Raw genomic sequence first — 57,671 nt, 5'->3', positions numbered from 1 at the left:
GCCGTTCATGCCCATGCAGTTGACTTACCGTTGGCGATTTAGTTTTTCAGACTTACAAAATGTTATTCATATGCAGCTCTTTGAAGAGAAAAAACAAGTCTTTGATGCCACTATGCGCTTTGAACTTGTGCCCATCACATTTCCTTCACAGCAATATCGATATGCTCTTATCAACAGCCTAGCGCCTTTTAAAATGCTGTTTTCCATATATTTAGAGGCATTTAAGTTGTGGCGAAAAAAAGTTCCATTTTATCGTCATCCTAAAAAGATCAAGGTAGATAAGACATGATAAAAACATTTCTTTATGGTGAAGATGACTCGCTACCATTACTGCTCAAGAGTCTTCTTAAATTACGTCATGGACAGATTACTTTTCAGGGCGCGTGGAATGGGACGGTCGGTGAAGTTTCAGATCTTCACGCTGTAATTGAAGTTCATAATCCTCTACTGATGGATCTCATTTTAAAAAATGGTGTTTTAGGAGCAGCAGAAGGGTATATCCGTGGTGATTGGAGCAGTGAGCAACTTGTCGAGTTGATTCAGATATTAGCGCGTAATCGAGATGTATTAGACCAAATCAACCAGAATGTTGTTGCCCAAGCCAGTCAGTTTTTTCTTAAGGCCTGGTATCAAAACCGGAAGAATTCCATAAGTGGTAGCCGTAAAAATATTGCTGAGCACTACGACTTAAGCAATGACTTTTTTAAATTGTTTTTAGATCCGACTTTAATGTATTCGAGTGCAGTCTTTGAAAATGAAACCATGACTCTCGAAGAAGCATCAGATTTAAAAAAAGAGATTATCTGTAAAAAGCTCGATTTAAAACCAATGGATCATTTGGTTGAAATTGGAAGTGGGTGGGGTGGTTTTGCAATTTATGCAGCTCAACACTATGGCTGTAGAGTGACCACCATTACCATTTCACAGGCTCAATATGATGAAGCCATTACTCGCGTAAATGAAGCAGGACTATCTCACCGAATTGATGTACAACTCAAAGACTACCGTCTGCTTGAAGGTAAGTTTGACAAGTTGGTGTCAATTGAAATGGTTGAGGCAGTTGGTGCACAGTATTTATCGACATATTTTGACCAGTGCAAAGCACTATTAAAACCAAAAGGTTTAGCGTTTATTCAAGCCATTACCATTGAAGATTTCCGCTATAAGAAAGCACTCAACACTGTTGATTATATTAAACGCTATATTTTCCCTGGTAGCTTTATTCCTAGCATAACTGTATTGACTCAAACCGCGTCTGAAAGTGGTTTAAGGTTAAAGTCTTTAAATGACATTGGTCTAAGTTATGCGCAAACCATTCATCACTGGCGAGCGCGATTTTTAGCAGCCCGAGAGCAGGTTTTGGCTTTAGGTTTCGATGAAAACTTCATACGTATGTGGGATTTTTATTTATGTTATTGCGAGGGTGGCTTTAAAGAAGGTGTGATAAGCAACGTTCACTTGTTGTTTGAAAGTAGCAGTTACTAACTCAAACACATCAAGCAAGGAGAATGCGCATGTTATGGAATTTATTAATTCTGGATTTACTGATCATGTTGCTCAGTTGGCTACTTGCAACTCTAAATGGTCGTGCCGGAATTGTAGACGCCGCATGGAGTTTCTGTCTGGCAGTGAACATTATTGTTTCTTCTTTACTCATTTCGGTTGCTCCTGTCGAAGTGCGACTGTTTATTGGTCTTTTCAGTGGATTATGGTTTTTAAGATTATTTTGGCACTTGTTAAGACGTTATCAATCTGAACAGAATGAAGATGGTCGTTACGCCAGTATGCGACAGGCAATGGGTAAGTTTCAGCATTTAGGTTTTTTCTTATTTTTTATCTTTCAAACCTTTTTAGTGCTTTTATTCTTTTTGCCGATGTGGATATTACTCAATGTAGAGGCAACTGCATGGGACAGCGGATATAAAATTACCCTAATTATTGCTGCTGTAGTTATGGGAATCGCCTTTATAGGAGAGCAGTTCGCTGATCAGCAGCTATACCGATTCAAATTAAACCCAGAACATCAGGGTAAAACCATGGACCAAGGTTTATGGCGCTATTCCCGTCATCCCAATTATTTTTTTGAATGGTTACACTGGTTTGCCTATCCAATTATTGGTTTAGCAGCAGGCCAATATTTATTGTGGATTTATCCGGTCCTCATGTGGCTATTTTTATATTACGTCACAGGTATTCCATTTAGTGAAAAACAGGCAATTAAAAGTCGCGGTCAAAATTATCTTGATTATCAACAAAAAACGTCAATATTTATACCGCGGAAACCAAAAAAATAGGTGCGCATATGGATTTTATCGTTCATCAGTCTTTGAAAATTGTTGAAAGTGGTGTGATTCCAGACCATGCAATTCGGGCTGCAATTCGAGCTTTAAGCAAAAAGCGTTTAATTCAGGAAGGCCGCTATGACCCTGAACAAGGGGCACAGCGCTATATGGATGTGCTTAATATGCTGAAAAAGAGCGAAATCGCCGTTGAAACAGATAAGGCAAACGAGCAGCACTATGAGTTACCAACCGAGTTTTTTCAGGCGGTGCTTGGAAAAAGACTTAAATATAGTGCATGTTACTTTCCCACCAAAACAACAACTTTAGATCAGGCAGAAGAGCTTGCACTTCAGCTTTATTGTGAAAGAGCACAACTTAAAAATGGTCAACACATTTTAGAGTTAGGTTGCGGTTGGGGTTCTTTAACTTTGTGGATGGCAGAAAACTATCCACGATCACAGATTACGGCTGTTTCAAATTCTGCAACCCAGAAAAAGCATATTCTCGGGCAAGCAAAGTTAAGAGGTTTAAGCAATATTGAAGTACTGACCTGTGATGTGAATGTTCTCGAATTAGACCAAGCCCGATTTGATCGTGTTGTATCGGTCGAAATGTTTGAACACGTTCGAAACTATCAGCGACTTTTTGAAAAAATTCAGCAGTGGTTAAAGCCGGAAGGATTACTCTGGTGTCATATTTTCTGTCATCGCTTTTTGCATTATCCTTTTGAAGTAAAATCAGACTATGATTGGATGTCTAAGTATTTCTTTACTGGCGGTTTAATGCCTTCGACTTCAACTTTTTTGCATTTTCAAGAGCATTTAGAGTTGGCTCAACATTGGCAATGGTCGGGTGAGCACTATATGAGAACGGCAAATGCTTGGCTTAATAATATGGATAATCAAGAGGAAGAGCTCAAGCCACTGTTTAAAAAGATCTATGGGAAAGATGCCAATATTTGGTGGCAACGCTGGCGTATTTTCTTCATGGCTTGTGCTGAACTTTTTGGTTTTGAACAAGGACAAGAGTGGGTCATTGGTCACTTTTTATTTAAAAAGAGATCATTGTAATTTCGATAGCCTATCTCGGCGATAAAATATGATAAGAACTCGAAACGATGGCAAAGCTCATCCATTAGCCCAAATGTTCAATCGATATTATTGGTTGCAGATTGGTCTAATTGCCTTATCAATTGTGGTCGGGTTGGCTTGTAGTGCTTGGGTGATTAAAGGCTCGTTACTTAAAACCGCTTTAGAACAAGAAATGGAACATTACTGGTTGCGTATAGAACGTAACCCAAATGCAGACCTGCCAGATACTAAAAATTTATATGGATATCGGTGGAATACTCAAGTAGCCCCACAACCTTTTAAAGATATGCATCTAGAAAGTGGGGTACATCGGATATTTGTTGATGGCAAAGAACGTATGACGGTATATGGTGAACGTAATGGTCAGCATGTACTGTTGGTATTTGGCGAAAGTAATGTCAATAAGCTGGTTTGGCTTTTTGGTCTCGCACCACTTATGTTTAGTTTATCTGTTTTATATAGCTTTTTGTGGTGGTCAAATCGAAGAGCAAGACGCTATTTTTCCCCTATTACCCGTTTGGCAAATGCATTAGAAAATATTGATTGGGCACACCAAGATACACAAGCTTCACCTTTTAAAGACATCAATACCAATGGCAATATGGAGGCGGAATATCTCAAACAAGCCTTGGAAAAATATCATCAGGTTTTAAGTGAATTTATTCGACGCGAGCGAGAATTTACCGGCGATGTCAGCCATGAGTTACGCACGCCGCTCACGATTTTAAAAGGCAATGTACAACTTTGTCAGACTAAATATGGAGAAGACAAATCTTTAACTCGTCTTCACAATACAATTGAAGACATGCAATTGCTCGTCGACACCTTGCTCGCAATTGCCCGTAATACGGTAAAAAATTTACCGTCTGAAAAGAATTTATTATCTGAAATTGTGAGGGATTTAGTCGAAAGTTTAGAAGGGGTAAGTGTGAGTAAAGGTATACATATTCATATTCACCCGGACTCAGCCGAACAACCACGCTGGTTATATCCTTCTATGACTAAAATGGTTCTAGGCAATATTTTGCGTAATGCTCTGAATTATTCCCAAGGTTCACAAATCGATATTATCCAACAAAAAAACAGCTTGATTATTGCTGATAATGGTATCGGAATTTCTTTACCTAATGATATGAAAGTTCAGGAACTTAGCGACTCGCAACTTTCTTTAAAAGCCAAAGGACACGGCATCGGGTTGCAATTGGTCCAAAAGCTTTGCAAACAATTAGGTTGGCGAGTTGAGTTGTTTGATCGGCAATATTACTTAACGACTCATCCTGAGCTGGACTTAGAGATGACCACAGGTTTAATAGTAGTCGTCTATTTAAATTAATCGGCAGTATCGTCTAAAGCAATTTTTAAACCGACGCCTGCTACTGTATGTAATAGTTTAGGGTCAAAAGGTTTATCTATCATTTTCCTTAAGTTATAGATGTGGCTGCGCAAAGCATCACTTTCAGGTTCTTCATCACCCCATAGCTCCATCATAAGTTCCTGTTTAGTTACTACTTTAGGAGACTGACGCATCAAAATTTTTAATAATTTAAATTGAATAGGGGGTAATTCGATATTGTTTCCGGCACGAATAACAGTTTGAGTTGCGCTGTCGAGAATTAAATCATGAATTTGAATTTTATGATTTGCGACTTCACCAGCCGCTCTCTTGATCAGTGCTCGAATACGCATGACCAACTCATTAAAATCAAATGGTTTAACTAAATAATCATCCGTGCCAGCAGTAAATCCTTTAAGTTTGTCATCTAAAGTATCTCTAGCAGTGAGCATAAGAATTGGCATATCAATGCCTTGTTCGGTTCGTAGCCAGTTACACAAGTCATAACCTGAGCCATCGGGTAAGTTGATATCGAGCAACAAAAGATGATAATGCTGTGACTTAAGAAAAGAACGTGCCGCATCTAAATTACGCGCATGATCGATGACGTAACCATGTACTTCAAGAAATTCACACACGGTCGCCGCCAGTTCAAAATGGTCCTCAACCATGAGGATAAAATGATTACCCATGAGATTTTATTAAGCCATTAATTTAATAGTTGTTGTTTTAATTTAGCATTAAATGGTTCAGTACCAAACCAGATTTTAAAATATTGATTTGCATTCGGATTAATTATAGAACCGAGTAGCTTCTGGTTTAATTTTAGCTCTAGTTTTTGATTTTCATGGTGATAAGAAAGACTATATAAATCTCCGCTCTTGATTGGTCTATAAAGCTCATTAATATGATTAAGCGGGGATTTCGCATCAAATCCACTAATATTCTTCTTTAAATAGTGAGTTGCTGCTCGCTTAAATGCCCACTCAGGAATATCTCGGTTATAACTAAAGTCCATTTTTATGCTTTGGTTCTGCCAACTTTTTAGGCAATCTTCAGAAAAGTAGCTAACATTTCCGACTTTTTGACTCGTTACCATTAAAGGAGCTGAACTGCATTTTTTCAGTTCAGCAGCATTTGCATGAGACGCAATTAAAATACCCAGTAGTATTAAGATTCGACTTTTTTGAATGGCAATATCCATTTATAAACTCCTCCAAATACAGGTAAAGAACGGTAGAGACCATTCGCAGGGTCCCAGAAGTCTTGTTGGAAAATAATTTGTTGTTGTTCATTAATTTTGATTTGACTAATGCCATAAGAAGCCATGGTTTTTGTACGGCCTAGCATTTTAAAGTCATAAGCCATATACCAATGAATATAGGCTGTATCTTGATGGTGAGTTGCGCTAATCAGTTTTACAGTGACGTTACTTACTCGTGCGTTCATACCCTCAAAGTGTTTAATTAGATCTTTTTTTTGCGAGAACTGGGAAAGTGTATCGTTGATATAGAGCTGATCCGCATAAAGTTGACTCGCATTACTTACAAAAGAAGGTGTGCCTAAAGTGTTAAACGCAGCAACAAAACGGTGACCAATCTCCAGTGCTTGCTCATCATTTAATGTGACGCCAGTAATTTGTCGTTCGGCTTTACCATAATCACCTGAGTAACTAGGCACGCTTTTGCATGCTGTTAGACCTACTAAGGTAATCAGCCCTAGGGCAGTGGTTATAATTTTCATATTTAAATCCTAGCCAACTTTATAAAATTAACTTAAAGAGGCTGTCGTGAAATTTGCGTGAATTCTTGAGTTTTTAGTTTTCACGTTAAAGGGAGAACTACAGATTCTTGTTTGCTTGTTTGAAGATAATTTTGAGGCTGTATATTTTTTAATATTAAAAATAACTAGGCTAAGAAAAGATAAACAGCAATTTCCTTCTAGTCATGCCAAAGAAGCTGTAAATTTTGCTTTAGAGCAAAAAAACTAATGCTAGTTCTGTTACTCATCACTGCTTTTAATTCTTTTTGAAATAAGAGCGGATTACTATCCAATTTGTTGAAAGCCAGCAGATGAGTGAACCGGCTGTAACCATAGCGGTTCCTTGCCAAAAGCTGATTGATAACTCGGTTTGTAAAACCAGCATGGCCAGTAAAGATGAAATGATTGGAGTGAAGTAAGAAGCCACCACTAGCATCGTGGTGTTGCCATGAATAATGCCAATATTCCATGCTGCATAACCTAGTCCAATTGCTGTAGAGGCAAAGACGAGAGATAAAGTCGTATTTAAATCGAGTGTAGGTAAAACAGCTTGACCGCTAAAGAATAGCTTTAACCACAATGTTAGAGCGACGCCAATAAAGAAAATAGAAATAGGGTTTTGTCCTTTACCTATTTTCTTGGTTAATACACAATACAAAGCCCAAATAATTGCACCTATAAAAGCCAAAATATAACTTAGAGGATTACTATAAAAATTGTCTATAACTCGACTTAGACTAAAATCGCCATTTCCGGTCTGAATAAAAGTAATGCCGAAAATCGAAATAATTAAACCTAAAATAATAAAGATATTAAATTTTAGCTCTTTAAAAATAACAAAAGCTAAAACAGTCAAGCTTGGCCAAAGGTAGTTCACAATGCTGACTTCAATCGCTTGTTGCGCTGTCTTTGAATAGGCAAGTGCAAACGAAAAGCAGAGTTCATAAGCGATAAATAAAATTGCACCTAAAATTAAATATTTTTTAGAAATTAACTTAAAGTTTGGCACTCTAAAAATAATAAGCAGTAGCAACGCACTTAGTGAATAGATCAGTGTAATGCCAACATCTGGTCCAATCACGGTCGTAATATGTTTTACAAAACCCACCATAGAGGCCCACATCAGGATGGCACTTAAACCAATCAATGTTGCTAAATTTTTTGACATAAGAAATAAATGAACTTAGTTGAACACCTGAGCTACAGTGAAAGTTAAAATAATTAAAGTAAGTCAGGGTAAAGGAATTTTTAATTAAAAAATAGGCACGGATAGATAATTACCTAATAAATGATTATCAGCAAACATAAATACTTTAGGTAATTAAACTAAATGTAAGGTATCAATTTATAGCTAAGCATTAAAGTAATGCTAAACGTCTAGAAAACACCCAGTTATGTATTAAAAGTTTAAAAATATAGCCGTTAATGCCGAGCACAGTTAAATAAATAAACTATAAGTCTCTCTCCTAAAGCATTACCCTGTGCATATTGCGAAAAAATAAGAAATGGAGATAAAAGATGCTTACACGTTTTTTACTGCCGACTTTAGGTACTACCGTTGTATGTGTACTTACAGGATGTGCTTCATCCTCTCAATATCCAATTACCGAGAGTTACGGTCCAGAACCAAAGTTACCTGAACCAAAAACAAGCTTAATTCCAACCGTAAATATAGCACCAGCGAAGGGCTGGCCTAGTGGTGTTGCACCAACTCCGGCAGAAGGCTTAAAGGTAAAAGCATTTGCTAAAGGACTTGAACATCCACGTTGGCTCTATGTATTACCGAATGGTGATGTATTGGTCGCTGAAACAGATGCTCCGCCTAAACCAGAAGACAGCAAAGGCATTAAAGGTAAAATTATGACTTTTGTGATGAGACGAGCAGGATCATCTCATCCGAGTGCTAACCGTATTACTTTACTTCGTGATACCAATGGAGATGGAATAGCTGACCACAAAACCGTATTTCTTCAAAATCTAAATTCACCATTTGGTATGGCACTGGTGGGGAACTATTTGTATGTTGCCAATACAGATTCACTTATGCGTTTCCCTTACCAAGAAGGCGCAACCAAAATTACTGCCAGTGGTACTAAAGTACTAGATTTACCGGGTGGTCCTTTAAATCATCATTGGACCAAAAACGTCATTGCCAATCGTGAAGGGACAAAGCTCTACATTACCGTCGGCTCCAATAGTAATGTAGCTGAAAATGGTTTAGATCAAGAAAAAGGCCGCGCACAAATTATGGAGTTTGACATCGCAAGTGGGCAGTCACGTCCATTTGCAACTGGACTGCGTAATCCAAATGGTATGGCTTGGCAACCTCAAAGCGGTAAACTCTGGACGGTGGTTAATGAGCGCGATGAAATTGGTAGTGACCTAGTACCAGACTATATGACCTCAGTTCAAGATGGCGCTTTTTACGGCTGGCCTTATAGCTACTATGGTCAACATGTAGATGTACGTGTAAAACCACAAAATCCTGAAATGGTGGCTCGGGCAATTAAACCTGACTATGCATTAGGTAACCATACTGCTTCTTTAGGCCTCGCATTTTATGCAGCCGAATTGATGCCACAATTTAGAGGTGGGGCGATCATCGGTCAGCATGGTTCATGGAACCGCAAGCCTCATAGTGGTTATAAAGTCATTTTTGTACCATTTAGAAGTGGTCAGCCTTCTGGTCCACCGCAAGATATTTTGACGGGGTTTTTAAGTGATAAAGGCAAAGCGTATGGGCGTCCAGTTGGGGTGGCAATTGATTTTTCAGGAGCTGTGTTAGTTGCAGATGATGTCGGTAATACGATTTGGCGTGTTTCACCAGTTGCTGAAACAACGTATGAGAGTCCAACCCAACAAACCATTAGTAGTTCAGTGACTCAACCTTAAAAAGGTTGGACAGAATAGGTCTATTTTATGCAAATATTACGGTTATCTGATTACCCTCAATACAAAGAAATGGCTGCACAGTGGTTCTCTGAAAAGTGGCAAATCCCTGTGGAAGCCTATCTTGAGAGTATCCAGATTTCCATCGATCAAAAGCATGCTATTCCACAGTGGTACATTGTTTTAAATGAAAATAAGCATTTAATTGCTGGAGCGGGAGTCATTGATAATGACTTCCATGAGCGTAAAGATTTAACCCCAAACTTATGTGCTTTATTTGTAGAAGAGAACTATCGAAACCAAAACATTGCAAAACACATTTTAGATTTTGTACGTGAAGACTTGAGTAATCAGGGCATCCAAACACTTTATTTAATAACAGACCATACCGAGTTTTATGAAAAATGTGGTTGGCGGTTTTTAACGTTGGTAAAGGATGAGGAAGGCGAGATGGTGCGTATGTATGTCGCAGATACTTTTTAATAGAATTTAAAAAGCGTCTATTAAAAAAATAGCCTCGAGTGAGGCTATTTTTTATGACTTATTTATTTTTAAAATTTTTAATAATCATCAGAAGGGCAACCAGTGACAATAAAATAATAAAACCAATATAACTATTTGCTGTACTCATCAGCCCAATTTTACCTACAAAATACCCCGCTAAAATCGCTGGAATACTAAAAGCCAAATAGCTTTCAACAAAAAAAGCAGCCATAAGGCCCGCACGTTCTTCAGGAAGAGCCAATGGCATTACACTACGAATGGCCCCCATAAACGCCGTACCAAAACCAACTCCAGTAATAATAGAACCTAAAAATAGAACTACAGCATTGGTTAGGTTAATGGCGATGAATAAGACAATAGCACCGATAGCAATCGAGAGCGTACCGGTTAATAAAATACGGAAATTTGTCGACTTTCTAAGCGTTAATATACCTGCCGCACCTGAAAGGGCGAGCGCCATAAAGGTAATACCATTTAGCCATGCAGATGAAGTATGGAAAATTTTTGCCAATAACGATGGCATGAGTGACAAGAAGAAACCACTAACCATCCATAGTGCAATATTAATTGGACTAATAGTCAATAAAGCGCTTTTCGTTTGTGGAGGAATCGCCATCGCAGGTTTTAAAGAGGCAAGTGCGCCGGATCTTTTTTGCGCTGTTTCAGGAGTAAGAAAACTTAAAATGAGTTCCAAAATAAGAAGAAAGCATAAGAACTCAAAAACTACCCGTAAGGGTTGAGTAGAAAACTGTAAAATAGAACAGGTCAGAAAAATCCCAACAGCCATGCCTATCATGGGTGCGATACTATTAATCAGTGAACCATGTAACTTACTAAAATCTAAAATTGCTGCCCCTATAGCAGAAACTGCAAGACCAGTTGCTATACCTTGTAAGCCTCGTGCAATAAATAACATTGAAACATCTGATGCAAATAAGAAAAAACTCATCGAAATAATTTGCAGAGAAATAGCGGCAATGATGACTGGACGACGTCCAATATAGTCAGACAGTGACCCAATAATGAGTAATGATCCCAGCAGTGTAAAAGCATAGGTTGCAAAAATTAAAGTCAGTGTGACAGGTGAAAATTGCCAGAGCTGTTGGTATAGGCGGTAGAGTGGGGTTGGTGCACTAGATGCAGCCATAAATGTCATGAGCGTAATTGTATTGAGTGTCAAAGCACTCGCGGCATCTAATTGAAAAACAGCTCTTGACCGTTTTGAACTTGAATTGTTCATAGAACATGAATAACATAAAAGCGAATATTTAGCTTTTATACATTATTTTTACACTAAAGCAAATCCTTAGCTTTAGTGTATTTTGTATATAGATATAAATATTTATAAATTTTTCGAGACCTTTACAGAGTTTATAAATGGCAAAAGTTGTTACTGGATTACGCCCTGGTGGCCGTAGCGAAAGAATACAAACCGCGGTACATAATGCTGTAAAAGAATTACAAAAAGATTTCGAGCAAAGCCAGATTACCATTCCAATGATCGCTTCACAGGCGGGAGTAACACCTTCAACTATTTATCGTCGATGGGGAGACATCAATCAGTTATTTTCAGATGTAGCTTTAAATGAACTTAAACCTGATATGGAACCCAAAGATTTAGGTTCGTTTAAACAAGATATCACAGCATGGGTTGAGCAATATTTTGAAGAATATGCTTCGGAGGTGGGACAAGATTTATTACGAGATGTTCTGTATACATCAAATTCGGATTCTAATGCACGTATGTGCGAAAGTTTAATTATTCAGCAACTCGACATTATTCAAAATCGTGCAAAATTACGAAATGAGTTCACTATACCGAACCAAGAAATTATCGAAACTGTAATTGCTCCCATGTTATTTCGGATTCTATTTACCAATCAGGAATTAAATTTAGATTATGTACGTAGTCTTTTAAAACGCCTATTTATTTAAAATCATAGAAATATGTTCGTCTTTTTAGTTAAAAATGGCTCATTTAATTAGCCTAAGCATATAGGTTTTTGTTTTTATTAAACAATTATATATCAATATTTCTTATTATTTAAAAATTAAATTCTCATAATTTAGAATAAATATGAATTTATTTTAATCATTTACTTTTGAAATGATGATTTTAGTCATTATAAGATTAATACTGAAAGCATTTAAGGAAGTTTTAAAGAATATAAATCATATAATAAACATTGAGTTATCTTGAATTTTAATTATTTTTAAGAAATTTAATTTTTTAAAAATTCCGTAAAATAATTGTTTTGTATACAAAAATATACATGATTTTTGAATTTAACATTTTTTAAATTTATGACACAGGGTGTTTTTTATTCTTTACAATGACTTCACTTCCTTTAAAGCAGCTTGTGGTGCACGCTTTATATTTTATTTTTTATCCCCATCGAACAGGTATTTAGATAATGGATTTCAATACCCTTGACCAAGAAACGGTACAGAAAAAACAGAAGTTTCACCAAATTTTGTATGTACAGGTCATTTTTGCAATTATTTTAGGCGTTTTAATAGGTCATTTTTACCCTGAACTTGGACAAAGCTTAAAACCGCTTGGTGATGCATTCATCAAGATCGTTAAAATGATTATTGCTCCCGTAATCTTTTTGACCGTGGTTACTGGTATTGCCAGCATGACGAACATGAGTCGAGTTGGACGTGTGACTGGTAAAGCTATGCTATATTTCATTACTTTCTCAAGTCTTGCACTTGTGGTTGGTATGATTGTGGCAAACATCATTCAACCTGGTAAAGGCCTAAATATTGATCCAGCGACCTTAGTCAGCGATAAAGTAAATACTTACGTTGAGAAGGCTCATGCTACCAATATTACTGACTTCTTCATGAATATTATCCCGCAAACACTGGTAAGTCCGCTTGCTGGTGGTGAAATCTTGCAGGTTCTATTTGTGGCGGTGTTATTTGGTATTTCTTTAGCTGCTTTAGGTGATCGTGCGCGTCCAATCACTGATTTCCTAAATAACCTTACTGCTCCAGTTTTCTACTTAGTTGGCATGTTAATGAAACTTGCGCCAATTGGTGCTTTTGGGGCTATGGCATTTACTATCGGCGCATATGGGATCGAATCAATTGGTAATCTATTACTGTTGATTATGACTTTCTATATTACAGCTGTGCTGTTTGTATTAATTGTTCTAGGTGCTGTGGCGCGCTATAACGGCTTTTCAATTATTGCTTTGATTCGTTATATCAAAGACGAGCTTTGGTTGGTTTTAGGTACAAGTTCATCTGAAGCTGCTTTACCTTCCCTCATGGATAAAATGCAAAAAGCAGGTTGCGAAAAATCTGTAGTGGGCTTAGTCATTCCTACAGGTTACTCATTTAACCTTGATGGTACTAATATTTATATGACTATGGCTGCTTTATTTATTGCACAAGCATGTAATGTAGACTTATCCATTAGTGAGCAGCTTGCATTACTTTTAGTGGCAATGGTGAGTTCAAAAGGTGCAGCAGGGGTAACGGGCGCAGGCTTTATTACACTGGCCGCTACTTTGTCGGTTGTTCCATCTGTACCAGTGGCAGGTATGGCGCTAATTTTAGGTATTGACCGTTTTATGTCTGAGTGTCGTGCTTTAACTAATTTAATTGGTAATGCATGTGCAACAATTGTTGTTGCTCGTTGGGACAAAGCTCTGGACAAGGACGTTCTAGATAAAGCATTAGGAAAATCTAAAACGAATTAATTATTTAAAATTTTAATTCGAAATAAAAAACCTGTAGCAATTGGCAATTTGGGAGAGGCGCCATGCTACAGGTTTTATTTTATCTAGTCGAAAATTTAATTTAAAAAAACTATCTTCTATGTAAATGCTTAATTATGGGAGGTCAGTATAAAATTTCTCACAAACTCTCATATAGATCTACTTATGAAGTAGAACTTTTGAGGTGCCTATACTAAAAATAGTATATGCAAAACAGCTCAAGCTTACGCTTTTAAGTGATCCTCAAACTCTTCACCTAATTGCATCGCTAAGGCATTACCAGCCAAATCACACGTGACTAAACCATATTCTTTTTTAAAACTGAAAGTGAAACCTTTTCCATCGGCAAGATTTTTAACCGAATATCCTAATTTTTCTAACCAAATACGGAACGCAATTAAATTTTTAGCTTTAACAACCTTTTTCACGTGAGAACTCCTTCTATCCGTGTCTTACACCTTATTTATTAATAGGGATTTACTAGGATTTTTTAAAGGGGGAAAACTTTGTTTTATTTTGCAACTTGTAAAAAAAGTAATAGAGATAAACCAATCTTCTTCATTTTATGAATTTATTCAGTTTTTGTGTAATCATTTTTATCACTAATAAAATTTAACTATTTAATTTTTATAATTATTTTAAAATATAAGAATTAGAGTAAATTTTAATCAAAACAAATTAATTTAAAATCAATAAATGTAAAAAATAATTTCACGAAACATGCCTTATTCAAAAAGATACAGTTCTTAAAATTAAACTGTATCTTTATATAAAGCCAAAAAATTAGAAATTATCTTTTAAACTACGTAATTGAGCGAACTCATCTACACTTTCAGCACGTAAAAATGGATTGGTTGCCAACTCAAGTTCAATACTACTTGGTAGGGTAATTTTACCTTCCGTGCGAAGCTTACGAACTTGTTCTGCACGTTCTTGTAAGGCATGATTTTCAGGTTCTACGCTTAAAGCAAACTCAGCATTAGAAAGCGTATATTCATGTGTGCAATAGACTTTAGTTGTGGTTGGAAGGGCAGCAAGTCGATTTAAAGAGTGATACATTTGTTCTGCCGTACCTTCAAATAGTCGGCCACATCCCATTGCAAACAAAGTATCTCCACAAAAGAGCGCATTCAACTCTTCAATAAAATAAACAATGTGTCCTAAGGTATGACCAGGTGTCGCAATAATCTCTGCTTTTAAATCATTAAACTTTAGATGGTCATCATGTTGAAGGGGATGGGTAATACCAGGAATTTTACTTAATTCGTCTCTTGGACCATATACAGCTAGAGTGGAATTTGCCATTAAATCTGCAACGCCACCAATATGATCTTTATGCCAATGTGTAAGCCAAATTTGCTTTAAAGTTAAATGATGCTCATCACAAAATTGAGTGACTAACTCAGCTTCTGTTGGATCAACTGCAACAGCTTCATGAGTTTCAGTATCTTCTAAAATCCAGATATAGTTTTGTAGGGCATTTTGCACATCAATAAAATGAATTCTATAACGCATTGTTTTTATCCTGAAACTAAATCCAAAGAGTAAATGAGTAATCGCTAATTCTGATGATAACAGAAAATGCTATTAAGCCACGTACTCAACTGTTTGATGACAAAAACTTCTAAAAACAAAAAAAGCCCCCGTTTAGGGAGCTTTGATTTGTATATAAATGATTTAACGTATCTTAGAGAGCCAGTTGCCCAAAGTCTGTACAATCTGTACTAAGAGCAAGAGGATAATCACTGTTAAAATTACGACGCTTGTATCAAAACGTTGATAACCATAAGAAATTGCTAAGTCACCAATACCACCAGCACCAACCGCACCCGCCATAGCAGTCGCGCCGATAAGGCTAATCGTAGCAGTTGTTAAGTTCAAAATAAGAGAACTGCGAGCTTCAGGTAAAATAAAGCGTGAAATAATCTGCCAAGGCGTTGCACCCATTGCTTGAGCAGATTCGATAATTCCTTCATTTACTTCAAGTAGGGAAGTTTCAATAAGTCGGCCCATATATGGTCCAACATAAATCGTTAAAGGAACGATTGCCGCCCATGTACCAATCGAAGTACCTACCAAGAACTTTGTAAGTGGAATAACTGCAATAAGTAAAATAATAAATGGCAGAGAACGCAATGCATTTACAATTGGGTTAAGCAAATGATAAATGAATTTGTTTGGTAAGATCCCTTCAGGGCGAGTTACAAGCAGAATAATGCCTTGGATGAAGCCCCAAATACCACCAAATATAAGTGCAAAGAACACCATATTAAAGGTTTCTTGTAATGCAGTTACAAACTGGTCCATAGAAAGGGAACTTTGCCAGAAAGGCTGAGTAAGTTCAGTTAACCATTGTACGATTAAATCTCTCATACTTGATCTCCTGATTGAACTACGCTCACTTCATTTTTCTCTAAAAACTCAATCGCTTGACTGATCAACTGCGGGTCACCTAAAAGCTGTACAAACATTTGACCAATCACTGTGCCATTAATTTCAGTCATATTGGCAAATAAGATATTTAAACTAATATCATATTGTTTAATAAGTGACTGAATTACAGGTTCTTGAGCCGAACGTCCTAAGAATTGTAGGCAATAGATGCTGTGGTGATGCTGATTTTCTAATTGATTTAGAATGTTAACTGGTAACTGCTGATGTAAAACAGTTTGTATAAAGTTTTTAGTTGTTGGATGCTGAGGATTACTAAAAATATCAATAGTTGAGCCTTGCTCAATCACTTTACCAGCTTCCATAACTGCAACATGGTCACAAATAGATTCAATGACATCCATTTCATGAGTAACCATAACAATTGTGATTTTCTGTTCTTGATTGATTTTCTTTAAAAGCTCTAGAACTGATTGAGTAGTTTGCGGATCTAGTGCAGATGTGGCTTCATCACATAATAAAATTTTAGGATGGTTTGCTAAAGCACGCGCAATACCAACACGTTGCTTTTGACCGCCAGAGAGTTCATCTGGATAGGCATCTTTTTTATGCTTAAGATCAATAAACTCTAATAATTCATTTAAACGCTTTTCACGTTCTGCTTTTTTATAATTTAGCAGGCGCATTGGCATTTCGATATTTTCAGCAACTGTTTTGGTTTGAAGCAAATTGAAATGCTGAAAAATCATACCAATATTTGCACGCTCCTGACGTAATGAACGTGCATCTAAAGCAGTGAAGTCCTTTTGATTAATAATAATCTGACCTTCATTTGGTCGTTCGAGTAAATTAATCAGGCGAATTAAAGTACTTTTACCTGCACCACTATAGCCAATAATGCCGAAAATACTGCCCTCTGGAATCTCTAAATTGATTTGATCGAGTGCGCGTATGGTTTGGCTTTTGAGCTGATAGTGCTTTGAAATGTTTTTAAATTGAATCATATCGTCAGAAACTATGCTTGAAAGAAAAAACAGGCAAAGATAATTTGCCTGTTTCACGTTTGGGCTATTATATTACTATTTAGCTTCTGAGAGATAGCTGATTGGTTTGTCTACGTCAACTTTTGTTCCACCAAAGTGTTCTTCAATGTATTTTTTAACAGCTGCAGTGTGGTAAAGCTTACCAACTTTTTGCAAGACAGGATCATTTTTACGTGATTCAGCAGTTGCTAGAACGTTTACACTAATTTTTGAGATTTGATCAATAGGTTCATAGAACATAGAATCTTTGAGTACGTTTAAACCTCCCTCGAGTGCTATGGTATTATTTAATACAACTGCATCAAATTCATTTTTAAGACGTAATGCAGTTTCCATTTTGATTGGTTTGATGTTGATCTTTTTGGGATTTTCGATAACATCAATTGGACTGCCCTGAACAGGATTATAGTCAGCTTTAAGCTTGATTAAGCCAGCAGTTTGTAACAAGAGTAGCGCACGAGATTCGCTGGCAGCATCATCCGGGATTGAAATAATTGCACCTTCAGGAAGTTCTTCAATTTTTTTGTATTTACTTGAATAAATCCCCATTGGCTCAATATAAGTGGTAGAAACCGCTGCAATCTTATCCGGGTTTGAATTATTAAATACAGTAAGATAAGAATAAGCTTGGAATGCGTTCAAATCTACTTCTTTATTTGCAACTGCTGTATTCATTGAAACGGAGTCTGAGAAGTTTTTTACTTCTAACTTCAGTCCAGCAGCTTGGGTTTCAGGTAAAGATGCGATATAACGCCAAATGTCAGCATCCGAACCTGTAGAGGCAATTACTACCTTTTGTACTTTGGAACTATCATTGTTTTGTTCGGCTTGTTGAGCATTTTCTTGTTTGCTACATGCTGTCAATAATACTACTGACATGCTTAAAAAAAGGCTGATCAGCTTTTTCATTTAAAAAAGTCCTGATTAAGATATAGAACAATAACGATTGATCTATATCAATATGAAAAAAGAGGAGTTGGAATTACAACTAGTCTAAACTCTGTGATCTTTTTCTGGGGTTCCATAATTTGCTTGCATATTTTGGCTATAACAGAGGGTAATTGTTTAATAAACAAAAACTGTTTCCCCAAACAGTTCATCCCCAACAGTAGCCAAACGAGCATTCATAAATTTAGAATATTAAAAAACTCTCTACAGGCATAATTTGTAGAGCAAGTCTTTATGGAAATTATTAAAACAGCAGTGTCTGATGACAGTTACAACTATGTACTAATGATAGCAATAAAAATGTAGTTGATATAGAGGGCTTTTTTCTATTTGTTGATATCTTAATAAATCTTATAAAAATTTATATCATTTTCTTCTATTGGTGTACAAAATAAAAAAGCTCCCTAAATAGGAAGCTTTTTTTGCTAACTTTTATTCAGCTTTTTCACGTGCAATCGCGCGGTAACCGATGTCACTACGGTATTGCATACCTGTGAAAGTTACTTGGCCGCATACTTCTAAAGCATTAATTTGTGCTTCAAGAACGCTGTCACCTAAAGCAGTTACGCAAAGTACACGTCCACCAGAAGTCACAATGTGACCATCTTCACGAGTTGCAGTACCTGCGTGGAAGATTTTAGTATCTTCTGGTGATTGGCCGATACCAGAAATCACATCGCCTTTACGTACGCTATCTGGGTATCCTTCTGCTGCAAGTACAACACCGATTGACTTACGCTCATCCCACTCAGCTTCGCTTGGTAAGTTACCCGCGATACCTGCTTCAACCAAATCAACAAGAGATGACTTTAAGCGCATCATGATTGGTTGAGTTTCAGGATCACCGAAACGGCAGTTAAATTCGATTACGCGTGGTTGACCTTGTTCATCAATCATTAAACCAGCATACAAGAAACCAGTGTAAATATGACCGTCAGCAGCCATACCATCAACAGTTGGACGCATAATTTCAGTCATCACACGTTCAAATACGTCTGGAGTTACAACTGGAGCAGGAGAGTAGGCACCCATACCGCCAGTGTTTGGTCCTTGGTCGCCTTCAAAAATACGTTTGTGATCTTGTGAAGTTGCCATTGGTAAAATATTTTTACCATCAATCATACAAATGAAAGAAGCTTCTTCACCAGCGAGGAATTGTTCAATTACGACACGTGAACCTGCATCACCAAATTTGTTGCCTGCAAGCATGTCATCAATTGCTGCAAAAGCTTCTTCGTTGGTCATTGCAACGATGACACCTTTACCTGCCGCTAGACCGTCAGCTTTAATTACAATTGGTGCGCCATTTTTTTCAACGTAAGCTTTCGCTGCATCAACTTCAGTAAATACTTCGTAAAAAGCAGTTGGAATGTTATGGCGTTTTAAAAAATGTTTAGCAAACGCTTTTGAGCCTTCAAGCTGCGCTGCATATTGAGTAGGGCCCCAAATTTTTAAACCAGCTTCACGTGCAGCATCTACTACACCATTTACTAATGGTGCTTCTGGACCAACAACAATCAGCTCAACATTATTTTCTTTAGCAAAAGCAATAATTGCAGGGTTGTCCAAAATATCAAGTTGGACGTTAACGCATTTTGCTTCTGTTGCCGTTCCGGCATTACCAGGCGCAACAAAAACTTGAGTAACTTTGGTATCTTGCGCGATTTTCCATGCTAAAGCATGCTCACGACCACCACTACCTAAAACTAAAATATTCATTTTTAATTTGTTCCTTAACTTTAATCCTTTTTCATCCCCCTCTATTTCTCGAAGTGGAGAGATAGTTCCATTATTGTGGAAAACCCTCCTGAATAAAAGGAGGGTTAGGGAGGACTAAATTTAAATTAGTGGCGGAAATGGCGCATACCAGTGAAGACCATTGCAATACCAGCTTCATCAGCTGCCGCAATAACTTCTTCATCACGCATAGAACCACCCGGTTGAATGATACATTTAATGCCAGCTTTAGCTGCATTATCAATACCGTCACGGAATGGGAAGAATGCATCAGATGCCATAACAGCGCCTTCAACAACCAAACCAGCATGCTCTGCTTTAATTGCAGCAATACGTGCTGAGTTAACACGGCTCATTTGACCCGCGCCTACACCAATAGTTTGACGGTTTTTTGCATAAACAATAGCGTTTGATTTTACATATTTCGCAACTTTCCATGCGAAAATAAGGTCATCAATTTCTTGTTCAGTAGGAGCACGTTTAGTAACTACTTTAAGATCATCTTTAGTGATCATGCCCAAGTCCTGGTCTTGAACAAGTAAGCCACCGTTAACGCGTTTATAGTCAAGTTGCGGAGCACGTGCATCAATTGCAGGTAATTCGCCACATACTAAAACACGAACATTTTTCTTCGCACCAGTTACCTCAAGTACGCCATCAGCAATGCTTGGAGCAATAATAACTTCGACGAATTGACGGTCAACAATTGCTTGAGCAGTTGCAACATCTAACTCACGGTTAAATGCAATAATGCCACCGAAAGCAGATTCTGGATCTGTTGCATAAGCTAAATCATAAGCAGCTTTAATACCGTCTAAAGAAACCGCAACACCACAAGGGTTAGCATGTTTTACGATGACACAAGCTGGTTTAGCAAATGATTTAACACATTCAAGTGCAGCATCTGTGTCAGCAATATTGTTATAAGACAATTCTTTGCCTTGTAATTGTTTTGCTGTAGAAACAGAAGCTTCTTTTGCGTTTGCTTCAACATAGAAAGCAGCAGATTGATGTGGGTTTTCACCGTAACGTAAATCTTGTGCTTTATTTAATTGAGTGTTGAACGTACGAGGGAATAAATCAGCTTCACCTTCGGTCTTACCAACGCGAGCGCCTAAGTAAGAAGCGATCATACCGTCGTATTGAGCTGTATGTTCAAATGCTTTAACCGCTAAATCGAAGCGTGTTTCATAAGAAAGTGAACCTGTAGCTTTTAATTCGCTAATCACTGTATCGTAATCTGAAGCATTTACAACAATACCTACAGAGGCATGGTTCTTAGCAGCAGCACGTACCATTGTCGGACCACCGATGTCGATATTTTCGATAGCATCAGCAAGAGAGCAGTTAGGTTTAGCAACTGTAGCTGCAAATGGATAAAGGTTGACAACAACTAGATCGATTGGATCAATGTTGTGTTCTTGCATAACTGCTTCGTCTAGACCACGACGAGCTAAAATGCCGCCATGAATTTTTGGATGTAGTGTTTTTACACGGCCATCCATCATTTCTGGGAAACCAGTATGTTCAGATACTTCAACAACAGCAATGTTATTATCTTTAAGCAACTTGTATGTGCCGCCTGTAGATAATAATTCTACCCCTAAAGCTGCAAGGTTTTGAGCAAATTCGACAATTCCTGTTTTGTCTGATACAGAAATCAAAGCACGTTTAATAGTCATGATGTTCAAGTCAACAATTTCAAGTCTACGGATTAAAACCAATTAGAAGCATAAAAAAATGCCCACGACGTCGTGAGCATTTTATCATTTATTCACTCATTAAACCGTGAGCTTTTAACTTTTTGCGTAAAGTGCCGCGGTTTAGTCCAAGAATCTCTGCGGCACGTGTTTGGTTGCCACGAGTATATTCAAGAACTACAGATAAAAGAGGTTTCTCCATTTCTGCTAGCACCATGTCATATACCTGAGATGGTTGCTCACCTTGCAATTGTGCAAAATAATGACGAACTGCGCGATCCACGTGGATGCGAAGAGCAACATCAGATTGTGCAGTAAAAATAGGAGATTTGCTATTCATGCGAGTTAATCCGAAAATCAAATACTAGCTTGGGTAAAGTAGTATATAAATGTGGTCTAAAAATACGGAGTCCTGTTTTAGATCCTAAAACAGTGACTCTAAAACATAAGAACAATTAGCTTGCCATAAATCTTCGTATTGAGTAAAAAATAAGCGTAACAATAGTTAAATATTTGTTACAGCCCCCTCAAAAACAAAAAAAGTTAGGCTATGCGCTTAATTTAGAAAAGCACACATGCTTAACAGTATATTTTTTGAATTGAGAGCGAGGAGTATATGAGTCAAAGCTTTCGTGGCGCGTATCATACCATTGTCTAGGAAAAAGTGAGCAAATTAACTGCATTTTTTTTTATTTTTTTTTCACTTTTTTTACAAATTAGGGGTGGACAATTTCTAATCGATAATTTACTAGGCTTTTTTTGCTTTTATTTAAATCAAATTGAAATTTAAACGGTGTATTAGTTGGGATACGTTGAATGCCTCGTAAATTTTCAACCAAGTATTGTTGAGGAGTAAAAATGATCTCTTCTTGATTGCCTTCTTGACCAAAACTTAATTTTAGGTTTGGTAACTCAATACTTTTATTATTTTGATTGACTAGAACGCCAGAAAATCGAGTATGTTCTATATCTATTCTACGTAGCTTTACCTTTTCTATATAAAGAAGTTGATATTGTTCAGCTGACTTACTGCAGTGCAGTATTTGACAGACATAATTAAATGCATGGCTAATAGCAGGGCTTTGCTGCATAAGTTTTGGGTTGAACCAGAGAATCTGAAAAGTAAAAACTAAAATCAGAATCAGATTCGCAGAACTCCAAAGTGTATAGTACAACCAGCTATGCTTTTTACCATTATCCTGTTCGGGTGAAGTTGCTTGTTCAGCTAAGTTGAGGTTGGGAAGAGCATTGATGGGCTCGTTGTGGAAGTAATTTAAATTATTTAAATATGTCAAAAGATCAATATTAGAGTTTTCAACTTTCTGATCAAAGATATCTAACACATGAGAATGTGTCATATATCGTGTTTGAATCGAGCCGTCAGCTAAAACAGATGAGTTTGTTGCTTCTGGGAGCTCAACGTTAACCAAGTTGGTAAGAGCATTAAAATTTAAATTACATTTAGGGCAACAAACCATACCCTGAGCAACAGTTAACTGGGTAAGAGAAACTTTATAAACTGTTAAACACTTAGGGCAGCGGGTTTGTTTTTCATTCATGAGTTAAATAATCTCAATTTATTGTTTTACGTTTTCCTGAAATGCGGCACCAGTTTTCTTCGCGCTTTTCGACATCTAATATATCAAAAAATTCAGAATAAACACCTGAAACATCAGCTACTTGCTCTTCAATTACACCAGCAAGTGCGAAATCACCATTAGATTTCAGTAATTGTGCAAACTCTGGCGCAAGTGCCATGAGCGGTCCTGCTAAAATATTTGCAACTAAAACGTCTGCCTGTTGAGGTTTGAATTCTTGATCGAACTCTTCAGGAAGACCCACATATAGGCGGTCTAAAACCCCATTGAGTTCTGCATTTTGTTTTGTCGCAAGAACAGCTTGAGGGTCAATATCTGTAGCATAGACTTTTTTAGCACCTAATAATAAAGCTGCAACGCCTAAAATGCCTGAACCACAACCATAATCAATAACGATTTTATCTTTTACATCGGTTTTACCTAACCATTGTAAACATAAGAATGTACTTGCATGGTTACCTGTACCAAAAGCAAGGCCTGGATCAAGTTTAATATTAGTCGCATCTGCTTCTGGTGGTTCTAGCCACTCAGGTACGATCCAGAATTTTTCCCCAATTTGAATCGGTTCATAATAATCCATCCATGCACGTTCCCAAACTTGGTCTTCAAGTTCTTCATGACGCATAGGTACATCTGGAAGTTGAGCTTTTAAGAAAGCTTCTAAAGTGTCAACATCAATTGGGTCTTGTTCGTCTTGTTGATAAATACCTGTAACAATAACTTTATTCCATAAAGGTGTTTCGCCTGGTAATGGTTCAAGCAAAGCCTGATCTTCAGCATCATCCAGCGTTACGCTTACCGCACCTAGAGACATTAAAAGTGTTTCTGTGAATTCAACTTGTTCTTGATCAACGGTAATGTGTATTTGTAACCACTTCACGAAAAGGACCTAAAAATTTTATTTAAAGGTGTATTGTAGCCGACTAGAATGGTTTAAAAAAGAAAACGGCCCATCTTTAATGGACCGCTTTTTGAAAATTTCGCTGTGTTATAGAAAAATTAAAACTTTTTTCTATACCTTAGGTTCAAACTATATTAGGGAGCAGGGGCCTTAAATTGTAGTTTGCCATTTTCGTTTGGTTGGCAAGTACCATTGAAGGTTGCACCATTATGGCTGTAAGAAACCCAATCACCCTGACGTTTTTTAGCACAAGCTCTCAGTTCTTTTTGCGTTACTGATGTACCTGACTCTGCAGCATGCTTGCTTGTTTTAGCAGTATGACTCGATTTAGTAGTATGAGTCGATTTGGCATTATGATTAGTCGCAGCGTGGGTCAACGTTACGCCTGAAAAACAAAGGAGAGATGCAGTTAAGATTTTTAACATGGTCGTTTTCATTTTGTGTTCCTTCTCGTTGCGTTAATTTTAAAGTCGTAGAAGTGCTGTACGTTTTTTATTCTAGAATGAAAAATTTTTAAAAACATTCACTTTGTATTGAATTCCTGAAACAAAATGTCAAAACATGTGGTGTAGCGTAAATCATGTGATGACAATTTTGTAATTATGTACATCAATAAGCAGATAATTTTGCTATAATGTTCCGTCTTTTTTTTCTGGTGTTTTTGTACTCATGCACTATCCTAAAGTTTATGATGTTATCGTTATCGGTGGCGGTCACGCAGGTACGGAAGCGGCACTTGCTGCGGCGCGTATGGGACGACAGACTTTGCTTTTGACCCATAACATTGAGACTTTGGGTCAGATGAGCTGTAACCCAGCAATTGGTGGTATTGGTAAATCACACTTAGTACGTGAAATTGATGCACTTGGTGGTGCAATGGCATTAGCTGCCGATAAAGGCGGTATTCAATTCCGTATTTTAAACTCGCGTAAAGGTGCCGCAGTGCGTGCAACACGTGCTCAGGCAGACCGTGTCCGTTATAAAGCTGCTATTCGCGAGACATTAGAAAACCAAGCAAATCTTGATATTTTCCAACAAGCGGCCGATGACCTGATTGTGGAAGGCGATACCGTTAAGGGTGTTGTGACCCAAATGGGTATTCGCTTTGATGCAAAAACTGTTGTATTGACTACAGGTACATTCTTGGGTGGTGTTATTCACGTTGGTTTAGAAAAATCAAGCGGTGGTCGTGCAGGAGATCCTCCTTCTATTGCTCTTGCTCAGCGTCTGCGTGAATTAAAACTACCAGTAGGTCGTTTAAAAACAGGTACTCCACCGCGTATTGATGCCCGTTCAGTTGACTTCTCTGTTATGACACCACAACCAGGTGACTTCCCATCTCCGGTGATGTCATTTATGGGGGATGCTTCAATGCATCCTGAACAAGTGAACTGCTATATCACACATACCAATGAAAAAACCCATGACATTATCCGTGGTGGTTTAGATCGTTCACCAATGTATACCGGGGTTATTGAGGGTGTAGGTCCACGTTACTGCCCATCAATTGAAGACAAAATTCATCGTTTTTCTGATAAAGACTCACATCAGGTGTTTTTAGAGCCAGAAGGTCTTGATACACATGAGCTTTATCCAAATGGTATTTCGACTTCATTACCATTTGATGTTCAGTTTGAACTTGTACGCTCAATTCGTGGTATGGAAAATGCCCACATTTTGCGTCCGGGCTACGCAATTGAATATGACTATTTTAATCCGCAAGCATTGAAATTTACCCTTGAAACCAAAGCTATTAACGGCTTGTATTTTGCTGGTCAAATTAATGGTACTACCGGTTATGAAGAAGCTGGTGCCCAAGGTTTACTTGCAGGTCTAAATGCTGCTCGCCGTGCCTGGGAGCAAGAAGAATGGACACCGAAACGTGACCAAGCTTATATGGGCGTATTGGTTGACGATTTGATCACCTTGGGTACGAAAGAACCATACCGCATGTTCACTTCACGTGCGGAATATCGTTTGATGTTACGTGAAGATAATGCCGATCAACGTTTAACAACTATTGGTCGTGAGCTTGGTTTAGTTGATGATGTTCGTTGGGCTGCTTATTGTGAAAAAATGGAAGCAGTTGAACGTGAAACATCTCGATTACAGCATTTATGGGCAGCGCCTAATAACCCAATGGGTAAAAAGTTTGTCGAAATGACTGGTGCTGACTTGAGTAAAGAATGTAGTGCGATTGATTTACTCAAACGTCCTAATATTAGTTTTGCTCAAATCGCAGAACTTACGGGTTCAGAAGTTTCAGAACAAGTGGGTGAGCAAATCGAGATCGCGGTTAAATATGAAGGTTATATTAACCGTCAGCATGAAGATGTAGCTCAGTTAAAGCGTCTTGAAGAAACCAAGATTCCTGCCGATTTTGATTATGATGTTGTTTCAGGTTTATCTCGTGAAATTACTCAGAAGTTAAAAACTGTGCGTCCGGAAACATTGGCTCAAGCAAGTCGTATTCCTGGTGTTACCCCAGCAGCTGTTCAACTTGTAATGATCACGATTCGTAAAAATAACATGGTCAAAAAAACAGCTTAATCATTTAGTAATTAAAAAAGCCCAGTTAAGACTGGGCTTTTTATTTTCTTATCAAAAAATATATGGAAACTTCCTAAGGAAGAAAATAGATTTCACTTCCTTTTTTTCTTATTTCACATGTTTTAAAACGAACGTTATATTGAATTCACGTTCAAACAAGAGGGCTTTAAACATGACAATGAAATCAATTCGCTATAATGGATATGATTTGGCATGCCAATGCTCATGTTCAACATAGCGCAAAAGAAGAAGCAGATCATTTTGGTGGAGGAGAACAGAATGATCTGAAAATAAATAAAACTCTAAATACTAATATAAAATTAAGAAAATTATTATTCAAAATCTAAAGAGAACCTGACGGTTCTCTTTTTTATATCTAGTCATTTGTTATCAGGTTCAATTTCTCGTACTGCATTGTGTACTTGAACTGGTTCAATATGGAGCAACTTTTTACCGAAACTTCGTAACCACCAGACGAGTTGAGATGTAAAAGGAACAGTTGCCGTAACTTCGACAATGTTTTCTTCAATTGGAGTAATTGTCTGATCTTTACTTAACTGACTTTCATAAAAAGTTTTGGCAGTTTGTTCAGTCATGGTTAAGGTGAGCTGTATCAATTCAGTAGGTTGGTTGTAGTCTACCCTGAAACCTAAAGCACCCGAGTCAATATAGTGATCAATATCAAAATTAACGGGGTGGAGCGCACGACTTTCTAAAACCTTAGCGGATTTGAAGCGGTGTAGGGCAAAGGTTTGTACTTCGGTTTTATCATGGCGGGTGCAAATTAAATAAATAACAGCACCTTTTTGGACCAATGCAAGCGGATTTAAAATATAAGTTTTATCTTCGCCTTGATTTACACGGGCTTGATAAACACACTCAATTTGTTTGTCTTGCAGTAAGCCTTCGTAAATTGCTTGTTGAGCAGCACGGTCGACTACAGGTGGAATCAGTGGTTGGCTTGCTGGCACAATACGGACACGATTAATCCATTGTCTTACATTATTTTGTGTAGACAGACTACGTTTTGCTAAGTCAAACCAAGGACCCATCTCATCAAGTAGACTTGGTGGGAGCAAATGTTTGAGATGTTCTTCAACCATCATAAAGGTTACTGCTTGAGAGCTTGTCATATGCGGTAAGCTTTGAATTGGTGCATCTGATTGCCACCGCCAGCCTTGAGGCACAGCTTTATTACTTTCAATTGGAAAACGCTGAGCAATTTGATTTAAATCACGCTGAATTGTCCTTAAACTGATTTCGATACCTTCACGCTCAAGCATTTCTTGCAATTCTCGAGTCCCGATCCATTTACCGGTAGGAAGGCGAGATAGAATCTGCCACTGGCGATATAAACTATTTGAAGTTTCTTTTTCTATTACAGACATAAGCGTAATACATCTATATCCAATTGCTTTGGTGTCAACACAATAAAAAAACTTTACACATTTAGCAAGTTTGTCAGATTCGGTTTATGGCACCTTTTACAATCAATGCTAAAATTTAAAAGAAAGTTATAACAATGAAAGCCAATAAGCATTATAGATATATAAGTGGCACTGAAATTGCTTATTTAAAAATGAAATATAGATAAATGATAAGACGAGGTTGCTATGTCAGAACAAGAGAAAGACCTACAAGCCGATATTGATTATTTTTTACAAGAGCAGGCGACCACCGCATTACTTAACCAGACTTCGTTTATGGACAATCTTTCGGTACAAACGAACTTATTTGAACAGCTAAAATCGCAGTTTTTTAACGAAATGCTAGACGATGTGACATCTAACGGTGCTGCTTCTAAAAAAATTGAGCAATGGTTGAGCATTCGAACTTTAGATGAGCTTAAGCAGTTAAATACGGAGGCCAAACAACATTTTCTCTATCACGGTATTACATTTAATGTTTACGGCGATAAAGAGGGTGTAGAGCGAACCATTCCTTTTGATTTAATCCCGAGGGTAATTGAAAAAAAACAGTGGGAAAAAATAGCAGCTGGATGTGCACAGCGAGTTAAAGCTTTAAACTATTTTTTAGATGATATTTATCATGGACAACATATTTTAAAGGAACAGTTAATTCCAGAAAATCATATTATTTGTCATGAGGCTTTTCAGCCACACATGCTCAAGCACAAGCTTAAAGGTAAAATTTATTCTCAAATTAGCGGCATAGATATTATACGAGATGGCGAAGGTGAATTTTTTGTACTAGAAGATAATTTAAGAACACCTTCTGGCGTCTCTTATATGATTGAATGTAGAAATATTAGTCAGCAACTCATGCCTGAACTTTGTGCTGCAAATAATTTGCAAGGCATTGAACATTACCCAAGCTTATTAAAAGAAATACTTCAAGAAAACTCAGAAGTTGATTGTCCTTTTATCGTAGTTTTAACACCAGGGCGTTTTAATAGTGCTTATTACGAACATGCCTTTTTGGCGCGTGAAATGGATGTGCCACTGGTTACTAACCGAGATTTATTTGTAGAAAATGATCAAGTTTTTGTAAAAACAATTCGTGGACGTCAAAAGGTTGATGTGATTTATCGTCGGTTAGATGATGATTTTTTAGATCCGCTTGCCTTTAGACCTGATAGTGCCCTAGGGGTAGCAGGTCTTATGTCCGCTTATTTACAAAAAAATGTAGTGATTGCAAATGCACCTGGTACTGGTGTAGCCGATGATAAATCGATTTATCCGTATGTTGATCAGATGATTCAATATTATTTAGGTGAAACACCAATTCTGAAGAATGTCCCTACTTATCAATGCCGAGAAAAAGAACATTTAGACTATGTATTGTCTCATCTAGATCAATTAGTGATTAAGGAAGCTCAAGGGTCTGGTGGTTATGGCATGTTAATTGGTCCTAAGGCGAGTGCATGTGAAATTGATGAATTTAGAAAAAAATTGATTGCTACACCACACGAATATATTGCACAGCCAACATTAGCTTTATCTGTTGCACCGACTTTAACGACATCAGGAGTGGCTGAGCGCCACATCGACTTACGTCCGTTTGTATTGAGTTCCCCATATCGCACTGAAATTGTACCGGGAGGCTTAACACGAGTGGCCATGCAAGCAGGATCTTTAGTCGTAAATTCCTCACAAGGAGGAGGCATTAAAGATACATGGGTCGTTGAAACGCTACATTCCTAATAGTCGGTTAAAGAGGAAATTTATGGTTTTACTCAATTCGAGTGCACACCACATTTATTGGTTGGGCCGTTATTTAATGCGGATTAAATTTGCTGTATCACATTTACCATTTACCGATGATGAAAAAGCAACTCAATTTGCAGCGGCATTTGGACTGGTCATTGAGCAAGCAGAATTACTGAACTGCTATATGTTGGATACGAAACAAACATATTCATTACTGAACCAGTTCATGATTGCTAAAGATAATATTCAAGAGTTAAGAGGGATACTATCTTCTAGCGCTTATGCCGAACTGAATCATGCGATTAAGTCACTTCAAGCTCATCCTGATTCATTAAATAAAGCTTTAGCTCAATGTAATCAAATACTTGATTCTGAAAATGAAGATATAGCCTTATTTCTGAATTTAGGAAAGAAAGTAGAGCAATTAGATATACAACTACGTTTTCAGCAAGACCTTACGGGACTTTTACAGGAGCTAGAAAAATTGCTTCAACAGCTGAATGACTTAGGATGGGAGAAGCTAAATCAATCTTGGCAATTATTAAAAGATCATCCGTCTTGGGATGCTTATTATAATTTTACTCAGCAGCTGGAATATATGTTCGAGGCATGATTATGAAATTGATGATTAATCATCAAACGCATTATAACTATACTGAAACTGCTAAAAACAGTATTCAGTATATTAAGATGATGCCTCAAACATCGCTGCATCAACATGTTGTGAATTGGGCAATCAGTGTGCCAGGTGATAAGACACTCAAAAGAGATATTTTTAATAATATTTGGTTAACCGCTACGCAGCGTTATGAATACCAACATCTTACTTTTATGGCGCAGGGTATTGTTGAGCTTTTAAATACAGAGATAGGTGGAGTAGATGTACCTATACCATCAAAAATATTTCTTCAAAGTACAGCGGCCACTCAATATGATTCTGAAATGTTGGATTTTGCCCAGAAAATTGTAACCGTCAAAGATCGACAACACATTGCTTTGCTCAGTGAAAATATTCTGCAAAAGATGCCATATCAACCAGATAGTACATCTGTTCATACGACTGCCACGCAAGCCTTTCATGCAGCTCAAGGAGTATGTCAAGATCATGCACATGTTTTAATCGCCATGTGTCGTGCGTTACAATTACCAGCACGTTATGTCTCTGGTTATTTATTTGATCAAAATTATCCGCACCTTGCCAGTCACGCTTGGGCGGAGGTATTTTTAGATAATCAGTGGTATTGTTTTGATGTAAGCAATCAATTGTTTACGCCAAAGCATCATATTTATCTCGCAGTTGGACGGGACTATCTTGATGTTGCCCCAATTAGAGGTGTGCGAGAACAGGGTGGTATTGAAAATATGATGTCTGTGGTTCAAGTGTTGGCTTGTTGAATGTAAAGAGAACGAAATGACCTATTGTTGTGCGCTGAGATTAGAACAGGGTTTGGTGTTTATAAGTGACACTCGAACTAATGCAGGGGTCGATCATATTTCTGTATTTCGTAAGCTTCATACTTTCGGTGTAACGGGAGAGCGTTTTATTGCCTTGCAAACAGCAGGTAATTTAGCAACGACACAAGCGGTTATCGGGCATTTGCAAAATGCGCTTACTTTGCAGCAAGAGCCTAATTTATATAGTATTAATACAATGTTTGAAGTGGCTGATTTAGTCGGTAAAACTTTAAAAAATGTTTTAGAAGATATTAGCTCAGATACTCAAGAACAAATGAATTATGCTTGTAGTATTTTGGTGGGTGGACAAATTAAAGGCGGTGATATGCAGCTTTATAATGTTTATCCGCAAGGTAATTTTATTTGTGCTACAACCGACACGCCTTACTTTCAAATTGGTGAAAGTAAATATGGTAAGCCTATTTTAGATCGTGCTTTATATTATGCAATGCCGTTAGATGATGCTCTACGCTGTAGTTTAATCTCATTTGACTCAACACTGCGTTCTAATGTGTCGGTAGGTTTACCATTAGATGCCTTGGTCTATAGCAGAGATAGTTTTGTGATTCCTATGGGTAAACGAATTAGTGAAGATGATCCATATTTTTCACAAATTAGTCGTCAGTGGTCGGATACTTTACGTCGTGGTTTACAGGAAATGCCTAAACCTACAGATGATTATTGGCGTTAAAAGGTATTTCAAATAAAAAAATCCAAGCAAGCTTGGATTTTTTATTTACTAAATTATTAAGTACTTTGGCGGACTGGACGAGTGCTTAAGCGGCAAAGTAATTCATAACCAATTGTGCCGTTAGCTTCAGCAACGTCATCAACTAAACGATGATTACCCCAAAGTTCCACTTGGGTACCAAGTTTTACCTGAGTATTTGTGACATCAATCGCTATCATATCCATACTTACACGTCCTACAACTGGACAAAGTTTGCCATCAATAGCGACAAAGTTTTGCTTAACATAAGCTCTTGGATAACCATCACCATAGCCAATAGAAACTATGGCAATATCCATAGCCTGTTGAGCGCAAAAAGTTGAACCATAACCCACATGTTCACCAGCTTGAATATGATTTAACGCGATAACTTCTGCTGTGAAAGTCATGACTGGTTTTAAATCAAGCTCATGTACTGTTTTATCTGCAAAAGGTGAAGCACCGTAGAGCATAATACCCGGTCGTACATAGTCAAAATTCATTTCTGGCCATTTAAAAATAGCCGCTGAATTACAGCAAGATGCTAAAACTGGTTCACAAGCTTGTTTTACTTGCAAAAATTGCTGTTTTTGTTGTTCATTTAAAGGATGGTCTACATCTGCATTGGCAAAATGCATAGCAAGTACACAGGTAAATCCTTCAGATTTTAAAGTTTTAATGATTTCAATAACTTCTGGGTTCTTAAAACCTAAACGGTTCATACCGCTATTTAATTTAACCCATACTTTTAAGCCTTGGGCAATGTATGCTTGTTTGTGTTTAATTAACCATTCAAACTGTTGTTGATGATGAATAACACATTCAAATTTTTGCTCAATTGCGACGGGCATTTCATCTTCAGAAAATACGCCTTCAATTAAAGTAACTGGTTGTTCGAAACCAAGTTCACGGATTTCTAATCCTTCTTGTAGGCAGGCGACACCAAAGGCATCTGAGGCATTTAAGGCTGCTAAACAGTCTTTGACTCCATGTCCGTAAGCATTGGCTTTTACCATACTTACGATTTTTGAATTTGCTGCGAGTTGTTTGACACGGTTTAAATTATATTGAAGCGCTTGGCGATCAATATAAACTGTTGCTTGACGCACCCTCATTTACTCCTTTGGGCTAGAGATAGAGTTTATTCTTCATCATCATATTGGCTGTAATACTCAGGAGAGAGATTACTAAAACGAGTATATTGACCTTCAAAGGCAAGGCGAACAGTACCAATAGGGCCGTTACGCTGTTTACCAATGATAATTTCTGCGGTGCCTGCTTCTTTAGATTCTTTGTTATAGACTTCATCACGGTAAATGAACATGATTAAGTCGGCATCCTGTTCAATCGCACCCGATTCACGTAAGTCGGACATTACTGGGCGTTTATTTGGACGGTTTTCCAGACTTCGGTTAAGCTGGGAAAGTGCAATCACAGGACAGTGCATTTCTTTTGCCAAGGCTTTTAAGCTTCGTGAAATTTCCGAGATCTCGCCAACACGGTTATCGCCCATACCCGGAACTTTCATTAATTGTAAATAATCGACCATGATACAGCCGATTTTACCATCATGCATTTTTGCAATACGTCTAGCTCGGGCACGAACCTCTGTTGGTGGTAAAGCTGACGAATCATCAATGTATAAATGCATTTGTTGAAGCTGCAAAATAGTACCAGTAACTTTAGTCCACTCATCTGCATCTAAATTACCTGAACGTAAATGTCCTTGGTGAACTTTACCCATTGCAGAGATTAGACGCATTGCAATTGAGTCGGCTGGCATCTCCATAGAGAATACGAGAGCAGGGAGTTTATTGTATTGCAAAACACTTTCAACCAAGTTCATGGCAAAGGTAGTTTTACCCATAGACGGACGTGCCGCGACAATAATTAAGTCTCCAGGTTGCATACCGGAAGTTTTATTATCGAGTTCTAAGAAGCCAGTAGTTAAACCAGTAATATTGCCATCGAGTTTTGAAAGTTCATCAAGTTTACTAATTACATCGGCTGTTACAGAGCTAATTGCTTTAGGGCCAGAATCTTTTTTATTGTTATTGTGCTGTTCAGCTAAAGAGAAAATACTGGTTTCGGCTAAATCTAAAATTTCACTAACACCACGCCCTTTTGTGTCATAAGCATTTTGTAAAATTTCAGTACTTACCTTGATCATACTGCGTAGTGTAGAGAATTCTTTAATTTTGGTTGCATAGGTTTCAAGGTTATAGAAACTTGAAGGTGAATCAGCCATAAGCTGCATTAAGTATTCTTCACCACCAATAGCATCAAGTAAGTTTTGTTTTAAAAGCCAGTCATTCACTAAGACCGCATCATAAGGTGAATTTTCCTGCGCTAATTTTTCAATTGCGCGGTAAATATATTTATGACGAGTGGCATAAAAATCATTTTCTTTGAGTAGGTCACTGATTTGTTCAAAAGATTCAGCAACGGTCATCAATGCAGCAAGCACTGCTTGTTCAATGGCTAAATTGTGTGGGGGAGTGCGAAACTCTTTAAGTTGGCCTGATTCACTCGTCTTATTTTCTGTTGGAGATGAAAGCGTTAAAGAAGTGGCATTCGCCTGAGACATAATTAGACCTGATGATAAAATGTGTGCACAAAAAAAGGGTTTTAAGCCGAGAACTATCTTAAAACAAAAATAAATAAACTACCTAATTAAAAAACCAATTAAACTGAAGAACTGATCAGGAATTAATATATCTAATTTTATTTCATAAATTTAAGAGATAAAAAAAGAGCATGCGTGAGCATGCTCTTTTTTTGATGAGAAATTACTCAGATACGATAGTAACGAGAACTTCTGCAACAACATCATGATGCAATTGGATTGCGATGTTGAATTCACCAGTGTGACGAAGCGCACCGTTTGGTAAACGAACTTCTGCACGGTCAACTGTAAGACCAGCATTCGTTAACGCGTCAGCGATGTCACGAGTACCGATAGAACCGAAGAGTTTACCTTCGTCACCAGCTTTAGCAGTGATAACGATGTTAACTTCATTCAATTGTTCAGCACGTGCTTGAGCAGCAGCTAATACTTCAGCTTCTTGCTTCTCAAGTTCAGCACGACGAGCTTCAAAAGCAGCAGTGTTAGCTTCAGTAGCTGCAACTGCTTTACCTTGAGGGATAAGGAAGTTACGGCCGTAACCAGCTTTAACTGATACTTTATCGCCTAATTTACCAAGGTTCTTAATGCGTTGTAATAAGATAACGTCCACAGATCACCTCACTTATGGTTGTCAGTGTACGGAATCAAAGACAAATAGCGAGCTTGTTTGATAGCAAGTGCTAATTGACGTTGATAACGAGCTTTAGTACCAGTGATACGGCTAGGAACAATCTTGCCGTTTTCAGTGATGTACTGTTTTAAAGTGTCGATATCTTTGTAGTCGATGTACGCAACATTCTCAGCTGTAAAGCGGCAGAACTTGCGACGACGGTAAAAACGTGCCATTGATGTTCTCCTTATTCAGCTTCTTGAGCAACTTGCTGTGCTTCTTCGCGTTGAGCTTTACGCGCACGCTTTTCTTCAGCACTCTTAGCAAGCAATGACTCTTCAGTGATTGCGTGTTCACGACGGATGATAAGGTTACGAATGATCGCGTCGTTATAACGGAATAATTCTTCTAACTCATCAAGCGTAGTTTGACCACATTCAACATTCATAAGAATGTAGTGCGCTTTGTGAATTTTGTTAATTGGGTAAGCCAATTGACGACGGCCCCAATCTTCTAAACGGTGAATTTGACCATCAGCTTCTTTGATCTGAGAGATATAGCGTTCAACCATACCTACAACTTGATCGCTTTGGTCTGGATGTACCAAAAGTACGATTTCGTAATGACGCATTGTCAGCTCCTTACGGTTTAAACAGCCCCTAAAAAATTAGAAGCAAGGAGTCATAGCTAAAATATAAATAGCTACGTCGCAAAAAATGCGAAGGCTGAATTATAGGTAAAAATTAGACTAAAAACAAATCTTTTGATAAGAAATATGAAAAGTTGTTTTTGAGGAGGAAATCCTCCCTTAATTAAAAGAGAGGAAGATTTGGAGCAGGGGATTGATAGGTAAAGCTAAAGCTCAAACTTAACAGGGTAATTAATATGACCGAGTAGAGGAAAAAACGTTTAGCCCAAAGTTGATCGTTTTCGGCTTTGAATCCAATAATCGATAAATAGAACCAGTATGCAGTTAAAGCATTAAAGGTAATTAAAAAGAATACATTGGTATAACCAAAACAATATAACCCGTTCAAAACAGCTGCAAATAACAGGATATATATTACACATTCAATTTTCGTACGATAAATAGAACGTGCTACAGGCAAAATTGGAATTCCTGCATTTTTGTAATCATCAAAACGATAAATTGCAATTGCCCAAGAGTGAGGCATTTGCCATAAACCGTATGCTAAAAACAAAAGCAAGGCTGCCACATCAAATTGATGAGTTACCGCTGTATAACCAATAACAGGAGGACTCGCTCCGGAGATACTACCAATAACGGTTTGATGGATTGAGGTACGTTTGGTCCACAAGCTATAAAAACCGACATAGACAACAAAACCAATTACTGCAAACAAAAATGCGTAACCATTTACACCAAACCACAAAATGCTAAAACCAATTATCCCAAGTACAAACGCATATATAAGCGCAACAGTAGGAGAGATGGTTTTTTTAACAAGTGCGCGGTTTTGAGTGCGCTGCATCTTTGTATCAATATCTTGATCAATAACATTATTGACGACACAACCTGAGGCAACGACTAACGTTGTTCCAATGAGAGTGAGCAATAATAATAAGATGTCTATAGAGCCTTGGGCGGCTAAGAAGAAGCCGCCCAAAGTGGTAACGAAATTACCGAAGAGAATTCCTGGTTTAGTCAGGAATAAATACTTTTTCAACATGACAATCAGTTTAGATCATCATATTGTAGTGAAGATAATTCATAATCCACACAGAACCGATTAACAGTACAGCGATACATAGGATCGTGTAGATAAATGCAATCATATTCCAACGTTGTTCAGATGATGTATTCATGTGTAAGAAGTACACAAGTTGTACAAGAACCTGAGCAACGGCAGTAATTGCAATCACTGTAACTAAAAGACCACGGCTGAAACCGCCTGCCATCACCATCCCGAATGGGATGATGGTAAGGATAACAGATAGAATAAAACCTACAGTGTATTGCTTAAAGTTACCGTGTGACGCACCAGCAGCATTATGCTCATGACTACTCATTAGAGAACTCCCAGTAAGTAAACGACGCTGAATACACAGATCCAAACGATGTCAAGGAAGTGCCAGAACAAGCTTAAGCAAGCAAGACGACGTGTATTCGGTAAAGTCAAACCTTTAGTTTTGATTTGATACATCAATACCAACATCCACACTAAACCAGAAGTTACGTGGATACCGTGCGTACCAACCAAAGTAAAGAACGATGACAAGAATGCACTATGAGTTGGACCATGACCTTCCTCTACAAGGTGATGGAATTCATAGAGCTCCATACCGATGAAGGTTGCACCAAAAAGGAATGTAATAAATAACCAAGTAATAACTTGATTTACATTCTTTTTATAAGAGGCAAGTACAGCAAAACCGAAAGTTACCGATGAAATCAATAAGGCAAATGTTTCAGTTAACACGTAGCCTAATGAATTATGGAACAGGTCATATGCACTTGGAGTCCCTGCTGGAACATGACTGCTTAATACAGCGAACGCAATGAAGAGTGATCCGAAAAGAATCAAGTCACTCATCAAGTATGTCCAGAAACCAAAGACCGTTAAATCTGTATCATCATGTTCATGATGACCATCGTGGCCATGGTTGTCGTGATGAAGTACTTCAGCCATTTCCTTAGTCCTTCTTCAAGTGTTTTTCAAGTAAAGCATAGCGTTCGTTTTCAATACGCTCAACTTCAGCAGCTGGAACATAGTAATCAACATTCTTAGTGAATGAGCTTACGATCAAGCTAATAACAGCTGAAACGAATGAAACAACAACGAGCCACCAAATATGCCAGATAAGTGCAAAGCCAAGAAGAGTAATGAACATTGCAATGACAAAACCAGCAGCACGATCAGTCGGCATGTGGATGTCTTCATATTTAGTATTACGTGCGTATGCTACACCGTTTTCTTTGTCAGTCCAGAAACGGTCAATACCGCTACCATCTGGTTCATGCGCAAAGTTGTAGAATGGAGCAGGGGAAGAAGTAGCCCATTCAAGTGTACGTGCATCCCATGGATCGCCTGTGTGGTCCATGTTTTGGTGACGTTGTAAGAAACCAACGATGATTTGCATTAAGAAACATGCAATACCAATCGCAACAAGAACAGCACCAAATAATGCAATCGCAAGGTATGGATCCCATTCAGGGTTGTCATATGTATTCAAACGACGAGTCATACCCATGAAACCAAGGATATAAAGTGGCATGAATGCAAAATAGAAACCAAAGAACCAGAACCAGAATGCAGCTTTACCCCAAGCTTCATTGAGCTTCCAACCAAACATTTTTGGCCAGTAGTAAATGATGCCGGCAAACATACCAAACACCACACCACCAATAATTACGTTATGGAAGTGAGCGATCAAGAATAATGAGTTGTGTACCAAGAAGTCCGCAGGCGGAACAGCCATAAGTACACCAGTTAAACCACCGATACCGAATGTTACAAGGAAGCCGAGCGTCCATAACATTGGAGTAGTAAAGGTGATGCGACCTTTATACATGGTGAATAACCAAGAGAAGATTTTCACACCAGTAGGAATCGCAATAACCATGGTCATGATACCGAAGAACGCGTTAACGTTCGCACCAGCACCCATGGTAAAGAAGTGGTGAAGCCATACAACGAATGCTAATACAGTAATTGCAATTGTTGCATACACCATAGACTTGTAACCGAACAACGCTTTACGAGAGAAGGTTGCAACGATTTCTGAGTATAAACCAAATGCTGGTAATACCAAGATATATACTTCAGGGTGACCCCATGTCCAGATCAAGTTCACATAAAGCATTGGGCTACCGCCAAGCTCATTTGTGAAGAAATGGAAGCCAAAGTAACGGTCTAATGTAAGCATTGCAAGCGTACCTGTTAATACAGGGAATGATGCAATGATTAATACTGCCGTACAAAGTGAAGTCCACGTGAAAATAGGCATGTCCATTAATTTCATGCCAGGTGCACGCATCTTGATGATGGTAACGAAGAAGTTAACACCGGATAAAAGCGTACCTAGGCCAGAAACCTGAAGTGCCCAGATATAGTAGTCAACACCTACACCAGGAGAATATTGAATACCAGACAGAGGAGGGTAAGCCATCCAACCAGTCGCAGCAAATTCACCTAATACAAGTGAAAGCATCATTAAACCAGCAGCACCAGCGAATAACCAGAAGCTTAAAGAGTTCAATAATGGGAAAGCAACGTCACGAGCACCAATCTGTAAAGGAACAGAGATGTTCATCATACCTACAACGAGACCCATTGCTACGAAGAAGATCATGATTACACCGTGTGCGGTGAAGATCTGGTCGTAATGGTCAGGATGTAAATAACCTTCACCACCGCCTTTAGCGAGGAAAAGTTGTAAACGCATCATGATCGCATCGGCGAAACCACGCAAAAGCATGACGACAGATACGATGATATACATGATACCAATTTTTTTATGATCTACAGTTGTAAACCATTCTTTCCACAAATATCCCCATTTTTTGAAATAGGTGATACCGCCAAGCACAGCAATTGCACCAAGTGCCATAAAGACCATGGTGACAAGTACGATTGGCTCTGTCGGGATAGAGTCCCAACCCAATTTACCAAAAATCATATCCATGTCTTATTCCCCTTGAGCAGCGTGTTCAGCTGCAGCATGAGTTTCTGCTGTTGCATGCCCAGCAGAGTGGTCAGCACCATGATAGTTACTCATATAATGGTTGATAACTGTTTCAAACAGTTTTGGTTCAACTGAAGAGTAATAAGTCACAGGGTGTGGCTTAGTCGGGAACGGTTTCATCGCTTCTGCTTTAGCAAGCGCTTCTTGATCACCAGCAGCTTTAGCACGATTGACTAAATGCTCGATTTGGTGCTTAGAACGATCGCCATCACGTAAGGTTGCCAATTCAGCTTGGTCAAGCGTAGCTTTTTGCACTGCTTCTGGATTAATAGTTGAACCATTACCAGCTTTAACTGCTGCTACCCATTCGTTGAATTGTTGCTCTGTAACGCTATGCGCTTTGAAACGCATTTGAGAGAAACCATAGCCTGAGTAGTTAGAAGAGAAACCACGATATACACCAGTTTCATTTGCTAACAAATGAAGGTGAGTTTGCATACCTGCCATCGCGTAAATCTGGCCACCTAACTGTGGAATGAAGAATGAGTTCATTGTGAAGTTAGACGTGATTTTGAAACTTAACGGAGTTTTTTCTGGGAAACGTACTTCGTTAACAGTCGCAATGTTTTGTTCAGGATAAATAAAAATCCACTTGAACTGTTCAGCAATAACCTGAATAGTTAAAGGTGCTTTATCTGATTCTAAAGGACGGTATGGGTCATACTTGTGGGAACCCCACCAAGTTAACCAAGCTAAAATACCAATAATAATGACAGGGATACCCCATACTACAACTTCAATTGCAGTTGAGTGTGCCCATGTAGGTTTATAGTCTGCATCTTTATTTGACGCACGATATTTCCAACCAAACCATAATGCCATGATGATTGAAGGAATCACCACGAGTAACATTAAATAGATCGCAGTCATCATAAGGTCACTTTGACCTTGACCAACTGGACCTTTAGAGTTTAGAAGTACCATATCACCACCACACCCAGTCAAAAGTGCGGCAAGCGTTGATAAAGACAATACAGCTAAAATCGTTTGTCTCATTTTACAACCTCGGTGAAGAGTCCCATTCCCTAATTAAATATGGGATAGCGATTAAAGTGTCGCATGATTGAGAACGCTAGTCTTAAAATTTAGACTTCTCAATGATGCGACACCGCTACGTTGTAGGGCATTATGCCTCATATCGACAAACTAAGCTACATGTAAAGCAGCTTGAAATAATTGTTTTAAAACCCGATTTTTTTTGTAGGGTATCGAATTATGATGGAGCTTTTATTTAAATATCAACTCTCTATAGAAAAAAGGAGGCGGGGCGCCTCCTTTTTTTTAGACATTAAATGAATCAGTCATTCACTGTCATTTGATCACTTTTGTTCTTGCAATTTTGTCATGTAAAGCCTGTCGCTTTTGTCCTAATGCAAAAGCATAGTCAATAATTGTACTAATTGGCATAAATAGTAAGTTTAATATAATGAAAACGATACTTCTGAGTAAGAAGATACGTGTTAGATTAACTTTACCATTAGTTTCAGCATCGACAATTTTAATTCCGACAATTTTTTTACCAATACTTTGCCCAAACTTGGTCAACAAAAATGCTTGAATAGCGAGCATTATTACTACATAAAGTAACATTGTATGCCACGCTTCCACTGGAATTAGTGTAAAAAGCTGCTGCTGAAGTTCAGCTGCTTTGGTTGATGCAACTTCAGCAGACTGCATCTGTTTTTGTAACTCAAAAAGTTGTTTATATTGAGCTTCGTTAAAGAAAAAAGACGGAATGGCTGCAATAGGTAACCAAAGTAATAAGTCAATAATTTTTGCAAGCGCACGAGATGAAATTGAAGCAAGCTCATGTGTCTTAGTCTCGACTCGAATTTGCTGGATAGTCTCGTTATAAGGCGTATTTGTATTTGCCGAAAAAGCAGAATAACCCGTAGGTTGATATACAAGTTTACCTTGGGTTAATTCTCCTAAAGCTTTCCATTCTGTCATGCCTTCATGCCAAGCTAAATCAGTAAGTAAAACTTGTTGGCTTGCCAACATCTGATTTAGTTGCTCTAAGGTATAAGGCCCAGCTTGTTGATTATTACGTGCCAAGTAAATTTGCATAAGTAAAAATTCTCTATTCTAAAGATGAAAAAAGACCCACGGATGGGTCTTTTTCTATAACAAATTAGATTTGCTTGATTTTTTCTTCAGCAAGGAAGAACCATGTATCTAAAACTGAGTCAGGGTTTAAAGACACTGATTCAATACCTTGTTCCATTAGCCATTTTGCAAGGTCAGGGTGGTCAGATGGTCCTTGACCGCAAATACCGACATATTTACCGGCTTTACGACAAGCATGAATTGCCATAGAAAGAAGAGCTTTTACAGCAGCATCGCGCTCATCGAATAAGTGAGAAACAATACCAGAGTCACGATCAAGACCAAGTGTTAATTGAGTTAAATCGTTAGAGCCGATAGAGAAACCATCGAAGTGTTCAAGGAATTGTTCAGCTAATAATGCGTTAGTTGGTAATTCACACATCATGATGACTTTTAATCCATTCTCGCCGCGCTTTAAGCCATTTTGAGCCAACAACTCAATCACGCGTTTTGCTTCAGATACTGTACGCACAAATGGAATCATGATTTGGATATTGGTTAAACCCATTTCATCACGAACTTTTTTAAGCGCGCGGCATTCAAGTTCGAAACAATCACGGAAGTTGTCCGAAACATAACGGCTTGCACCACGGAAACCAAGCATTGGGTTTTCTTCTTCTGGCTCGTATAACTTACCGCCAATAAGGTTTGCATATTCGTTTGACTTAAAGTCAGACATACGAACAATGACTGGTTTATCAGCAAAAGCAGCTGCAAGTGTTGCAATACCTTCAACTAGTTTTTCAACATAGAATTCTACAGGTGATGCATAGCCAGCTGTACGTGTCATTACAGCAGCACGAGTTTCACGAGGTAAGCTTTCAATGTTAAGGAGGGCTTTAGGATGGACCCCAATCATTCGGTTAATAATGAACTCTAAACGAGCAAGACCAATACCTTCATTTGGAATTTGAGCAAAGTCAAAGGCACGGTCAGGGTTACCTACGTTCATCATGATTTTGAATGAAAGTTTAGGCATAGATTCAATAGAGTTACGCTGAACTTCAAAATCTAATGCACCTTCATAGATGAAACCAGTGTCACCTTCAGCACAAGAAACAGTAACTTCTTGACCATCAGTTAATACTTCAGTTGCGTTACCACAACCTACAATTGCTGGTACACCAAGTTCACGAGCAATAATTGCAGCATGACACGTACGACCACCACGGTTAGTAATGATAGCCGCAGCACGTTTCATTACTGGTTCCCAATCTGGGTCAGTCATGTCTGATACAAGTACGTCACCGTCTTGTACTTTGTCCATTTCTTTAATTGAGTTAACAATACGGACTTTACCAGAACCGATACGCTGCCCAATTGAACGGCCTTCACAAAGTACAGTACCTTTTTGCTTGAGTAGGTAACGTTCCATTGTGCCAACATTTTGGCGGCTTTTTACGGTTTCAGGACGAGCTTGAACAATATAGATTTGACCATCGTCACCATCTTTTGCCCATTCAATATCCATCGGAGCGCCATAATGTTGCTCAATAATAAGCGCTTGTTTAGCTAACTCTTGTAATTCATGATCATTTAATGCGAACTGTTGACGTTCTTGTTTTTCAACGTCGACAACAACAACAGACTTACCTGCTGAGCCTTCTTCACCATAAATCATTTTCTGGTGCTTAGAGCCAAGATTACGGCGTAATACCGCATGTTTTCCAGCATTTAATAATGGTTTAGAAAGGTAGAATTCATCAGGGTTAACCGCACCTTGCACAACCATTTCACCTAAACCGTAAGATGCAGTAATGAATACGACATCACGGAAACCAGACTCGGTATCTAGGGTAAACATTACACCCGCAGCGCCAGTTTCAGAACGGACCATACGTTGAACACCCGCAGATAATGCGACAACATCATGATCGAAGCCTTGGTGTACACGATAAGAAATAGCACGGTCATTATATAAAGAAGCAAATACTTCTTTGATGGCGATAAGTACGTTATCAATACCGCGAATATTCAAGAAAGTTTCTTGTTGTCCCGCGAAAGATGCATCTGGTAAATCTTCAGCAGTTGCAGATGAACGAACGGCAACCGCGATATCAGGGTTGCCGTTAGAAAGTTCTGTAAAAGCGGCGCGAATTTCTTGTTCTAAGGTTGCAGTGAGTGGAGTCTCTACAATCCATTGACGAATTTTAGCGCCTGTTTCTGCAAGTGCATTTACGTCATCAACGTTAAGCTGTGCAAGTTCTGCTTGAATTCGAGCGTTAAGACCGCTTTGGTCTAAGAACTCACGATAGGCCTGTGCAGTTGTTGCAAAACCACCAGGTACCGATACACCAGCATTTGATAAATGGCTGATCATTTCACCCAAAGATGAGTTTTTCCCACCTACGAGTTCGACATCGTGTTTCCCTAATTTTTCTAGACCGATTACGCGCGCTTCCAAAGTTTTCACTCCACTTTTGCAGTATTAATGTCTATCTTGGCATGAAATTAAAAAAATAAAGTGCTTAGTTGAGAATTTTACTAAGCGACAGTCATGTAAGATCAGTTTACTATAAAGATTATATAGCACTAAGACAAATGTTTAAGGAGAATTTTAATGTCAGAAAGTAAACAATTTAAGCGGAGTGTTTTTTTTATTTCTGATGGAACTGCGATTACTGCCGAGACCCTTGGACATTCGTTATTAGCCCAATTTCCCAATGTAGATTTTGATATTCACATCATGCCTTATATTACAACTGAAGAGGCAGCAATGGCAGTTGTGGTTGAGATTAATAAATGTCAAACCAGAGATGGATGTTTACCATTGGTATTTGATACTTTAGTTGATCCGCATGTACGAGAAATTATTAATACGGCTAAAGCAGTTAATCTGGATGTGTTTGAAGGATTAATTAGTAAGCTAGAGCAGGAACTCGGTACACCACCAACGACACTGGTTGGGCAAACACATGCGGTAACTGACTCTGAATATTATAAAGCCCGTATTGATGCTGTTCACTTTGCACTTGATAACGATGATGGGGCACGCACCCGACACTATGACAAAGCTGATTTAATTTTAATTGGTGTGTCTCGTTCCGGAAAAACTCCGACTTCTATTTATCTATCTTTACAGTTCGGTATTCGTGTTGCTAACTATCCTTTAACCGAAGAAGATTTAGATGATAACCGTTTACCAGCAGTATTAAGAGAACACCGTAGTAAGCTCTTTGGTTTAATGATTGACGCAGAACGTTTAGTGGCGATTCGAAGTGAGCGTAAAGCGAATAGTCGATACGCAAGTTTTAGCCAGTGCCAAATGGAATTAAGAGCGATTGAAGGTATTTATATTTCAGAAGGTATTAAATATTTAAATGTAACTGAAATGTCGATTGAAGAAATTTCTACTCGTATTTTACAAATGACTGGTTTAAAGCGACGTATCGGTTAATTAAATCAAATATTTATTTAAACCATTCAATTTGAATAATATTAATATATTGGAATTGAATGGTTTTTATTTTTAATACATATTGAAAATAAAAGTTTTAAATATAAAACGCTAAGTTAATAAATAGTTTCTGATTAGTTATCAGCGTGTAAATTTTTTATAGGGAGTTTGTGAGATAAAATAAGCTTTTTGAAAAGAAATGTATATAAAATAATAATCTATATTTTAATAAATAGTTGTTTTTAATTATTTTTTAAATAAACAAATACTTTTTTTCTACACATTTTTCGTTTGTTAACTCTATCGCTTGTTATTTATTTATTGTGATGCATTTCACATTTTTAACTATAATTTCCCATCTCGATATGGGACTATCCGATTATCAAAATGCTAAAAAAATGTGTTTTTTCATTGGTATATCTCTTACCAATTCATTTATACGCAGCTCAAGTTGATGTACTGCGTGAGCAAGCTGTTCAAAATTATAGAGCAGGCCAAACTCAACAGGCTGTTTCTCAACTCGATCAATTGTTAAAACATTATCCGTATGATCAAAAATTGCTTGCTGATTATTTAATTGTTATGTCAAGTGAAAAAAAGGATCTGACGAATTTTTCCAATTTTTTAGAAAATATTAATTATGTGAATTTTCCTGAATATGCAAAGTTACCTTTAATTCGAAATTTTCGTGATTTTAAACATTTTCAAACAGCAATTGATTGGTCAAATAAACTTAATATTCAAAAATCAGTCGATGGGCGTATCTTACTATCGGTTTTATATGCTGAAGCTCAGGACTCAACGAATGCTAAAACTCAGTTATCAAATATCAACATTAAAGGTTTAAATACTGATCAGTTGGTACAGGTTGCATATGCTTACCGTTTAATAAATTTGCCCGTAGAGGCCTTAGCTACAATTGAACAAGCTTATCAGCAAAATTCTAAGTCTTCAGCTGTTTTGCAAGAGTATGTTTATGACTTGGCTGCTATTGGGGCATATAAAAAAGCCCAGCAATTACTTCAAGTAAACGAAAAAAATCAGCAAACTGAGCAGTTACAGCAAACTTTACAAGTCAGTGAGTTTTCTCAGCATGTCAATAATGCAATTGCCCGCTATAAATACTTAAATCGCCAAGGCTTATCAGATGCAGAAAGCTATGCTGAATTAGATGCTGTTTTAGAACAAGGGCAAAAAATACAACAGCAAATGTCACCAAACAACCCTAACTATTTAAGGTTTCACTACGATTATTTGTATGCGCTAGATTTTAGAGGGCGTTCAAAAGAGGTTATAGAGAATTTCACCCAGTTGAATATTCCACTCGAAAAATTACCGGCATATGTACGTCATGCAATTGCTGATAGTTATTTGGCGGAGCAGAAGCCAAAGCAAGCTGAACTTGCTTATAAGACACTTCTAAACGAAAAAAATTATCCGGATATGATCGTCTATACCGGATTGTATTATTCCTATATTGAACAGGAAAAATATAAGGAAGCTGAACAGCTTTTGGCAAAAGTTGATCACCTTATTCCGACTTATAAATATAGTCAGGCGAAAGGTGTAGATAAAACAAGCCATCCTGATCGTGATGATTATATTGCTTTAAAAGGGATGCATTTAGCCTACGCTAATCATCTGGATCAAGCTGAACAGCACTTTCAAAAAACAGTCGAGCAAGCACCTGCGAATGAGAGCCTGATTAATAATCTTGCGCGTGTAGAACGGTGGAGAGAAAAACCGCTAGAGGCAAAAAAAACAATTTCCCGGTTAAATGGTATAGATCCGATTGCTAAAGACACTCGCATTAATGAAATGCAGAATGCTCAAGCTTTAGGTGATATTCCGACATGGCGGAAAACCACTCAAAACTTAGAGCAATATTATCCTGATGATAGTGGTGTCATAAAAAGCCGCAAAGAGTTGGATGATCGTAATAGAGCCACAATTTCACACTCAACTACTTGGGGCCAAAGTAAGGCCGACAATAGTGATACTGTAAGTGGGCAGAATGGTTTAAAAGACCGTGAAATGGAAACACGTCTTAATAGCCCTTGGATTAAGGATAATTATCGTTTATTTGCTTGGTATCAAGATCGTTATGGCGAATATAATTTTGGTGACGTGCATAACCAGCGCTATGGTATCGGGGCCGAATGGCAAGCTAATCGTAAGGCATTGTCTGCGATCTTGTCGCAAAGTACAGATGGCGGACAAGCAGGTGTTCGTCTTGATTGGTCTCAGTGGTTAAACGATCACTGGCAGTATCAATTGCAATATAACAGCCAGGCTGACATCCCTCTACAGGCAATTGATGCGGGAGAAGATGGCCAGTCTTACCGAGCTGCTTTGACATGGCAAAAAGATGAATCACGTCAAATTGGCGCAAGTTACGGTCTGACTGATATCAGTGATGGTAATAAACAACAAGAATTTTCAACTTTTTGGCGTGAAAGACTATTTGCGGCGCCGCATCACATTACTTATGGCACTGTTCGTGGTTTTTACGGCAGTAATAGTCAAGATCAAACTACTTATTTTAGCCCAAGTTCGCATTACAGCGCGGAGTTGAACTTAAGCCATGACTGGGTGACTTGGCGTGAATATGAGCGTTCATTTAAACAGCATTTCGAGGCTGGAGTGGGGCTTTATAAACAAGCCGATTATTCCACTAAGCCAACCTATTCTTTGCAATATCAACATCAATGGCAACTATCACGTACATGGCAACTCAATTATGGAATTGGTTGGCAATACCATCCTTACGATGGACATGATGAACAGCATACCTATGGTATTTTCGGATTTGAAGGGCGTTTTTAATGAATAATTTATTTTCGAAAATGTTGAGCTGTGCTTTAGCTTCAACATTGTTACCTCTGCAATTTACATATGCCCAAATAGAAAAAGATTTACCAAAAAATCATACAGTTTCTTTAACTTTTCATGATGTCAGAGATGATGTTTTAAAAGAAGGCGATCGGGATATTTATGCAATTCAAACTAAAAATTTAGCGCAATTCTTTGACTGGTTGAGTCAATCTGACTGGAAGCCAATTCGCCTGAAAGATATTGAAGAGGCTCGTAAGCAAGGTAAAGAACTACCTCATAATGCTATTTTGTTAACCTTTGATGATGGTGCTTTAAGTAGCTACAGTCGTATATTTCCATTGCTCAAGCAATATCGGATTCCGGCAGTTTTTGCACTCCCAACCAGTTGGCTTAACGGTAATACAAAAGCTGGCTATGAAGCCTATGGACAAGGGAACTTAGTCAATTGGAAGCAAGTACGAGAAATGCAGGCTTCTGGCTTAGCTGAGTTTGCGAGTCATAGTGATGATTTGCATCATGGTGTGCTTGCTAACCCTCAAGGGAATGAACAACCCGCAGCAACTTCTTATATGTATTTAAAATCACAAGCGCGTTATGAAACGGATGTGGAATATCAGCAACGTATTTTAAAAGATTTAAAAAAATCTCATGATGTTTTAAAAAAGGAATTGGGTGTAGAGCCGAAAGCAATTGTATGGCCGTATGGTGCGGTCAATCAGCAGTTAGAAAAACTAGCTCAACAGGCAGGTTTCACTTTTTCTTTTAGTTTAGGACGTGATGGGGTAAATCAGATTAATGACGTTACCTTTAAACGTAGTCTTATGGTGGATAACTCTACAGCTGAACAGTTGTCTGAGACCTTACTCAATATCTTGAACTCGGCAGAGAAAGATTTATATAAACAGCCAAAACATTTTGTGAGTATGGATTTAAAACAATTAGCTGCTTCAACCAATATTCAGTCAGATGAAAAATTAGGGGCATTGTTATCCAAACTTTATAGCTTAAAAAACAATACGCTGATATTGAAGCCTTTAGATGATCAAGATGGAGATGGGCAATATGACGTTGCTTATTTCCCAACAACTCAAATGCCAGTTAAACAAGATATCTTAAACCGTAGTCTATGGCAGGCACAGACTCGTGCAGGACAAGCGGTCATTTTAGAGTTACCTGTATATCCTCAAAAAAATAAACCGTTTTTGGTGGCAGATTTAGCTAAAGATATGGCACGTTTTAATAGCAATTTAAGTGGTATTCAACTTAATGCTGGAACTGCTTTAAATTGTGCTATGCAAAGTGCAACGATAAAAGAAAGTAACTGTGTTGAAGAAGTAAAGCAATTATCACAACTGAGTCAACTGACTCAAAAAGCTGCAAGGCCTTATTTGAATATGAGTAATCAGGCCCAGTTTAGTCTGCTGCTTACGCCTGACTTAGAGCATATCGATCAATTGCCAGCGCTTTTAAAATCACTATTAACCCAACATGATTTAGTGAATCTAAAATTTAATGTTGTGGGTAAGCAGAAACAATTTAAACATGTCTTAGAACTTTTAAATACACTTGATGCGAAATACAAGCAACGAATTATGCTGACATTAACATTGCCAGAAAATGACCAGAGAAATGCTTGGCAAGAAGTAAAACAAGGCCTTTTTGATATTCAGCGCATAGGTATTCAGAAATTTGGGGTTGAAGGTTATTCCTTTGAAAATTCAAAAAATGTTCATGAGTATTTATATAACCCAATGAGCTTGAATTCGAGTTCGGTCATGTATCAACCCTTCGCTAGTTTAGCAACTGAGGGGAAAAAGTAATGAGAGTATTACTCGATATTCTATTTGCTTTTGCCTTTTTATATCCTCTGCTTATGGCGTGGACATGGATGGTAGGTGGCCTCTGGTTTTTCTTTAAAAGAGAATACCATGAACAGCAGTTACCTGAGCCTTCAAATGAAGGGTGCAGCATTATTATTCCTTGTTTTAACGAAGAAGCTCAGGTAAGGCAAACTATTCGTTATGCCTTACAAACAAAATATCCAAATTTTGAAGTGATTGCTGTCAATGATGGTAGCAGTGATAGAACTGCAGAAATTCTTGATGAGTTGGCAGCTCAGGATACTCGATTAAGGGTCGTGCACTTAGCGGAAAACCAAGGTAAGGCAGTGGCTTTAAGATCGGGAGTTTTAGTAAGTAAATACGAATATTTAGTTTGTATTGATGGAGATGCTTTACTACATCCTCATGCTGTACTTTGGCTTATGCAGCCATTTCTAAAATTTCCTCGTATTGGAGCCGTCACTGGAAATCCTAGAATTCTCAACCGTTCAAGTATATTAGGAAAATTACAGGTTGGTGAGTTTTCTTCAATTATTGGATTGATTAAGCGGGCGCAGCGTACGTATGGTCGTATTTTTACAGTATCGGGTGTAATTGTTGCATTTAGAAAAACTGCTTTAGTCCGTGTTGGATTTTGGTCTGATGACAAAATTACTGAGGATATTGATATCTCTTGGAAGCTTCAGATGGACCATTGGGATATTCAATATATTCCTCAAGCACTTTGTTATATCTATATGCCTGAAACTTTTAAAGGCCTTTGGAAGCAGCGTTTACGCTGGGCACAAGGTGGGGTAGAAGTCTTATTGGAATATATTCCAAAAATGTTCAAAATCCGTTTACGCCGTATGTGGCCAGTTATGCTTGAAGCTTTAGTCAGTATTGTCTGGTCGTATGTGATGATATTTATTTTCTTGCTTTTCTTAATCGGACTTTTTATTGATTTACCTCAGCAGTGGCAGATTAATTCACTCATGCCCCAATGGTATGGCGTGATATTGGGTGGAACATGCCTCATCCAATTTTTAGTAAGTTTATGGATAGATCATCGTTATGACCGTGGACGTCTTTTTAGAAATTATTTTTGGGTAATTTGGTATCCATTATTTTTCTGGCTACTGACGTTATTTACTAGTGTAGTTGCAGTCCCTAAAACTATATTTAATACCAAAAAGCGTGCTCGTTGGGTAAGTCCTGACCGAGGCTTTCGAGGAGATAACTCATGAAAAATAAAGAAAATAATGACATAGAAGTTTTAGATATCCCAGAATATATTGATCAGCCTAAATATGTGAAAAATAAAACCGCAAACTATACTTTGCAAACAGTAGGCTGGTTTTGTTTAATGTGGCTGTTTTTCCCACTGGTTTCATTATTTTTATGGTTTTATGAAGGGCATCTCATCTATGACTATGTATGGGTAGATCATATTTCTGAAGTTAATACAGTCCTCCATTTACTTCTTTTAATATCCTTAAGTGCTTTGGTCTTGATTTTATGGGCGAGTTATAACTGGCTTAGATTTCATGGTGATGATCGCCGCAGCAAAGCTCCGAATAGTCCTGTTGAGTTATTGGCTTCACAATTTATGGTCAGTACCGAGTCATTATCAGAGTTACAAAAGTCTCAGCGCATCATCTTACATTATGATGATCAGGGGTATTTAACTCGATATGATTTGAAATGAGTAAAAAAAGCATGGTCTATCAACCATGCTTTTTTTTATTTTTAAGGTGTAGTTCTAATAATGATATCTACAGGGCGTTGAGTACCATCCATACTATAAATGGCTGTAGCGGTAACTTTTACAATTGGCCAAGTTTGTAGTTTGCAATTTGGTCTTTGCAGCGCAGCATAGTAGCTATCAGATTTAAAAAATGTTTTATTGGCTTTTGCCGTATTAGGTGTCAAAAGACGTTTGAGCCATGTTTCATTGACTTGAGTTTCAAGAAAACGTAGAGCTAAGATACTTTTTACACGATTGTTAAATAACCTCCTATTTTTAGCAATAAGCGGGTGGGTAATGAGACGGTGTATGCCGATTTGACTATGAGGCAAAATAAAATGCGGCGTAATTTGAAATACAGTTACAAATTTTGCTTGTTGGCAGATTTTTTCTAAGTGCGTTACCGTTTCCTGATCTGTTCCAATAATCGCTACATTTAAATTTGAAAAATCATTTTCTTTAATTGTATTTGATAAAAGAATTTGACCAGTAAAGGCGTCAAAATCCTGAACTGCATTTTGAAAAGTAGTTGATTTGGCAACATTATTTTTAAGTTCAATACTCATTTTCCAAAAGTCCTTTTGGTTTTCATTTATGATGATTTTTTATCGTTTTAATATAAATAACCAAGCAAGAGGGCTGGGTAAAGTATTTTCAGATAGGTGGTTATCTCATGCCTGCTATAGACTCAAGCATGAGATATTCAGAGTATGTTCTAGTTGGCTGATTTTAGTTGCATTAATCGAGTAAAGCTCTCTAAACGTTTATTAGTATCATAGACATCACAAGTAAAAATAAACTCATCGACTTCATAAGTAGCTAAAAGCTTTTCTAAGCCTGAGCGTACTGTTTCAGTTGAGCCGATTTGGGCCATCGTATAGAAATTTTCAACAGAAAGCTGTTCTGCTGTGTTCCATAGACCCTGCATCGATGTAACTGGCGGTTTAAGTTTTAAACTTTCACCACGGATTAATCCTAATACACGTTGATAGGCACTTGTTGCCAAGAACTGAGCTTCTTCATCCGTATTTGCAACCACAACAGGTACACCCATGGAAACATAAGGCTTGTCTAAATATTCAGAAGGTTCGAAATTTTCACGATAAAGCTCAATCGCTTGACCAAGCATGCGTGGTGCAAAATGCGATGCAAATGAATAGGGTAATCCTAGTTTCGCAGCCAATTGCGCACTAAATAAGCTTGAACCTAATAACCAGACAGGCACTTGAGTATTTTGTCCTGGAGTGGCAATAATTCTTTGGCCGGGTTGAGGTGCTTTAAAATATTGCAAAATCTCAACAACATCTCTAGGAAACTGATCTTCCGTTTCCTGATGCCCGCGACGTAAGGCACGCATAGTGACTTGATCTGTGCCTGGAGCACGACCTAAACCTAACTCAATACGATTTGGATATAAGGTTGCTAACGTACCGAATTGTTCTGCAACCACTAATGGTGCATGGTTTGGTAGCATGATACCACCTGAACCTAAACGAATGCGCTGGGTATGAGCCGCGATAAAACCAAGTAAAACAGCTGTTGCTGAACTCGCAATTCCATCCATATTATGATGTTCTGCAAGCCAAAAACGGTCATAACCTAATTTTTCTGCATGTTGGGCGAGCTCTAATGCATGACGTAATGAAAACTCGATTGTTTTATCATCACGTATGGGAGCAAGTTCCAAAATTGAAAATTTGGTGTCTTGAAGTGATCGCATGCGATATTCTCAAAAAACGTTATATCGAAATAATACGATATAAATGGGGTGATGTATATCGGTTTTTTTCGATATAAATTTCACTCCCAAATTAAAAAGCACCGCTAGGGTGCTTTTTAATATCTGTGTACCAATTAGTGGTGTTTATACCAACCACGGTGTAAGCCATTATCATGACGATAATAAGCGCGATCATTGTAATAGCGGCGGTCATCACGATCATAACGACGATCGTATCGACGGTCATAACGTTCATCATAGTTACGATCTTGGCCAACTTTACGACCTAAAGCAGAACCACCAGCTGCACCCACTGCTGCACCGATGTATCCACCATTTGTACCACCCATGTTTTTACCAACGGTATAACCAGCGCCGCCACCTAAAGCACCACCAATTGCCGCTTCTGTACGGTTACGACGGTCACTTGCAGCTGCCGCACCACCAGCACCACCTAAAGCAGCACCAATTGTTGCGCCAGATGTACCACCGATACTTTTACCGATTGCAGTACCTACTACACTACCTAGAGCAGAAGTTGCCGCTACACGGGTACCATTATCTGCATGTGCAACTGACACCATAGAGGTTGTTGCGATTAATGCACTTGCTAACCAAATATTCATTTTCATTTTGGAACTCCATGCTCATTTTGCTAAAGAGCAATCTTTATATCTTGAGCTAAATGTAATTAAAAATTTCGTGAAAATTATGGAGAAGGCTCATGCTGATACGATAGTTTTGTGTCTGCTTTGTATTGTTTCTATTAAGATGTGAATAAATCATGAGCACGACATATGTATTTGACAGAAGGGTAATCATAAAAAAACACCCGAAGGTGTTTTTAAATTAATTACATCACTAAAATTAGTGGTGATGACGGTGTTTTTTCTTCCAGTGTTTAGAAGATCGATCATAATCACGGTCTTTAGCAATTTTATTACCTAAAGCACCACCACCCGCAGCACCTAACGCAGCACCGATATAACCGCCATTTGTACCACCCATGCTTTTACCAACAGTATAGCCAGCACCACCGCCTAAACCACCGCCAATTGCAGATTCTGTACGGTGACGACGATCACTTGCAACTGCTGCACCACCAGCACCACCTAAAGCAGCACCAATTGTTGCACCAGATGTACCACCCATGCTTTTACCAATAGCAGTACCAGCAACACTACCTAAAGCAGAAGCAGCTGCTACATGAGTTGTATTGTCTGCATGTGCTACAGTCATCATAGAAGTAGCCAAAACAGCACTACATAATAAAGCATTTAATTTCATCATTTACTCCATGTCCCAAGTTACAGGACCTTATATCTTTCGTTACAGCAAATGTAACAAAACACTTCTCTTCAAATGTGGAGAACCATCATCCTATTATTAGAGTTTAGTGTCTTCTTTGTATGTTTTCTATTAAAATAGAATATCTAATATCCACATAGAAAAAAGTGATTCTCATTTCATATTCTTAAGTATATTTACAATGAGTTGAACATAAAAAATCAATAAAAGCTCTTGTGGCAGAAGACATATGTTTATGTTGCGCATACAGTAAAGAAAAGGGACGGGTATGACCTGCGTATGTTTCAAGTAGAGGTTGTAATTTTCCTTGTTGAATTTTTTCATTAACGATAAATTCGTAACTCTGGCATATTCCTAAACCATTTTCAGCAAGAGATACTACTCCTAGAATATCTTCTTTTACTAAAATTCGATTTGTCGGTATCCACTGAATTTCTTGATCTATATCTATATCTTTAAAGAACCACGGAGTGACCTTACCATTACTCGGTAACTCAAAGGCAATGCATTGATGATGATTTAATTCATCCAAATTTTTGGGAATACCCATGCGCTTCAAATAAGCAGGTGAGGCAACAAGTTTTAAAGGTGCGTGCTCTAAAGGTCTGGCAATAAGGGTGCTGTTAGGTAGTTGTCCTTGACGAATAGCTAAATCAAAACCTTCAGCAATTAAATCAACGTTACGATTAGAAATACTGACTTCAATCTGAATATCAGGATATTGCAGAAGAAATTTTTCTAATAAAGGGGGTAAACGATAATGCCCATAAGTGGTAGGAACACTTATTTTAATTTTTCCAGAAATTTGTAGTTGTTCACCTTGAACCAAGCGTTCTGCATGGTCAATTAACTGAAAAGCATGTTGCATTTTTTCATAGTAAAGCTGACCAGCTTCAGTCAGACTTAAATGGCGTGTGGTTCTTCTAAAAAGCTGTATACCGAGTTTTTTCTCGAGTCTTGTAATTGTTCTACTAACCACCGAAGGTGTGGTAGATAAATCAATTGCAGCAGTACTAATTGAAAGCTTCTCAGCCACAATTAAAAAGATTTCGACATCGGCAAGATGATCAAATTGTCGAGACATTTTGTCCTCAAACGCAAAAAAGATTTGCAAACTTAGTTGTTTTTCTACCTTTGGGGTAAAAATAGAATATATACATCCTAGTTATAAATCCAGCAAATGCTTGGAATGAAGGTTAAATAATGAAGATGTTGAATCAAATAATGTTTGCAGTGATTACAGCTTCGGCAGCATTAAGTGTAAATGCAGCTCATGTACTTGTTGTATTGTCAGATGAAGATCAGCTAGAGCTAAAAAATAATCATGTTTTTAAAACGGGATTTTATCTTAACGAATTGATGCAGCCTACAAAAATGCTTTTAGATGCGGGGCACACCGTAACGTTTGCCACCCCAAAAGGGAAAGCTCCAACGTTAGATGAATCTTCAAATAGTGCAATGTACTTTAACCAAGATGAAAAAGTATTAAAACAATATGCTGGTTTATTACATGATCTAAAGTTAACTTCACCTAAAGACTCTCCAGTTGTAAGTCTGGCGCGTATTGAGCAAATTGGTATAGATCAATTTGATGCCATATATATTCCGGGTGGGCATGCGCCTATGCAAGACCTGTTAAAAGATAAACAGCTTGGTAAAGTTCTTAACGCTTTTCATAATGCAGGAAAGCCTACAGCCTTGGTTTGTCATGGGCCTATAGCTCTGATGTCAACTTTACCTCATGCTGCGGAAGCTGTTAAGCAACTTGAACAAATTAGAACAGTCAAAACTGGCGAATGGATTTATAAAAACTACCGGATGACGGTAATTAGCAATCAAGAAGAAGAGCAAGCGAAGGGCTTATTAAAAGGCGGTGAAATGAAGTTCTATCCACAAACTGCTTTAGAGTCACTTGGAGCAAAATATCAAAGCAATACGAAAGCTTGGTCGCCAAATGTAGTGGTGGATCGTGAGCTTATTACTGGACAAAATCCAGCTTCGGCTGTTCTTGTCGGTAAAACTTTATTAGAAAAATTAAAATAACTATAAACGATAAAGAGGCTTTATAAATAAAGTCTCTTTTATTATATGGATTTAAAAAAGCGAGTTATTTGTTTTCAATAAAAGAAAATCTTAGATTGATGAATAAATCTCCTCTGGAATCATTAGATTTATTCATCCTTATGGCTTTGGAAAGTTAACGATTTAAAGGATTACATATGTCATTTAATCGGCATAAACTGTAAACTATGCGCTATTTTTATGATTTGGCTTATCTTCTTATATTTATCTAGATAAGTTTTTTGGACTTTTGAGATATTTCCTCTTATGAAAGCGTCACTCCGTTTACGTCTTGATCAACTCTGTGATCGTCATGAAGAACTTACCGCATTGCTTGCAGATGCAGAAGTGATTTCCGATAACAAACGTTTCCGTAAACTGTCTCGTGAACATAGTGATTTAACTGAAATTACCGAAGTTTGGGGCAAATACCGTCAAGCAGAAGAAGATATTGAAACTGCTGAAATGATGAAGTCGGACCCCGACTTTAAAGATATGGCAGAAGAAGAAATTCAAGCAAATAAAGCATTGCTTGAAGAATTAGAAAGCCAGCTCAATATTTTGATGATTCCAAAAGATCCAAATGACTCTAATGCTGCATATTTAGAAATTCGTGCAGGGACGGGCGGTGATGAAGCTGCAATTTTCTCAGGCGATTTGTTCCGCATGTACAGCAAGTATGCCGAGACACAAGGTTGGCGTATTGAAGTCCTTTCTGAAAATGAAGGCGAGCATGGCGGCTTTAAGGAAGTCATTTGCCGTGTAGATGGTGATGGCGTATATGGACGTTTGAAGTTTGAAAGTGGCGCGCATCGTGTACAACGTGTGCCAGCAACTGAATCACAAGGTCGTGTGCATACATCGGCTTGTACAGTGGCAATTCTGCCCGAAATTGACGTTGATACTAACGTTGAAATTAATCCGGCAGATTTACGTATTGA

Annotated in this window: 56 protein-coding genes (2 of these 56 cut by a window edge); 22 read left to right on the top strand and 34 right to left on the bottom strand. The window is 37.9% G+C overall.

The features are described from left to right. The 5 genes in view from ABLC00_RS12100 to ABLC00_RS12080 are tightly spaced (at most 29 nt apart) and all read left to right on the top strand, a layout consistent with a single transcriptional unit that may run on beyond the window. Nucleotides 1–289 carry the end of a DUF1365 domain-containing protein gene (locus ABLC00_RS12100; protein WP_022575458.1) on the top strand. The gene continues 503 nt to the left of window position 1, outside the view, so the window shows 289 of its 792 coding nt (coding positions 504–792); the start codon falls outside the window, past its left edge; its stop codon occupies nt 287–289. Further along, nucleotides 286–1,485 (top strand): cyclopropane-fatty-acyl-phospholipid synthase family protein, encoded by a 1,200-nt coding sequence (locus ABLC00_RS12095; RefSeq protein WP_004886395.1) that lies wholly within the window; start codon nt 286–288, stop codon nt 1,483–1,485. Before ABLC00_RS12100 ends, ABLC00_RS12095 begins: the two co-directional genes overlap by 4 nt. Before the next feature lie 29 nt (nt 1,486–1,514). Then, nucleotides 1,515–2,294, top strand: a complete 780-nt coding sequence (locus ABLC00_RS12090; protein WP_033846035.1) for a DUF1295 domain-containing protein — start codon at nt 1,515–1,517, stop codon at nt 2,292–2,294. A gap of 8 nt (nt 2,295–2,302) precedes the next feature. Further along, nucleotides 2,303–3,352 (top strand): cyclopropane-fatty-acyl-phospholipid synthase family protein, encoded by a 1,050-nt coding sequence (locus tag ABLC00_RS12085; protein ID WP_002049152.1) that lies wholly within the window; start codon nt 2,303–2,305, stop codon nt 3,350–3,352. A gap of 28 nt (nt 3,353–3,380) precedes the next feature. Next, a complete protein-coding gene (locus tag ABLC00_RS12080) occupies nt 3,381–4,706 on the top strand; it encodes a HAMP domain-containing sensor histidine kinase (RefSeq protein ID WP_004708017.1) in 1,326 nt (441 codons plus the stop codon). Here the strand turns inward: ABLC00_RS12080 and ABLC00_RS12075 are convergent. The 4 genes from ABLC00_RS12075 to yddG all read right to left on the bottom strand — a co-directional run bounded on the left by ABLC00_RS12075 (nt 4,703) and on the right by yddG (nt 7,635). Then, the gene (locus tag ABLC00_RS12075) at nt 4,703–5,398 is read right to left on the bottom strand and encodes a response regulator transcription factor (protein WP_004708019.1); all 696 of its coding nucleotides are present in this window, start codon (nt 5,396–5,398) and stop codon (nt 4,703–4,705) included. The genes ABLC00_RS12080 and ABLC00_RS12075 overlap by 4 nt on opposite strands. A gap of 17 nt (nt 5,399–5,415) precedes the next feature. Next, a complete protein-coding gene (locus ABLC00_RS12070; protein WP_004886410.1) occupies nt 5,416–5,910 on the bottom strand; it encodes a chalcone isomerase family protein in 495 nt (164 codons plus the stop codon). Continuing rightward, on the bottom strand, nt 5,877–6,449 hold the full coding sequence (locus ABLC00_RS12065) for a nuclear transport factor 2 family protein (RefSeq protein WP_017393557.1): 573 nt from the start codon (nt 6,447–6,449) through the stop codon (nt 5,877–5,879). The genes ABLC00_RS12070 and ABLC00_RS12065 overlap by 34 nt, the downstream gene beginning before the upstream one ends. A gap of 274 nt (nt 6,450–6,723) precedes the next feature. Further along, on the bottom strand, nt 6,724–7,635 hold the full coding sequence (gene yddG / locus ABLC00_RS12060; protein ID WP_004886412.1) for an aromatic amino acid DMT transporter YddG: 912 nt from the start codon (nt 7,633–7,635) through the stop codon (nt 6,724–6,726). A 350-nt stretch (nt 7,636–7,985) separates the two neighbouring features. Between yddG and ABLC00_RS12055 the strand changes: the two genes are divergently transcribed. Continuing rightward, nucleotides 7,986–9,359 (top strand): sorbosone dehydrogenase family protein, encoded by a 1,374-nt coding sequence (locus ABLC00_RS12055; RefSeq protein WP_004886413.1) that lies wholly within the window; start codon nt 7,986–7,988, stop codon nt 9,357–9,359. A 27-nt stretch (nt 9,360–9,386) separates the two neighbouring features. Then, nucleotides 9,387–9,839, top strand: a complete 453-nt coding sequence (locus tag ABLC00_RS12050) for a GNAT family N-acetyltransferase (RefSeq protein ID WP_004886414.1) — start codon at nt 9,387–9,389, stop codon at nt 9,837–9,839. Between the two features lie 58 nt (nt 9,840–9,897). Here the strand turns inward: ABLC00_RS12050 and ABLC00_RS12045 are convergent, their stop codons facing one another. Continuing rightward, nucleotides 9,898–11,100 carry an MFS transporter gene (locus tag ABLC00_RS12045; RefSeq protein ID WP_006580569.1) on the bottom strand — a complete coding sequence of 401 codons (1,203 nt, stop codon included), beginning with the start codon at nt 11,098–11,100 and terminating at the stop codon, nt 9,898–9,900. Nucleotides 11,101–11,237: 137 nt separating this feature from the next. On the opposite strand from ABLC00_RS12045, the gene ABLC00_RS12040 reads away from it, so the two are divergent. Both ABLC00_RS12040 and ABLC00_RS12035 read left to right on the top strand, forming a co-directional pair. Next, nucleotides 11,238–11,795, top strand: coding sequence for a TetR/AcrR family transcriptional regulator (locus ABLC00_RS12040; RefSeq protein WP_002049198.1), 558 nt, complete (start codon nt 11,238–11,240; stop codon nt 11,793–11,795). A 479-nt stretch (nt 11,796–12,274) separates the two neighbouring features. After that, nucleotides 12,275–13,573 carry a dicarboxylate/amino acid:cation symporter gene (locus tag ABLC00_RS12035; protein ID WP_002049225.1) on the top strand — a complete coding sequence of 433 codons (1,299 nt, stop codon included), beginning with the start codon at nt 12,275–12,277 and terminating at the stop codon, nt 13,571–13,573. Between the two features lie 242 nt (nt 13,574–13,815). Here the strand turns inward: ABLC00_RS12035 and ABLC00_RS12030 are convergent, their stop codons facing one another. From ABLC00_RS12030 to ABLC00_RS11980, 11 genes are all read right to left on the bottom strand, one after another. Beyond that, nucleotides 13,816–14,019, bottom strand: coding sequence for a hypothetical protein (locus ABLC00_RS12030; RefSeq protein WP_000758190.1), 204 nt, complete (start codon nt 14,017–14,019; stop codon nt 13,816–13,818). A gap of 355 nt (nt 14,020–14,374) precedes the next feature. Then, nucleotides 14,375–15,106 (bottom strand): hydroxyacylglutathione hydrolase, encoded by a 732-nt coding sequence (gloB, locus tag ABLC00_RS12025; RefSeq protein WP_004708027.1) that lies wholly within the window; start codon nt 15,104–15,106, stop codon nt 14,375–14,377. 162 nt (nt 15,107–15,268) lie between these two features. After that, nucleotides 15,269–15,964 (bottom strand): methionine ABC transporter permease, encoded by a 696-nt coding sequence (locus ABLC00_RS12020; RefSeq protein WP_004708028.1) that lies wholly within the window; start codon nt 15,962–15,964, stop codon nt 15,269–15,271. Beyond that, nucleotides 15,961–16,986 (bottom strand): methionine ABC transporter ATP-binding protein, encoded by a 1,026-nt coding sequence (locus ABLC00_RS12015; protein WP_004708029.1) that lies wholly within the window; start codon nt 16,984–16,986, stop codon nt 15,961–15,963. The genes ABLC00_RS12020 and ABLC00_RS12015 overlap by 4 nt, the downstream gene beginning before the upstream one ends. 75 nt (nt 16,987–17,061) lie before the next feature. Continuing rightward, the gene (locus ABLC00_RS12010) at nt 17,062–17,934 is read right to left on the bottom strand and encodes a MetQ/NlpA family ABC transporter substrate-binding protein (RefSeq protein WP_004708030.1); all 873 of its coding nucleotides are present in this window, start codon (nt 17,932–17,934) and stop codon (nt 17,062–17,064) included. Between the two features lie 471 nt (nt 17,935–18,405). After that, nucleotides 18,406–19,692, bottom strand: a complete 1,287-nt coding sequence (gene purD, locus ABLC00_RS12005; RefSeq protein ID WP_004886419.1) for a phosphoribosylamine--glycine ligase — start codon at nt 19,690–19,692, stop codon at nt 18,406–18,408. 125 nt (nt 19,693–19,817) lie between these two features. Next, nucleotides 19,818–21,392: a bifunctional phosphoribosylaminoimidazolecarboxamide formyltransferase/IMP cyclohydrolase gene (purH, locus tag ABLC00_RS12000; protein ID WP_004708032.1), complete on the bottom strand. Its 1,575-nt coding sequence runs from the start codon at nt 21,390–21,392 to the stop codon at nt 19,818–19,820. 88 nt (nt 21,393–21,480) lie between these two features. Then, nucleotides 21,481–21,750, bottom strand: a complete 270-nt coding sequence (fis, locus tag ABLC00_RS11995; RefSeq protein WP_001086304.1) for a DNA-binding transcriptional regulator Fis — start codon at nt 21,748–21,750, stop codon at nt 21,481–21,483. Between the two features lie 376 nt (nt 21,751–22,126). Next, complete coding sequence (locus tag ABLC00_RS11990; protein ID WP_004886424.1) at nt 22,127–22,969, bottom strand: zinc-ribbon and DUF3426 domain-containing protein; 843 nt, start codon at nt 22,967–22,969, stop codon at nt 22,127–22,129. A gap of 13 nt (nt 22,970–22,982) precedes the next feature. Further along, nucleotides 22,983–23,888 (bottom strand): 50S ribosomal protein L11 methyltransferase, encoded by a 906-nt coding sequence (prmA, locus tag ABLC00_RS11985; RefSeq protein WP_004886427.1) that lies wholly within the window; start codon nt 23,886–23,888, stop codon nt 22,983–22,985. Between the two features lie 155 nt (nt 23,889–24,043). Further along, entirely contained in the window at nt 24,044–24,346 is a 303-nt protein-coding gene (locus ABLC00_RS11980) for a hypothetical protein (RefSeq protein WP_002049150.1), read from the bottom strand. 232 nt (nt 24,347–24,578) lie between these two features. Here ABLC00_RS11980 and mnmG point away from each other — a divergent pair, with 232 nt between their 5' ends. Both mnmG and ABLC00_RS11970 read left to right on the top strand, forming a co-directional pair. Continuing rightward, entirely contained in the window at nt 24,579–26,459 is a 1,881-nt protein-coding gene (mnmG, locus tag ABLC00_RS11975; RefSeq protein ID WP_004886430.1) for a tRNA uridine-5-carboxymethylaminomethyl(34) synthesis enzyme MnmG, read from the top strand. A 197-nt stretch (nt 26,460–26,656) separates the two neighbouring features. Continuing rightward, nucleotides 26,657–26,806 (top strand): hypothetical protein, encoded by a 150-nt coding sequence (locus ABLC00_RS11970; protein WP_369028948.1) that lies wholly within the window; start codon nt 26,657–26,659, stop codon nt 26,804–26,806. A 33-nt stretch (nt 26,807–26,839) separates the two neighbouring features. On the opposite strand, the gene ABLC00_RS11965 is transcribed toward ABLC00_RS11970, so the two are convergent. Continuing rightward, a complete protein-coding gene (locus ABLC00_RS11965) occupies nt 26,840–27,847 on the bottom strand; it encodes a YafY family protein (protein ID WP_002049181.1) in 1,008 nt (335 codons plus the stop codon). Between the two features lie 225 nt (nt 27,848–28,072). On the opposite strand from ABLC00_RS11965, the gene ABLC00_RS11960 reads away from it, so the two are divergent. Genes ABLC00_RS11960 through ABLC00_RS11945 form a run of 4 tightly spaced genes read left to right on the top strand, consistent with a single transcriptional unit; the run spans nt 28,073 to nt 31,775 of the window. Then, entirely contained in the window at nt 28,073–29,623 is a 1,551-nt protein-coding gene (locus ABLC00_RS11960) for a circularly permuted type 2 ATP-grasp protein (RefSeq protein ID WP_004886434.1), read from the top strand. Between the two features lie 22 nt (nt 29,624–29,645). Further along, on the top strand, nt 29,646–30,242 hold the full coding sequence (locus ABLC00_RS11955) for an alpha-E domain-containing protein (RefSeq protein ID WP_002049176.1): 597 nt from the start codon (nt 29,646–29,648) through the stop codon (nt 30,240–30,242). Between the two features lie 2 nt (nt 30,243–30,244). Beyond that, the gene (locus tag ABLC00_RS11950; RefSeq protein WP_004886437.1) at nt 30,245–31,024 is read left to right on the top strand and encodes a transglutaminase family protein; all 780 of its coding nucleotides are present in this window, start codon (nt 30,245–30,247) and stop codon (nt 31,022–31,024) included. Between the two features lie 16 nt (nt 31,025–31,040). Beyond that, entirely contained in the window at nt 31,041–31,775 is a 735-nt protein-coding gene (locus ABLC00_RS11945) for a proteasome-type protease (RefSeq protein ID WP_002049189.1), read from the top strand. A 56-nt stretch (nt 31,776–31,831) separates the two neighbouring features. On the opposite strand, the gene alr is transcribed toward ABLC00_RS11945, so the two are convergent. The 12 genes from alr to ppsA all read right to left on the bottom strand — a co-directional run bounded on the left by alr (nt 31,832) and on the right by ppsA (nt 44,255). Beyond that, nucleotides 31,832–32,902 carry an alanine racemase gene (gene alr, locus ABLC00_RS11940; RefSeq protein WP_006580568.1) on the bottom strand — a complete coding sequence of 357 codons (1,071 nt, stop codon included), beginning with the start codon at nt 32,900–32,902 and terminating at the stop codon, nt 31,832–31,834. Nucleotides 32,903–32,934: 32 nt separating this feature from the next. Further along, the gene (gene dnaB, locus ABLC00_RS11935) at nt 32,935–34,380 is read right to left on the bottom strand and encodes a replicative DNA helicase (RefSeq protein WP_002049228.1); all 1,446 of its coding nucleotides are present in this window, start codon (nt 34,378–34,380) and stop codon (nt 32,935–32,937) included. A gap of 202 nt (nt 34,381–34,582) precedes the next feature. Further along, nucleotides 34,583–35,029, bottom strand: coding sequence for a 50S ribosomal protein L9 (gene rplI, locus ABLC00_RS11930; protein WP_000382591.1), 447 nt, complete (start codon nt 35,027–35,029; stop codon nt 34,583–34,585). Nucleotides 35,030–35,037: 8 nt separating this feature from the next. Beyond that, a complete protein-coding gene (gene rpsR / locus ABLC00_RS11925) occupies nt 35,038–35,265 on the bottom strand; it encodes a 30S ribosomal protein S18 (protein ID WP_000090661.1) in 228 nt (75 codons plus the stop codon). A gap of 11 nt (nt 35,266–35,276) precedes the next feature. Then, nucleotides 35,277–35,660, bottom strand: coding sequence for a 30S ribosomal protein S6 (gene rpsF / locus ABLC00_RS11920; RefSeq protein WP_002049107.1), 384 nt, complete (start codon nt 35,658–35,660; stop codon nt 35,277–35,279). 181 nt (nt 35,661–35,841) lie between these two features. Continuing rightward, nucleotides 35,842–36,720, bottom strand: a complete 879-nt coding sequence (cyoE, locus tag ABLC00_RS11915) for a heme o synthase (RefSeq protein WP_004886446.1) — start codon at nt 36,718–36,720, stop codon at nt 35,842–35,844. A 10-nt stretch (nt 36,721–36,730) separates the two neighbouring features. Beyond that, complete coding sequence (locus tag ABLC00_RS11910; protein WP_000094534.1) at nt 36,731–37,060, bottom strand: cytochrome o ubiquinol oxidase subunit IV; 330 nt, start codon at nt 37,058–37,060, stop codon at nt 36,731–36,733. Continuing rightward, nucleotides 37,060–37,680 carry a cytochrome o ubiquinol oxidase subunit III gene (gene cyoC / locus ABLC00_RS11905; protein WP_002049203.1) on the bottom strand — a complete coding sequence of 207 codons (621 nt, stop codon included), beginning with the start codon at nt 37,678–37,680 and terminating at the stop codon, nt 37,060–37,062. Before cyoC ends, ABLC00_RS11910 begins: the two co-directional genes overlap by 1 nt. A 4-nt stretch (nt 37,681–37,684) precedes the next feature. Further along, nucleotides 37,685–39,676 carry a cytochrome o ubiquinol oxidase subunit I gene (cyoB, locus tag ABLC00_RS11900; protein WP_002049358.1) on the bottom strand — a complete coding sequence of 664 codons (1,992 nt, stop codon included), beginning with the start codon at nt 39,674–39,676 and terminating at the stop codon, nt 37,685–37,687. Between the two features lie 3 nt (nt 39,677–39,679). After that, nucleotides 39,680–40,732, bottom strand: coding sequence for a ubiquinol oxidase subunit II (cyoA, locus tag ABLC00_RS11895; RefSeq protein WP_002049341.1), 1,053 nt, complete (start codon nt 40,730–40,732; stop codon nt 39,680–39,682). 315 nt (nt 40,733–41,047) lie between these two features. Further along, the gene (locus ABLC00_RS11890) at nt 41,048–41,803 is read right to left on the bottom strand and encodes an RDD family protein (protein ID WP_002049111.1); all 756 of its coding nucleotides are present in this window, start codon (nt 41,801–41,803) and stop codon (nt 41,048–41,050) included. Between the two features lie 64 nt (nt 41,804–41,867). After that, the gene (gene ppsA / locus ABLC00_RS11885) at nt 41,868–44,255 is read right to left on the bottom strand and encodes a phosphoenolpyruvate synthase (protein ID WP_170318176.1); all 2,388 of its coding nucleotides are present in this window, start codon (nt 44,253–44,255) and stop codon (nt 41,868–41,870) included. Between the two features lie 147 nt (nt 44,256–44,402). On the opposite strand from ppsA, the gene ABLC00_RS11880 reads away from it, so the two are divergent. From ABLC00_RS11880 to pgaD, 5 genes are all read left to right on the top strand, one after another. After that, nucleotides 44,403–45,239: a pyruvate, water dikinase regulatory protein gene (locus ABLC00_RS11880; protein WP_000004354.1), complete on the top strand. Its 837-nt coding sequence runs from the start codon at nt 44,403–44,405 to the stop codon at nt 45,237–45,239. 387 nt (nt 45,240–45,626) lie between these two features. After that, entirely contained in the window at nt 45,627–48,065 is a 2,439-nt protein-coding gene (gene pgaA, locus ABLC00_RS11875; protein WP_004886452.1) for a poly-beta-1,6 N-acetyl-D-glucosamine export porin PgaA, read from the top strand. Then, entirely contained in the window at nt 48,065–49,894 is a 1,830-nt protein-coding gene (pgaB, locus tag ABLC00_RS11870) for a poly-beta-1,6-N-acetyl-D-glucosamine N-deacetylase PgaB (RefSeq protein WP_004886456.1), read from the top strand. Before pgaA ends, pgaB begins: the two co-directional genes overlap by 1 nt. Beyond that, nucleotides 49,894–51,141, top strand: coding sequence for a poly-beta-1,6-N-acetyl-D-glucosamine synthase (pgaC, locus tag ABLC00_RS11865; RefSeq protein WP_002049144.1), 1,248 nt, complete (start codon nt 49,894–49,896; stop codon nt 51,139–51,141). The genes pgaB and pgaC overlap by 1 nt, the downstream gene beginning before the upstream one ends. Beyond that, nucleotides 51,138–51,602 (top strand): poly-beta-1,6-N-acetyl-D-glucosamine biosynthesis protein PgaD, encoded by a 465-nt coding sequence (gene pgaD, locus ABLC00_RS11860; RefSeq protein WP_004708055.1) that lies wholly within the window; start codon nt 51,138–51,140, stop codon nt 51,600–51,602. Before pgaC ends, pgaD begins: the two co-directional genes overlap by 4 nt. Nucleotides 51,603–51,643: 41 nt before the next feature. Here pgaD and ABLC00_RS11855 read toward each other — a convergent pair whose 3' ends face one another. The 5 genes from ABLC00_RS11855 to ABLC00_RS11835 all read right to left on the bottom strand — a co-directional run bounded on the left by ABLC00_RS11855 (nt 51,644) and on the right by ABLC00_RS11835 (nt 55,753). Next, nucleotides 51,644–52,207 (bottom strand): hypothetical protein, encoded by a 564-nt coding sequence (locus tag ABLC00_RS11855; protein ID WP_004886460.1) that lies wholly within the window; start codon nt 52,205–52,207, stop codon nt 51,644–51,646. A gap of 149 nt (nt 52,208–52,356) precedes the next feature. Continuing rightward, nucleotides 52,357–53,361 carry an LLM class flavin-dependent oxidoreductase gene (locus ABLC00_RS11850; protein WP_004886464.1) on the bottom strand — a complete coding sequence of 335 codons (1,005 nt, stop codon included), beginning with the start codon at nt 53,359–53,361 and terminating at the stop codon, nt 52,357–52,359. Nucleotides 53,362–53,495: 134 nt separating this feature from the next. Next, complete coding sequence (locus ABLC00_RS11845) at nt 53,496–53,993, bottom strand: hypothetical protein (protein ID WP_004708061.1); 498 nt, start codon at nt 53,991–53,993, stop codon at nt 53,496–53,498. A 235-nt stretch (nt 53,994–54,228) separates the two neighbouring features. Further along, entirely contained in the window at nt 54,229–54,648 is a 420-nt protein-coding gene (locus ABLC00_RS11840; RefSeq protein WP_004708063.1) for a hypothetical protein, read from the bottom strand. A 187-nt stretch (nt 54,649–54,835) separates the two neighbouring features. Further along, nucleotides 54,836–55,753 (bottom strand): LysR family transcriptional regulator, encoded by a 918-nt coding sequence (locus ABLC00_RS11835; protein WP_004886468.1) that lies wholly within the window; start codon nt 55,751–55,753, stop codon nt 54,836–54,838. A 119-nt stretch (nt 55,754–55,872) separates the two neighbouring features. On the opposite strand from ABLC00_RS11835, the gene ABLC00_RS11830 reads away from it, so the two are divergent. Then, nucleotides 55,873–56,712, top strand: coding sequence for a type 1 glutamine amidotransferase domain-containing protein (locus tag ABLC00_RS11830; protein WP_004886471.1), 840 nt, complete (start codon nt 55,873–55,875; stop codon nt 56,710–56,712). A gap of 285 nt (nt 56,713–56,997) precedes the next feature. Beyond that, nucleotides 56,998–57,671, top strand: the 5' portion of a protein-coding gene (gene prfA / locus ABLC00_RS11825; RefSeq protein WP_002049300.1) for a peptide chain release factor 1. 415 nt of this gene lie beyond the right edge of the window; the window shows 674 of its 1,089 coding nt (coding positions 1–674); it begins with the start codon at nt 56,998–57,000; its stop codon lies off the right edge, out of view.

Source organism: Acinetobacter nosocomialis (assembly GCF_041021905.1).
Classification (GTDB): Bacteria; Pseudomonadota; Gammaproteobacteria; order Pseudomonadales; family Moraxellaceae; genus Acinetobacter; species Acinetobacter nosocomialis.
The sequence above is the reverse complement of the archived record's forward strand: the minus strand, read 5'-3'. Positions and strand labels throughout refer to the sequence as shown.

Coding starts and splice junctions, on each gene's coding strand:
- ABLC00_RS12095 (WP_004886395.1), top strand. CDS start 286: ATGATAAAAACATTTCTTTATGGTGAAGATGACTCGCTACCATTACTG.
- ABLC00_RS12090 (WP_033846035.1), top strand. CDS start 1,515: ATGTTATGGAATTTATTAATTCTGGATTTACTGATCATGTTGCTCAGT.
- ABLC00_RS12085 (WP_002049152.1), top strand. CDS start 2,303: ATGGATTTTATCGTTCATCAGTCTTTGAAAATTGTTGAAAGTGGTGTG.
- ABLC00_RS12080 (WP_004708017.1), top strand. CDS start 3,381: ATGATAAGAACTCGAAACGATGGCAAAGCTCATCCATTAGCCCAAATG.
- ABLC00_RS12075 (WP_004708019.1), bottom strand. CDS start 5,398: ATGGGTAATCATTTTATCCTCATGGTTGAGGACCATTTTGAACTGGCG.
- ABLC00_RS12070 (WP_004886410.1), bottom strand. CDS start 5,910: ATGGATATTGCCATTCAAAAAAGTCGAATCTTAATACTACTGGGTATT.
- ABLC00_RS12065 (WP_017393557.1), bottom strand. CDS start 6,449: ATGAAAATTATAACCACTGCCCTAGGGCTGATTACCTTAGTAGGTCTA.
- yddG (WP_004886412.1), bottom strand. CDS start 7,635: ATGTCAAAAAATTTAGCAACATTGATTGGTTTAAGTGCCATCCTGATG.
- ABLC00_RS12055 (WP_004886413.1), top strand. CDS start 7,986: ATGCTTACACGTTTTTTACTGCCGACTTTAGGTACTACCGTTGTATGT.
- ABLC00_RS12050 (WP_004886414.1), top strand. CDS start 9,387: ATGCAAATATTACGGTTATCTGATTACCCTCAATACAAAGAAATGGCT.
- ABLC00_RS12045 (WP_006580569.1), bottom strand. CDS start 11,100: ATGAACAATTCAAGTTCAAAACGGTCAAGAGCTGTTTTTCAATTAGAT.
- ABLC00_RS12040 (WP_002049198.1), top strand. CDS start 11,238: ATGGCAAAAGTTGTTACTGGATTACGCCCTGGTGGCCGTAGCGAAAGA.
- ABLC00_RS12035 (WP_002049225.1), top strand. CDS start 12,275: ATGGATTTCAATACCCTTGACCAAGAAACGGTACAGAAAAAACAGAAG.
- gloB (WP_004708027.1), bottom strand. CDS start 15,106: ATGCGTTATAGAATTCATTTTATTGATGTGCAAAATGCCCTACAAAAC.
- ABLC00_RS12020 (WP_004708028.1), bottom strand. CDS start 15,964: ATGAGAGATTTAATCGTACAATGGTTAACTGAACTTACTCAGCCTTTC.
- ABLC00_RS12015 (WP_004708029.1), bottom strand. CDS start 16,986: ATGATTCAATTTAAAAACATTTCAAAGCACTATCAGCTCAAAAGCCAA.
- ABLC00_RS12010 (WP_004708030.1), bottom strand. CDS start 17,934: ATGAAAAAGCTGATCAGCCTTTTTTTAAGCATGTCAGTAGTATTATTG.
- purD (WP_004886419.1), bottom strand. CDS start 19,692: ATGAATATTTTAGTTTTAGGTAGTGGTGGTCGTGAGCATGCTTTAGCA.
- purH (WP_004708032.1), bottom strand. CDS start 21,392: ATGACTATTAAACGTGCTTTGATTTCTGTATCAGACAAAACAGGAATT.
- fis (WP_001086304.1), bottom strand. CDS start 21,750: ATGAATAGCAAATCTCCTATTTTTACTGCACAATCTGATGTTGCTCTT.
- ABLC00_RS11990 (WP_004886424.1), bottom strand. CDS start 22,969: ATGAATGAAAAACAAACCCGCTGCCCTAAGTGTTTAACAGTTTATAAA.
- ABLC00_RS11980 (WP_002049150.1), bottom strand. CDS start 24,346: ATGAAAACGACCATGTTAAAAATCTTAACTGCATCTCTCCTTTGTTTT.
- mnmG (WP_004886430.1), top strand. CDS start 24,579: ATGCACTATCCTAAAGTTTATGATGTTATCGTTATCGGTGGCGGTCAC.
- ABLC00_RS11970 (WP_369028948.1), top strand. CDS start 26,657: ATGGATATGATTTGGCATGCCAATGCTCATGTTCAACATAGCGCAAAA.
- ABLC00_RS11965 (WP_002049181.1), bottom strand. CDS start 27,847: ATGTCTGTAATAGAAAAAGAAACTTCAAATAGTTTATATCGCCAGTGG.
- ABLC00_RS11960 (WP_004886434.1), top strand. CDS start 28,073: ATGTCAGAACAAGAGAAAGACCTACAAGCCGATATTGATTATTTTTTA.
- ABLC00_RS11955 (WP_002049176.1), top strand. CDS start 29,646: ATGGTTTTACTCAATTCGAGTGCACACCACATTTATTGGTTGGGCCGT.
- ABLC00_RS11950 (WP_004886437.1), top strand. CDS start 30,245: ATGAAATTGATGATTAATCATCAAACGCATTATAACTATACTGAAACT.
- ABLC00_RS11945 (WP_002049189.1), top strand. CDS start 31,041: ATGACCTATTGTTGTGCGCTGAGATTAGAACAGGGTTTGGTGTTTATA.
- dnaB (WP_002049228.1), bottom strand. CDS start 34,380: ATGTCTCAGGCGAATGCCACTTCTTTAACGCTTTCATCTCCAACAGAA.
- rpsR (WP_000090661.1), bottom strand. CDS start 35,265: ATGGCACGTTTTTACCGTCGTCGCAAGTTCTGCCGCTTTACAGCTGAG.
- rpsF (WP_002049107.1), bottom strand. CDS start 35,660: ATGCGTCATTACGAAATCGTACTTTTGGTACATCCAGACCAAAGCGAT.
- cyoE (WP_004886446.1), bottom strand. CDS start 36,720: ATGTTGAAAAAGTATTTATTCCTGACTAAACCAGGAATTCTCTTCGGT.
- ABLC00_RS11910 (WP_000094534.1), bottom strand. CDS start 37,060: ATGAGTAGTCATGAGCATAATGCTGCTGGTGCGTCACACGGTAACTTT.
- cyoC (WP_002049203.1), bottom strand. CDS start 37,680: ATGGCTGAAGTACTTCATCACGACAACCATGGCCACGATGGTCATCAT.
- cyoB (WP_002049358.1), bottom strand. CDS start 39,676: ATGGATATGATTTTTGGTAAATTGGGTTGGGACTCTATCCCGACAGAG.
- cyoA (WP_002049341.1), bottom strand. CDS start 40,732: ATGAGACAAACGATTTTAGCTGTATTGTCTTTATCAACGCTTGCCGCA.
- ABLC00_RS11890 (WP_002049111.1), bottom strand. CDS start 41,803: ATGCAAATTTACTTGGCACGTAATAATCAACAAGCTGGGCCTTATACC.
- ABLC00_RS11880 (WP_000004354.1), top strand. CDS start 44,403: ATGTCAGAAAGTAAACAATTTAAGCGGAGTGTTTTTTTTATTTCTGAT.
- pgaA (WP_004886452.1), top strand. CDS start 45,627: ATGCTAAAAAAATGTGTTTTTTCATTGGTATATCTCTTACCAATTCAT.
- pgaB (WP_004886456.1), top strand. CDS start 48,065: ATGAATAATTTATTTTCGAAAATGTTGAGCTGTGCTTTAGCTTCAACA.
- pgaC (WP_002049144.1), top strand. CDS start 49,894: ATGAGAGTATTACTCGATATTCTATTTGCTTTTGCCTTTTTATATCCT.
- pgaD (WP_004708055.1), top strand. CDS start 51,138: ATGAAAAATAAAGAAAATAATGACATAGAAGTTTTAGATATCCCAGAA.
- ABLC00_RS11855 (WP_004886460.1), bottom strand. CDS start 52,207: ATGAGTATTGAACTTAAAAATAATGTTGCCAAATCAACTACTTTTCAA.
- ABLC00_RS11850 (WP_004886464.1), bottom strand. CDS start 53,361: ATGCGATCACTTCAAGACACCAAATTTTCAATTTTGGAACTTGCTCCC.
- ABLC00_RS11845 (WP_004708061.1), bottom strand. CDS start 53,993: ATGAAAATGAATATTTGGTTAGCAAGTGCATTAATCGCAACAACCTCT.
- ABLC00_RS11840 (WP_004708063.1), bottom strand. CDS start 54,648: ATGAAATTAAATGCTTTATTATGTAGTGCTGTTTTGGCTACTTCTATG.
- ABLC00_RS11835 (WP_004886468.1), bottom strand. CDS start 55,753: ATGTCTCGACAATTTGATCATCTTGCCGATGTCGAAATCTTTTTAATT.
- ABLC00_RS11830 (WP_004886471.1), top strand. CDS start 55,873: ATGAAGATGTTGAATCAAATAATGTTTGCAGTGATTACAGCTTCGGCA.